Raw genomic sequence first — 57671 nt, 5'->3', positions numbered from 1 at the left:
TTCAATCCGCTATAGTCTGCTTTTTTATTACGTACAAGCGTCTTTATAGCAGCGCTATTTTCTGTGCCAATGATGACGAGGTGTTCAGGTGCGTCCGCAATGTCATGGATGATGGCGGGCATTTTACCGGTGATGCGGGCAATGTCTGTCTGTAGCAGGGTAGCCACTTTATTGACCAGCCAGTCGTCGGTGCTATCCACGTAAATGGCCGCCGGGTTTAAATCCACCAGGGGGAATTTGTTCTTGTCCGTTCGGGTGGTCAGTAATTGCTGTGCATACAGGCACTGACCGAGGATCAACAATAAGAGAATGGTGCTCAGTTTTTTCATAACGGGAATTATTCTGTAACGGGTCCTTGGTCTGCTACTTACTGCCTTTCTTCAGGGACGATGCCCTTACAATGAGTTCTGACCGGAGTATGATGGTATTGGTGCTGCTGATAAAGGAGACGTCTCTGACATGGTTGATCAGATGTCTGGCGGCTACCTGTCCCATTTCATAACCTGAATAATTGATGGTGGTCAGATTGGGTGCTATGACTTTTGTGACAGGGTCATTATTGAATCCTACAAAAGCGATATCCTGCGGGATGCGGATACCCTGTTCTTTCAATGCCAGCATACAACCGACTGCACAACTATCATTGGCCACAAAGATACCGTCGGGTATTGGCTTCATTTTCAGGATCTTGCTGGCGGCTTCTGCACCTGCTTCCTGGCTCAGATCCGTAATAAGTACATAATCTTCCCTGAACTTGATTTTATGTTCACTCAGTGCTTCTTTATAGCCTTTTAGTCTGTCTTTATACACGTTTTGTACAGTGGGCGCTGTGATATGCAATATCCGGCGGCAACCCTGTTCTATCAGGTGCCGGGTGGCGTTGTAGGCCGCCTGGCGGTTGTCTATCAGGATATTGACAGAGCTTTCATGTTGTTGTACGCGGTCAAAGAATATGACCGGTATATTCTTTCTGAAGAAATTATCAAAGTGGCTTAGCTCTGTTGTGTCTACGGCCAGGGAGACCAGCAGGCCGTCTACCCGGCTGTCGAACATGGTTCTGGCGCTGGCGGCTTCTTTTAGAGAAGACTCTGAGGACTGTGCAATGAGCAGGGAGAAATTCTGTTCGTTGGCAGCTGTTTCAATACCGGCGATGACAGACGACATAAAGTGGCTGTTCAGCCTGGGAACGATGATGCCAAATGTGTTGGTTTTCTGGTTCCGCAGACTACGTGCAAAGTGGTTACTACGATAGCCCATCTGTTCAGCAAGGTCCAGGATCTTCTTTTTGGTTTTCGTGCTGATTGTAGGATGGTCCTGCAATCCACGGCTGACCGTGGTCGCGGAAATCTTCAGTTCCCGGGCGATGTCATATATGGTCACCTCTCTTTCGTTTGCCATAAATGTCGGATGTCTGTATAAGGTAATGAATGGGAGAGCTGCTTACCGGCACTCATATCGTGGATACATTTTGTGTACACAATCGCTTGTGTCTTTTAAATGTACAGCTAAAGTAAACTTTTTTAGAAAATAAATTACACAATCGGTTGCAATTTTAGAAATTGTCTTTACTTTAGGCGTGTGTTCCCGTTTTGAAAATGAAAAAAACTTACAGATCAATAAATAATTAAGAATTAAGAATTAAGGATTAAGAATTGAATGCAGCGACTGTGGGTAAGGATTTACGGGCTAGTGCAAAGCTTTTGTGGTTTTAATGTTTTACGAAGACAATAACGGAGAGACTTCCTAACTCTTAATTTTTAACTCTTAATTCTTAATTCTTAATTCTTAATTCTTAATTCTTAATTTCTACCCTCAGCTTTCTAATAAAAAGACTTTCTATGCAGATGGAACAAACAATGCGTTGGTTTGGTCCCGGGGATACCGTGCCCCTGCGATATATCAGACAGGCCGGATGTACCGGTGCCGTGACAGCTTTACATCATATTACGCCGGGTGAGGTATGGCCGGCAGCGGCTATTATGGAACGCCGTCAGCTGATTGAAGCTGCAGGAATGACCTGGACTGTGGTGGAAAGTTTACCGGTGAGTGAAGATATTAAACGACAGTCGGGCGATTATCTCCGGCATATAGAAAATTTCAAGGAAAGTCTGCGGAATCTGGCTGCGTGTGGTATAAAGGTGATTACTTACAATTTTATGCCTGTACTGGATTGGGTGCGGACGCATACGGACTATGCGATGGAAGACGGGAGTCGTGCCTTGTATTTTGAGCGTGCGGCATTTGTTGCTTTTGATCTGTATCAATTACAGCGCCCGGATGCAGCGTTGGATTATGATGCGGTGACGATCAAAAAGGCCCGTCAGAGATATGAGGCCATGTCCGTAGAAGAACGGGAAAGGATTTACAGGAGTGCTTTGCTGGGATTACCGGGATCGAATGGACAATTTACGGCGACGGAGGTGTTACAGGCATTGGAGACCTATAAAGACATAGATGCAGATAAGTTACGAACACACCTTTGTGATTTTTTGAGGGCGGTTACACCTGTTGCTGAGGCATCGGGTGTACGGCTGGCAATTCATCCGGATGATCCGCCTTATCCGGTATTGGGTTTGCCCAGGGTGGTCAGTACAGAAGCGGATATACAGTATTTGTTTGACACGGTACCATCAGTCGCAAACGGCCTGTGTTTTTGCACTGGTTCATTGGGCGCGAGAGCAGATAATGATTTGCCGGGTATGATACAGCGATGGGGCGATCGTATCTGGTTCCTGCATCTGCGGAATACCAAAAGAGATGCGGAAGGCAATTTTTATGAAGCAGCTCATCTTGCAGGCGATGCAGATATGTATGTGATTGTAAGTGAAATTGCGTTGCTGATGCAAAAGCGGAATGCATCGATTCCCATGCGTCCTGATCATGGGCATCAGATGCTGGATGATCAGGACAAAACGACTTATCCGGGATATAGTGCGATCGGCAGACTAAAAGGGCTTGCTGAATTAAGGGGTCTGGAGACCGGCATATTGCGCCATCTGTTCACGTTATTGGTTCTATTACTGACGGCTTTTTCTATGCCAGTCTTCGCACAACAGAATGCAGGTCATCCGAGGCTACAGCAACAGGGCAGCACGGTACAGCTGATGGTAAAGGGCGCTCCTTTTCTCATACGCGGAGGAGAGCTGGGTAATTCAAGCGCTTCCAGTATCTCCTATATGGAGGGGCTTTGGAATACCCTGGAACAAATGCAGCTGAATACCGTGCTGACACCTGTTTACTGGGAACTGACGGAACCTGTGGAAGGGCAGTTTGATTTCGCTGTAGTAGACAGCATTATTTATCAGGCGCGTAGTCATCACATGCACCTGATCCTCTTGTGGTTTGGTACCTGGAAGAACAGTATGAGTTGTTATGTTCCGTCCTGGGTGAAGAAAGATCCGCAGCGCTTCCCCAAGGCGCTAAAGAGCGATGGGAGCGGACAGGAGATCTTATCGGCTTTTAGTCCGCAGAACCTCGCAGCAGATGTAAAAGCATTCCGTGCGTTGATGCAGCACATTCACGAAACAGATGCAGGTTACAGTACCGTCATTATGGTGCAGGTAGAGAATGAAATCGGCTTTCTGCCGGAGGCGAGAGAACATACACCTGCTGCAGATGCAGCTTATAAAGGGTTAGTGCCTGCTGCGCTGATGGATTATCTGCAAAAACATAAAAACGAGTTAGTCCCGGAACTGAAAGCACATTGGTCGCGAAACGGCTATCTGACAAAGGGCAGCTGGGAGCAGGTATTCGGGAAGAGTGTGGCTACCGAGGAACTTTTTCAGGCATGGCATTATGCGCAATATACCAATACGATAGCCCGTGAAGGCAAGTCGGCATATGCACTGCCGATGTTTGTCAATGCGGCGCTGAATCACCGGAATGTTGCACCCGGTCAGTATCCCAGCGGAGGCCCCTTACCCCATCTGATAGATATATGGCAGGCCGGAGCGCCGGCAATAGATATCTTATCCCCTGATTTTTATAATCCCCGGTTTAAATATTACAACGACCTTTATGTGAGAAGGAACAATCCTCTGTTCATTCCGGAGATACGTTTTGACGCATCAGATGGGGCGAAGGCATTGTATGCGGTCGGACATTACCAGGCGATGGGTTTCTCCCCGTTTTCAATAGAATCTACCCTTCAACCAAAAGAAGAAACGATCGCAAAGAGCTACGCACTGTTGCAGCAATTATGGCCGGTGATTGCAAAGTGTCAGGGCTCGGGTAAGATGGAAGGTGTTTTACTGGATACAACAGATCTGCGTCAGGCGATCGTTTCCGGTCAGTATCTCCTTTCGGTGGCGCATGATGGTACACTGGGCTGGAAGGGTATTCCCAAGGAGCAATGGCCGGAGGGCGGTGGTATTATTATCCGTACCGGAGAAGATGAATTCATCATAGCAGGTACCGGTATTGTCATTACATTTGGTACCAGTGATAAAATAGCGCCTGTGGTGGGTATCCTGGAGGCAACAGAAGGTGTTTATACAGATGGGAAATGGGTACCCGGCAGAAGGCTGAATGGCGATCAGACCCACCAGGGGCGGCATATCCGTATTCCTTTGGGAGAATGGGGCATTCAACGGATAAAGCTATATCGTTATCAATAAACAGGTCTCTTCCATACATTGATTATTCCACGAAAAGATGAATACGACAAAGAAACTGGCAATCGTTACCGGCGGTGGTTCCGGCATCGGATTCGCCATAGCAACACAGTTTGTTCAGCATAATATTTATACGGTCATCGTAGGCCGGGATGAACAGAAATTGCGGAATGCCTGCGAACAGCTTGGTCCCGGCAGTGAATGTTATACCTGCGATTTGAGTGATCTGAATGCTATTCCTGTCATGGTTGACATGATCATCAGCAGGTATGGTCATATAGATATCCTAGTCAACAATGCCGGCATCAATATGAAGAAATCGTTTACGGAAGTGACGGACGAAGAGTTTCAGGATATTCTGCAGACGAACGTGACCGCTGTTTTTGCTTTATCCCGTGAGGTAGTAAAACATCAGCTGGAAAAGAAGATAAGCGGTTGCCTCATTAACATCAGCTCTATGGCTTCGCAATATGGTATTCCGAAAGTAATCGCTTACACTGCATCAAAATCGGCGATAGAGGGTATGACGAAAGCGATGGCGACGGAATTGTCACCTTATGGTATCCGGATTAATTGTATAGCGCCGGGGTTTATTGCTACGGATATGAGTGCGAAGGCGCTGGAATCAGATCCTGAAAGGAAAGCGAAGGCTTTGGGCAGAACGCCGCTGGGGTATCTGGGGCGGCCGGCAGATATTGGCGCGGCCGCATTATTCCTGGCTTCGGATGCTGCGCAATATATCACAGGGGTGGTGTTGCCGGTAGATGGCGGGAATGCCATCGGATTCTGAAGCGTCCTTATCATGATAAGAATATAAAAGCCGCTACAAAAGTTGCATATTTCAGGCGATTGACTACATTTACAATCGCATTTTCGTAGCGTTGTCCTATACTGTTACCTTGTTATGATGAGTTCGGAAGAAATGAGATCGTCGTTCGATCTCTATAACTACAGTCCTGTTCCTATGTGGCTGTATGATATCAACAGTTTGCAAATACTGGCTGTCAATGATGCTGCCTGTAGGGAATATGGTTATTCCCGTGAAAAATTTCTTACCCTGAAAGTGGATGTCTTATGGCATGCACTCTATTCCAGCGCCATGATGGACCTTATTAATAGTGCCGCCAGACAGCGATTACCTTATATGGGGACGGTGAAATTCATCACCCGTAAGGGTGATATGGTGATTGTGGATCTACAGGCAACGCCTATGACGGCGTGGCATGAGGATGCGCGTATTGTATCGGCGATCAATGTCACAGAGCGGGAGAAGGCAAAGGAAACCGAGCGGCAGCTGAGGCTGAGTAACGAGCGCTTCAATTATGTGAGCAGGGCCAGTAATGAGGCGATATACGACTGGGACCTGGCGGCTGACAATATTTACTGGGCGGATGGTTTTTGCCGTGTATTCGGGTATCCGCTGGATGGGAAGCCGTATCCGCTTAAAAGCTGGTCCAGGATGGTGCATCCGGACGATCTGCTGAAAACCCGGGAAAGCCTGCGTTGCGCCTTACAGGACATGCATACGATTTACTGGCATTCGCAGTACCGGTTCCGGCATTCCATGGGTACTTACCTGTTTGTGGAGGAAACCGGCTATATCATCAGAAATAAGGAGGGAAGGGCGGTGAGGATGATCGGTACGCTCCGCGATATTACTACGCAGCGGGAGACGGCTGCTGCATTGGAGGCGTCAGAGAAACGTTACAGTGATCTGTTTCATCTGAGTCCCTTGCCGATGTGGGTATATGATACGGAAACCTATCAATTCCTTGACGTCAATAAGGCTGCTGTGACGCTTTATGGGTATAGCAGGGAAGAATTCCTGTCCATGACACTCCGGGACATCAGGAAGCCTGAAAACAGGCATGAGGTAGATGAAATCATCAAGGACCGGATCAAACCGGGGGAATATCACTCGGCGATCGTCAAACATGTGAAGAAATCGGGAGACGAAGTCATCGCTAATGTGAGTGGCAATTCGATTGCTTATTGTGATAAGGAGGCCCGGGTAGTGGTCGCATTTGACATTACGGAGAAGCGCAAGTATATCAGTGCGATAGAGGAACAAAACGCCCGCCTGGAGGAAATCACCTGGACACAGGCGCATCTTGTACGGGCGCCGCTGGCACGTATCATGGGTATTGTGCAGTTATTGGGAGATGCCGGGGTAGATGTCGCTACAAAAGAGACGTTGTTATCATATTTGCAGGTATCTGCAACGGAGCTGGACGATATTATCCGGAAGATCATCCGGAAGAGCCAGGAGGTGACAGAGAAACATGATTATTTATCGCCCGGGCTTACCGGATGTTAGCAATAAAATGCCGGACATGAGTGAGAACACTGTTCCGGCATTGCCTGTAACAGATGCATGAACATGTGTTTTATCGCAGCAAGGGCAACAGCTCCATCAGGTTACTGATAATATAGTCAGGACCGGCGGTTTCCAGCTGTGCTTTTGTATGAGCGCCGGTGGTAATACCGATACTCATTCCGCAGCCTGCATTTTTTCCTTCTTCAATATCAACAGTAGAATCCCCCACCTTCACTATTGCACTACTATCGTTGATGTGAAACTGTTGCATAGCAAACAGGATCATATCCGGTTCCGGTCTGTTGCGTGGTACATCACTGGCGGTTACCAATGCATCATATTCAAGCCCTTCCTGCCAGCCTATTTTATGAAGAATATTTGTGGCTGTTTGTCTGTCGTAGCCTGTATTCAGTATCCTCAGGATATTCCTTTCCTTAAGTGCTGCAAACAGATCTGCCGCATAGGGCTGTGCAGAGATATCCTCTTTTGCATAGGCTTCGGTCAGTTGTATAATGAAGTGCTTGTAGATGGTATCGGTCAGTTGTTGATCTTCTACACCTGCATATGTTGAAAGCACTGCGCGGATGGCTTGTTTTTTCTCTTTACCCGCGCCTTCGGCCAGCACCTGTTCAAGGTTGAAGCTGAATCCTGCCTCGTTAATGGCGTTTCTTAATGTTTTATATACCAGATTGTCTTCATTGATGGTCGTACCGGCCATGTCAAAGACAAGCATTTTTATTTTTCGCATTGCTGAAAGAAATTGGTGTTGTGAAAGATGGAATGCTGTCAGCTGGTTTACAGAGTGCTGACAGAGATCTCTCCGTTGATCACTTCTTCTGCGAGTCCGAAGGACAGCGTCATACCGTTACCGCCGACGCCGTTGATGATGGTGACACCTTTTTCCGGACTGAGTATCAGTTCTGTGTTGCCGTTTGTCATCTTTGGATAGAAGCCGACCCAGTGCTGGATGATCTGTGATGATTGTAATTGTGTGAATGTACCGAGGTAGCGGATGATCATCTGGTCGATAAAACCCCGGCTGAATGGATCATGGGTGAGACCATATTCATGAGAATCGCCGATGGTAAGTTCTCCGTATTGGTTCTGCGATACCATCACGTGAATACCCCATTTCAATTCTTCTGCGTATTGTTGCTGGTAACGGTTTTTCAGAGCAGGCAGTGAGGCGGCAGACTGAAAACCAGGATAATGCACCATGGATAATCCGCCGCAAAGCGATGGGCCTATACGCTGTTTTTCAGGTAGGGCAGCAGCACGCATCATCTGTAATTTGCATTTGGTCAGACTCAGTTGACGGAAGGTGTCAGGATACAGCGTTTCAAAGTCTACGCCACTGCATACATAGATCCTGTCGGCTTCCCATTGCCGGTCGCCCGAATAGACGGCGGGATAGCTGATTTTATGGATGGCGGTATGCCAGTGAAAACGGATATGATATTTCTTTTCCAGGAAGGCGGCTACTTGTCCGATTGCTTCCCTTGCTTCAACGATCATTTCGTCCGGGCTCCAGAGTGCGCCGAGTAATCCTTCGGGGTTGATGGATGCAGACTTCTCTAATGCTTCAGCCGGCGTCAGGAGTGTACAGCCACGTTCGGCAGCATTAGCGGCTACATATTCGCGGATCGCCTGTAGTTCGTCGTCATGGTAAGCCAGGTGTAAAGATCCGACCGGGTCGTGCCAGATGCCGGCTTCTTCACAGATGGATTGCCATATTTCGCGGGAGCGCCTGGCTCTATTATACAGTCTTCCTGATGGCTGACCGATGGGCCATATCATCCCGAAATTCCGGATGGAAGCGCCCACTGCACGTTCGTCCCTTTCGAATACCTCGACTTCAAAACCTTTTAGCGCGAGTGCTCTGGCAGTTGCAATACCTACGATGCCTGCGCCTATAACGATAGCTTTTTGCTGTGTCATAACTATGAAAAAAGATAAACAAAGTTTAGCTAAACTAAACTTTGTTTATTATCAGTTTACACAAGCGGTATTAATTTTTTATTAAGCCTCCTTATTTTCAAAGAAGTAAATGACGAGCATAACGGCATTGGCAGTGCCGGTATTTCTTGGTGTGTGGGAGATGCGGCCGTCAAAAAGGAGGGAGTCTCCTTTGGATAGCTGGTAAGTGTCGCCACCGATATTGTATTCCACGTCGCCGCTGATCATGTATTTGTATTCAAAGGCTTCGGTCTGCACCATGGGGCGGTTCGCGCCAGGTTCGAGTTCCAGCAGTACAATATCTACTGTTCCTTTATTGACTGACTGGGTAAAAATGCGTTTGTAGAAGAAACCGATCGCGTCTTCTTTTTCAAAAGGGTCGTAATCAGCTGGTTTTTTGACCAGTACGAGCGGTTGTTCGCTGGTCGTGCTGATATCTTTAAAAAAGACGTTGAGATCAATTTCAAGGGCTCTGATAATGTCTATGAGGACGATCAGGGATGGGATGGTACGGCTGTTTTCAATCTGAGAGATCAGCCCTTTACTCACCTTGGCACGGTCGGCCAGGTCCTGTACCGTGATATTCTTTTCGCGTCGTTTTTCTTTTATCCTGTTACTGATCTGAACTAAAGTGTCCTCTTTCATTATGCGTTATATTAAACCGGCATGACCGGGCTGTAAATTAACATATTATAATAAAAGCTGCGGGGAGGAAGGTTGGTTTACTTGTTTGGCGGTAAAATAGTATCAGTTTTGGTTATAGGCTAATTGGAGGTATGTGCGAGAGTGTATTGATTATTAACCCATTATAATCTTTTTTGTGTTAAGACATACCCCCATACACGACGTGTACATGCTTTATACACGACGTATATACGGCGTATCTATGCTTTAGCTGTAGCATAAAAGGCCGCTGCGAATGATACTTTTTTCGCAGCAGCCTTTTTCAATGATGTTTATATTCTCAGCAGATTTTTATGGAGCGGGCATTTACCTGGTCGCTTCTTCCAGCAGGAATATTACAGATTTGTAATCCTGGCCCGTTGCCAGGTTCATACCGATCTCACAGGTCCGGTTACTGGAAATATACTGATCGAAGTGTTTGTCTTTTATTTCCGCTACTACTTCCTGTGTGGCGTCGTGTGTTAACTCGGGATGTAGGAAGCCTCTGTCTCCGGCGAAGGCACAACAGGTGGAATGTATCGGATTATATGCCGTTTCTGACACTTTCTGGGCGATTGTGAGCAGTTTCCCTGCAAGGTTGAGGTGTTGTGTCGAGCAGACCGCATGTATCACTGTGGCGCCTGTTTTCTGCTTTATTTCAAGTCTTGGCAACAGGTGGTCATGCGCCCAGGCGATAGAGTCCAGGAGTGTCATTTTCTGGTGTTTATCCAGGTTCTCCGGCGTCAGGTAATGCAGGATCTCGCTGGTAATACCGAAGGTACACGAGCTGGCGTCACAGACAACCGGGAGCCGTCCTCCGTCGCTCCAGCGCCACATGCTTTCTACTACCTGATTGGCCATGTAGGTATTGCCCTCGACATATCCTTTAGAATGCCATACGGTAGCGCAGCAGTTCCCTCCCAGGTCTTCCGGTATCCATACGGGTAATCCGGCACGATCAGAGAGTGTCACCATGGCTTCTGCCAGTGTCATTTCCTGCTTTTCCCCCCGGGATGCGCCGAATATACGGTTCACACAGGCGGTAAAATAAACCGCAGCTGCTCCTTCTTTGCTGGTAGCAGGCAGTTTTGTTTTTGCGGGATGCGGGATGTTAGGGATCCAGGCCGGCATCAGGTCTTCACTGACAACCGTTCTGGCGAGGGCGGTCAGTCCTTTGGCCGGCAGGCCGGAGAGGATCGTTTGCGTAGCGGCGTTCAGTGAGAGTGCGCCGCGCATTACTTTTTCCACTGTTCCCCAGTTTTTTGCCAGTTTGAGGGCAATCTGTTCAGCTTTACGCGTGTGTTCCATAGAGCGGAACTCTTTCATCAGTACGCCGGTATTGATATCCAGCGGACAAGCAATTTCGCAGCTGCCATCGCCGGCACAGGTTTCAATCGCACTGTATTCGTATTCCTGTAACAGGGCCGCTGTTACCGGTGAGCCTTGCGGCTGACGCAGCATTTCCCTGCGCAGCGCAATACGTTGTCTTGGGGTGGTGCTGAGGTTACGGCTTGGACATACGGGTTCGCAGTACCCACATTCAATACAACGATCTACTTCATTTTCAACTGTAGGAATGGTATGCAGGTGCTGCAGGTGAGATGCCGGATCTGCGGAGAGCAAAACGCCCGGCCCGAGTATCCCGTCAGGATCGGCCAGTCGTTTTAGTTTCCACATCAGCCCCGTCAGTTTTGGTCCCCATTCATGTTCTACGAAAGGAGCGATGTTTCGGCCTGTACCGTGTTCTGCTTTCAGGGAACCGTCATATTTTCCAACTACGAGTTCGATGACATCTCTCAGAAAGGCATCAAAACGCTGTAATTCTTCGGCAGAGTTAAAAGAAGGAGTGACCAGGAAATGCAGGTTACCAGCGGATGCATGTCCGAAGACATAGCCTTTATAACCATGCCTCGCAATCAGTAATTGCAGATCAACGGCGCCTTCTGCGAGTCTTTCGGGTGGAAAGCAGACGTCTTCCAGGATCAGGGAAGTGCCGCTTGGGCGTGTACCTCCAACGGAAGGTAATAAGCCATTCCGGACGGTCCAGAACTGGGCTGCCAGTTTCGGGTCTTTTGTGAAAGAACCTGGTTCCAGTAATGGTAAGGTCAATAGTATATCGTTTGCGGCTTGTTCAGCTACTGCTAATAGTTCTTTCGTTGCTACCCGGAATTCCACCAGCAAGCCGGTCGCATTTTCGTCGAATGCTTCCCAGCGATCGGGTACGCCAGGTTTGCCTTCCACTGCGTGTAGTGATGCCCTGTCCGATAGTTCTACTGCCATGGCGCCTGCCTTTATAAAAGGCGCTACTGCTGCGCAGGCGGAGTACATATCGGGGAAAATGAGGAAAGCAGTCAGTCTGTGCAGATCGTCCGGTACGGTGTCGAATACCACTTCTGAGATGAATCCTAAAGTACCTTCTGAACCTACCATGAGGCGACGGAAGATCTCTAACGGTGTTTTCCCATCCAGGAAAGCCCCCATATGATAACCGGTGGTGTTCTTGATGCTGAATTTTTTGACAATGCGGGCGCTGAGCGCTGCATCGGCTTCAATTTCCGCTTTTATTTCTTTCAGTCCTTCACATAATGCCGGTTCTGCACGCTGGAATTGTGCTTCTGCGTCCGGATCCGCGGTATTGATGCGGGTGCCGGATGGCAGCATAAATGACAGGGAGGAAATGGTCTTGTAGGAGTTTTGGGCAGTGCCGCAACACATCCCGCTGGAATTGTTAGCTACAACGCCACCGATGGAGGCTACGCTGCCACTGGCAGGGTCTGGTCCGAGGCGATAGCCATAAGGACGCAGTGCCAGGTTGGCGCGGAACATAATCGTGCCGGGTCTTACCCGTAATTGTTTCCCGGCTGCTTCGACAGTAGCACCCGCCCAATGTTTACGGGCATCCAGCAGGATACCGTCGCCCTGGGCCTGTCCACTTAAACTGGAGCCGGAAGCACGTATGGTAACGGGGATCTGTTTTTCCCGTGAATATTTAAATATCGCCAGCACCTGTTCTTCGGAGGTGGGCGTTACCACTACTTTCGGGATCATACGGTACGGACTTGCGTCAGTTGCATAGCGTATGAGGTCGAGTGCTTTATAGAGAACCTGCTCTTCTCCCAGTAAACCGATCATATCTTTTTTAAGCCATTGCGGCGTTCCTTCAGCGACGCTATCCGGCGCCCTGTCATGCGTTGGCTCATGTGGTAATGGTTCAATCTTCGCTGGATCCGGAGAGAGTAGTTTTTTCATATTTCATTCAGATTTGGTCATTGCATTCATCTGTAGCAGCTAATGTACTGTTTGTTTGGTATTTTTTCCAAAAAGGTTGACCGAGGGGAGAAGGGGAAGATGTATGAGCAGGTAGGTTGGTTTAATATCGGACGTTGATCTTTCGTTCAGCAACGAAGGACCAACGTCCGATATTACAGGGGCATTAATTGCCGGTTCTGTATTCTCTGGGAGAAAGTCCTGTACTTGTTTTGAAAAGTTTGGTAAAGTGGGACGGGTAGAGGAAGCCCAGTTCATAGGCGATTTCGCTGACCTGTTTTTCCGTGCCGAGTAAGAGGGATTTGGCTTTATCCACCAGTTGCAGGTGAATGTGTTCCTGTGCGGTCTTTCCTGTGTACTTGTTCAGGAGGTCAGATAAATAGCTGGTGGAGATATTTAACTGTCCGGCAAGGTATTTTACATCCGGCAGACCGCGTTCCGCCAGGTCATCCTGTGAAAAATAGTCGGCTAACAGGCTTTCAAAGCGTTGTACGATGTCGTTACTGGCTTTTCTGCGGGTATAAAATTGTCTGTCATAAAAACGTTCGCAATAGCTGAGCAGCAGTTCGATATTTTTTATGATCAGTCCTTCTGTATGTTTGTCGATATGCTGACCATATTCGCGTTTTATCTTGGCGATACAATCCTGTAGGATGATTTTTTCTTCATCAGAGATATGCAATGCTTCATTGAGATCGTAGCGGAAGAAGGTGTATTGTTGTATGGTACGTCCTAGTTCGGTACCGTGTATCAGGTCCGGGTGAAAGAACAGTGCCCAGCCTTCTTCTATAGGTATATCCGGACCGGAACGCAGCACCTGGTCAGGCGCTGTGAACATGAGCGAGCCTTCGCTGAAATCGTATGTCTGCCGTCCGTAATTAAACCAGCCCTTGAACTGTTTGCAGGAGATCGTATAAAAGGACATGCTGAAGGCGACGTCTTTATCAAAAAGCTGGTGATTGATGGCAGACAAGTCAATGATCGAGATAAGCGGATGCTGCGGTTTGCCGCAATCGTAGATGTCGTGCAGTTTGCTGATACTGTTTATCTGGATAATGTTGTCTGCCATCGTGTGAAGTTACAAATTTTACAAAGCGGGTGACTGCTTAAAGGTTATGACCGAAGAAAACTTCATTGAAGTGTTGTCTGAATGCTTCTGAACCCATGCTGAGTCTTGTGGCATAGAGCTGTTTACCATCTTCACCGGCGACATATCGTATCTGATCTTTCCCGTCAGTAGCCGCTTCGAAGACGGTTGCTGCGATGATCTCCGGAGGGGTAAGATTTTCAGGAAGCATGAGATTGCCCATTACTTTTTCTACCTTATCCAGGATGGGTTGATAGGCGTCTATTTTTTTTGCGCCATATGCCATGGAGCGACCCACATAGTCCGTCTTTACGCCGCCCGGCAGGATGGTTTTGATACCTATATTGAATTTGGAGAGTTCGAAGTACATGCTTTCGCTGAAGCCTTCCAATCCCCACTTAGCAGCGTGGTACATGGCACTGAATGGGAAGGCGGTCATACCACCCATGGAGGAAGTAGCTATAAAAAGACCGCTGCCTTGTTCTCTGAAATAGGGAATAAATGCCTGGGTGATCCTGATGACAGCAATCAGGTTTGTATTAATAAGACCGGTGATTTGTTCGTCGCTGTATGTTTCTAAGGGACCATACAGACCGTGTCCTGCGTTATTAAAAACGACGTCAATTTTAGCGCGTTTAGTAGCTTCGTTGACGCAGGTCTGAATCCGGGTGAGATCAGTTACATCCAGCGGCAGGAGGGTGACATTGTCAAGTTGAGAGAGTTCCTGTTCTTTTTCAGGAGAACGCATGGTAGCGATCACCTGCCATCCTTTGCTATGGAAAAATTTAGCGGTTGCTTTGCCTATGCCTGAGGATGCGCCTGTTATGAAGATTGTTTTCATTGTTTGAATGATTTGATGGTACAAAGATGGGGTAGGGCGGGAGAGGAAAATTATACAGATTCGGGCAATATTTATATATTTCGCGGATAAATTAGTCAGCATCAACTGTGCCTCCTGTCACGCTTATGCAAAGGTGGTTTTCGGACCTCCGATTTTCGATATGAGTGAAATGGAGGAAGAAAATTCAAGGTAATATACACCCGCTTCCGGACCGATAAGCATCATAAGCAATTCTCTTTCGAGCTGACGGAAGATGATAAAGCGACCCTGTATAAGTATATAAGAAACCAATCGAGAATAGTGTATTAGCATGAATCAACCTGGATTAGCGCACCATCAGTTTGCGTTGCTCAAAGTAGACAAGATTAAATAAAATGCATCTTTGTTGCATTTATATAAAACTTCTTTATCTTCGCGCCGGTTCAGTGCACGGGGCCAGTATCAACTAACAACTTATCCGTCAATAAATGAACATTTATAAATCTATTAGGGGGCTGCTGCTGGTGGGCCTGGCTATTGTATTGTTTTCTGCCTGTGGTAAAGAGGATCCCATTGTGGATATGGGTTATCTGCCACCTGCAACGCTTCCGGATTCCGTGACCGTTACTTATGGAACCGTGAAAACACTCAATTTGCCCGACGAATATAAAAGCCAGCCTTATGTCAATTTCAGACTTGATTTTACAGGAAATACCAACCTTAAAGTGAATACATCAGATTCTCTGCACACGCTGCTTGCGAAGGCAATTGTGGTAGACGCGAAGGAAAAACATATCAGAATAGACGCAGGGAAACTATATCCTAATAGTAACAGATCTGAGCTGACAGGTGTTCGTTTACCGGATACTTACAAGGTGCGCCTGGTAGCGGAGTCGCTGACGGGTCTGAAGCCGGTAAGGGCCGATTTTACATTAAAAGTAATGCCGGCAGCATTGGGGATTAAAGAATTATCAGCAACAGATCCGATCCCTTATGGATATTCTTTATACAGCGCGGAAGGTGCTTCCTATACGATTGATTATCTCGGATTGGATAAAGCGGGTACCAACCTGGAACTGCATCAGAACGGGTTTCCTGACGGGCATGTGACCTTACAGGGTGATAAGGTGGTGCTTGACCAGTACGCGGGTGATGAAGACCGGAAATATGAATGGACTTATGACCTGGTGGCTAATCTGCAGAAAGATGGTTACAGGGTGGCTTACAAGCAATTCCGGACAGTGATTCTGCCACAGCCAAAGTTTATATATGGGATTTATTATCCGGAGTTTGATCTGACCATCGTACAAAACCGTGTGGTGATGGGCTTGGGGAATGCGTATATGTCGCCCGCGCCTGTTTTCAATCCGGAGAAATATAAGGGTAGTTTCAGGATATTGTCCATTGCCTATGGATCTGCTCCATTTGCAGATACAGACAAGCTCTTTTCAGTGGATGCTTCGACCGGACAGGTACGGGCTGCTGCGAATAGTTCTTTATCCGCAGGGGAATACAAAATGACAGTGGAAGTGACGACTACAATCGGGATAAAACTGACTACGACATTTACGCTGGTGATGGAGTAAGCGTCACTATGCCAGATAGCACAAGTGAGGAAAGTAATATGGAGATTCTTCGCATGTGTTATCTGGTGTCTATTGGACAGTAAAATTATATGTCAATCAACTTTTCGGGAGAAAAACTCAATATGTTTTATTAAATTGGAGGGACATTAACATAAAATATGAATAAAAAAGGCTGCCTTTCACCTCCTTAGTTTTAATATTCTTCAATGTTTGGATGAAGTGATGCGCCGGCTTGCTGCCGGATGATATTCGCTACTTCAAAGTTTCATTTGTTATTAATATTAAAATATATCTTGTCCTAAGGACAAGCAGGTAAGTCTTTTATGAAAAAGTCATTTTTAGTGTTACACCTGGCGGTGATCCTCGCAGGTTTTACAGGTGTTTTTGGTAAGCTCATCTCCCTCAATGAAGGATTGTTAGTATGGTATCGGGTGTTTTTCTCCTTTGCAATCCTGTTTTTCATTCTTAGATTATTTAAAGTAAAAGCCAGTCTTTCTTTAAAAGAGAAATTAGACGTCTCTAAGATCGGGATGTTTATTGCCATACACTGGGTCTTCTTTTATGCCAGTATCAAGTATTCCAATATTTCGATAGGGGTGGTTTGTTATTCTTTAACGGGGTTCTTTACAGCTGTTTTTGAACCGCTGATCAACAGGAAGCCATTTGTGCTTTCGGCGCTGGTATTGAGCGGACTGACCTTACTGGGGATTAGCCTTATCTTTCACTTTGATACTTCTTATCAGCTGGGTATTGGGCTGGGGGTAATTTCCTCGGCCTTTGCTGCTTTGTATACCATTTATAATGAACGGCTGGTAAAGCGCTATGATAGTAAACAGATCAATTATTATCAGATGATGGGAGCGACTATCGGACTGGGATTGCTGATGCCGGTATATCTGCATTTTTTTCCTGTGTGGAGCCTGGTACCTGATCTGAAAGATACGTTATACCTGTTATTGCTGTCTTCTGTCTGCACAGTGGGTTTGTATATTTTATTCGCAGAATCATTGAAAAGACTTTCTGCTTTTACAGTGAATCTGAGTTTCAATCTGGAACCTATTTATGCGATTATACTGGCATTCCTGTTTTTTAATGAAGGGAAGGAGTTGAATATTTCTTTTTATGTGGGGCTGTTTTTTGTAATGACTTCTGTCGTGTTGCAGACTTACCTCTCTATGAGGGATCATAAATAACATTAAAAACGGCGACTCCTGCATATTGCAGGAGTCGCCGTTTTTTAGAATGCCGGTTGTAATGTTTTGACGTGTACTCTTCTCTCTGCTGGTCTGAAATACCAGGATACAATCGTCAGTGTAAGCAATAAGAGGGAGGGAAGGATCTGTGTAACAGGATCTCCCAATGTAATATGTGAAACGATGGCGCCTGACATCGCAAAGAAAAATCCCGCATAAGCCCATTCTTTCAACAAAGGAAAGCGTGGTACCAGTACCGCAATGACACCTAATAATTTCCAGATACCGAGTATTGTCATCAGGTAAACCGGATAGCCCAGGTGCGTGAAGGCATCTACTTCTGCTTTTACTTTGAGCAGTTGTACAATACCCGTAGATACCATTCCCAGTGACAGCCAGAGTGTGGCTACCCAATAGATGATTTTATTGCGCTTACTCATGATGTGAAGTTTTTAGTTTGTTTACGATTTCCTGTAATTTATTGTGTGCCATATTGATACCCTGACGGAAAGGTAACTGCATCAACTGGTCTCTGACAGCAACAGATTTGTATACTACGTGCATTGTCAATCTGCTGGTATCATCGCTCAGTTTCCGGAATTCAAGAAATTCCAGTTGTGCACCCAATGACATATTATCCATTTCAAATGTGCGTGTGATCTTTTCGTTGGGGATGAATTCATGATAGACCCCATTCGCAGTGAATACTACATTCCCTTTAGGATCTGAGGTCTGAAATTCCCAGCTGCCATACTTCTGATTTTCCAGTTTCAGCACTTTGGTATTCATCCATTGTTCAATGATTTCGGGTTCTACATATGCAGTGAAAAGCAGTTCTACGGGTAAGTCAAAATCCCTTGTAATAATGACTTCTTGTCTGCCGTCTTCGGCGTGGACTTTGGTTTTCGCTTCCATAGCGTGCTATTTTTTAGGTTTGTAGTTTTTCATGATCGCTTCTAATTTGTTAAACCTGTCATCCCATAATTGCCGGAAAGGTTCGATGAAGTCCGCAATCTCTTTTATCTTCTTAGGGTTCAGGTGATAATAGATCTCTCTGCCACTCTGTTCCTGTTCCAGTAGTTCACATTCAATCAATATCTGCAGATGTTTCGATACCGTCGGTCTTGCTGTATCGAAGTTAGCCGCTATTGCGCCTGCTGTCAGGGACTGCGAAGCCACTAATAGCAGGATGGCTCGTCTGGTAGGGTCTGCTATAGCCTGAAATACATCACGTCTTAGGTTCATTATGTAGCTATTTGACTACAAATATATGTGTAGTTATTTGGCTACGCAAATTTATTTTCTGAGAAGGAAGGAAAAGAATGGCGGATATCATTGCTACAGGTGTCTAATAAAGTGGAGAGCGCCTATACACTTGTTATCAACCTCATACTTAACCTTTAAAATCCACATTATGAAAAAGAGTCCAGCATTGCTGGTAATGAGTCTGCTGACATTCATGGCCTGCAAACAAGGTTTGCTGACGCCAGTTGAAAAACCACAGAACGCTGATAATACAGTAGGTATCAGTCAGGCGATTACCGCTGATTATATTACTGTGAGCATCAAAAATGTCAAGAGCAGCAAATTCCTGGAAGTAGCAGGAAATCCTGTGCAAAACGCTAAATTTAAAGACAACGCATTGCTGCAGCAATGGGAGACTTCCCTCTCGGGTACAGAAACAAACAGGTGGCAGAAATGGCACCTGATTTATCAGACTACAGTTAATGGTACGAGATATTATCACATCCGTAACCTGCACAGTGGTAAACTGATAGACGTTCCGTCTGCCAGCGGCACATCTGGTACGGTATTGCAGCAATATGCCGCTTTCCCCCTGTTAGCTGATCAGCAATTATGGAGCCTTACCGATATTGGTGGCGGACAATACCGCATCGTCAACAAAGGTAACAGCTTATCCTTGTCAGTAGCAGGTGGGTCTACCAGTAATGGTGCGCAGGTCATACAGGAGACAACTGCGAGTGATAATAAACAGTACTGGACGATCACTGAGATTACACCAGATACCTATCGTGACGACCAGGTCGTACGTTTCTTTAACCGTAACAGTGCCAGTCTGGGATCCGCTGCCTTTGACCAGGGCAATACGATTCCGCTGACATGGGGTGCTAACAACGGAAAAGTACTATGGGTAACACAAGACGCCTGGGATGGATCGCAGGTACAGTCCAACGGTATGTTCAACTGTGGTCATTTCTTCAGTTATAATAACTCCATATTTATACAGCCGTCGAAAACAGACTGGACTCCGAACAACGCACCTAATATGACCATTCCTAACAGTACTTCCGGTAAACCCAAACAGATCTGTAATATACAGTCGGGTACTACCTGGAGCTGGCCTGGTCCGGGTGTAGAGATCGGTGATAAAGTCTATATGCAGTGCGGTGAAGGGAATGGTCTGAATGCGACCAATCAATCCCTGTACCGGCTGACGCAGAGCGCCACTACACAATGGACTGCCGAACGTCTGATGCCGAATGGATTTAATAATTATACCGCTATCAGTTATTCTACCGGCCTGGTAAAACCAGGCGATGGATATGTATATGCTTTCGGAAGCGAAGCGACGAGTTTCGGTTATGGCAGTTATATACATGTCGCCAGATTTGCTGAAAATAATCCGCTGCAATGGCAGTATTGGAGTGGATCGGCATGGACTTCCAGTCCGGCCGCAGGCGCTGCTTCAAAGATTGCGGACGCCAGAGGTAGTAACAGTGTAGCCTATCTGAATGGCAAATATATCCTCATGACACTGGATCAGGGATTCAATTGCGATCCTGACAGAAGCGTGTATATTGCTACCTCTACTTCTCCTACAGGACCATTTACCGCACAGATCAAGGTATATACTATCCTGGAGTACTTTAAGGAGCAATACACCCGTTATTATACGCCTGTGATTCATCCGGAGTTTAACAACGGCAGAAATGAGTTGTTGCTGACGTATAGTGTCAACTTCTCTGCCTGCGGACTGGATGGTTGCGAAGGTGCATGGCTGGATCCGTATTATTACAGGCTGAAGGGGATCAGAGTGCCTTATTCGAAGATAGGGCTGTAGGGTGTATAGGGGCTCTCTTACAGTGAATTAGGAATTAACAATTAGGAATTAGGAATTGAATTAAAATGCCTCCAAAGGAATAAACAGATGTTTTAAAGGAAGCGCCTTTTTGATCTACTGACGGGTATTGCTGTACAATTCCTAATTGTTAATTCCTAATTCCTAATTTCCACTGGCGGTAACCGCCATTTCACGTGTCTAATATAAACAGGTGTCTCAACGACGATTAAACATCATTATATTTTATGCTTAGGGAAATTATGACAACGTTGTTATGCGGCGCCGGGTTAATGGCGTCTGCACAACAAAAGGATCTGGTAGCTTATGCGAATACTTTGCAGGGTACAAATTCTGAATATGCCCTTAGTCACGGGAATACTTATCCAACGACGGGTCTGCCTTTCGGTATGCACGCCTGGTCCGCACAGACCGGCAATAACGGCGATGGCTGGAAATACCAGTATAAGGCTACAACGATCCGTGGTTTTCAGCAGGTGCATCAGTGTAGTCCATGGGTAGGAGATTATGCGGTATTCAGCCTGATGCCGGTGGCAGGAACCCTGAAAGTAAACGAGGAACAACGCGCGGCCGCGTTTAGTCATAAAGATGAAACGGCCAGACCGGATTACTATAAAGTGACCTTTGAAAATAAAACAACTGCGGAAGTGACACCTACAGAGAGAGGAGCACATCTGCGTTTCTCTTTTCCGGCAAAAACACCGGCATATGTTGTACTGGATGGTTATAACGCGCTGAGTGGTGTAAAGATCTATCCGGCGGAAAGAAAGATCACCGGGTATGTGACGAACGGACGGTTTATCCCGCAAAATTTCAGGAACTATTTTGTGATCGTTTTTGATCAGCCTTTTGAAGCGGCTGGTACCTGGGAGAATGTGAAAGGACAGATTTTTGCGGATTCTCTCACCGGAGAAGGAAAGGGGATGGGCGCATTTATCCGCTTCCGTAGTGGCACAAAGGTACAGGCGAGGGTTGCTTCTTCCTATATCAGTACCGAACAGGCGGAGCTGACCTGGCAAAAGGAGCTGGCCGGGTTTAAGAACCTCGAACAGACAAGGGCAGCGGCTAATAAAACCTGGAGTACGCTTTTCAACCGGGTACTGGTGGAAGGCGGTTCCGAAGAAGATAGAGCTACTTTCTATTCCTGTCTGTTCCGCGCTAATCTGTTTTCACACCAGTTCTTCGAATATGATGCACAGGGCGCACCTCACTATTTCAGTCCTTACGATGGCAAGGTACACAATGGTTATATGTATACGGATAATGGTTTCTGGGATACTTTCCGTGCCCAGTTTCCGCTGAATACGATTCTGCATCCGACGATGGAAGGTCGTTATATGCAGGCATTACTGGATGCACAACAACAATGCGGCTGGTTCCCGGCCTGGTCTTTCCCCGGAGAGACGGGTGGTATGCTGGGTAATCATGCCATTTCCCTGTTGACGGATGCCTGGGTAAAAGGGATCCGGACATTTGATCCTAAGCAGGCACTGGACGCCTATTTCCATGAAGCCATGAATAAAGGCCCCTGGGGTGGCGCTAATGGTCGTGCGGGCTGGAAGGAGTATTATCAGCTGGGTTATGTCAGCTTTCCGGAATCACATGGCAGTACTTCCCAGACGCTGGAATATGCATATGATGATTTCTGTGCTTATCAACTGGCAAAGCTGACAGGGAATCAATTCTATCAGTATGTGTTCGGGCGTAGCCTTTACAATTATAAAAATCAGTACGACAGTACCACCGGTTTTATGCGTGGGCGTAAACTGGATGGCAGCTGGGTGGAAGATTTTAATCCCGTGAAATGGGGTGGTCCATATACAGAAGGTAATGCCTGGCATTGGCAATGGTCGGTATTTCATGATGTACAGGGGCTGATAGATCTGATGGGAGGGGAAGCCCGTTTTATTGCTAAACTGGATTCCGTTTTCAGTACCGGGAATAAGGTGGACGTCGGCTATTACGGTCAGATGATCCATGAAATGACGGAGATGGTCAATGCGGAGATGGGACAATATGCGCATGGCAATCAGCCGGTACAGCATATGATCTACCTGTATAATTATGCAGGTCAGCCGTGGAAGGCACAGGCACATGCAAGAGATGTTATGAAACGACTGTATAATGCAGGTCCGGACGGTTATCCCGGTGATGAGGACCAGGGGCAGATGTCTTCCTGGTATGTCATGAGCGCGCTGGGTTTTTATAGTGTGTGTCCGGGTACGGATGAGTATGTAATTGGTAGTCCGGTGTTCCCGAAGGTCACACTCACTTTGGAAAACGGGAAACAGTTTGTCGTAGAGGCGCGTCATAACAGTCCGGAGAATGTGTATATACATTCTGCCACCCTTAATGGCCGTCCGTATTCCCATAACTGGATCCGGCACACTGATATTACCAATGGCGGGGTGCTGGTACTGGAAATGGGAAAGGAGCCGGCGAAGGGCCGTGGACTGGAAGCAGCGGACAAACCTTATTCCATCAGCAGGCGTTGAAAATCTCCGCATCGCTAATTTCCGGGGAGATTTAGAAACTTGTGCTAAAACGATTATATTAGCTGGTAGTTTGAACTCAGGCGATGCGACAAGATTATTCCACGTTTACCGATGAAGAGGTGTTCCTGCTCGTGAAGAAGGGGGACGACAAAGCATTCGAAGAAATTTTCAGACGTTTCTGGCAGGAGTTGCTGGATGCGGCCTATCGCCGCGTAAAAGTACAGGAAACTGCCATGGAACTGGTTCAAAGCCTGCTTGTGAACCTGTATCTGAAAAGGGAAACGATTGAACTCCGGACCTCTCTCCGCAATTATCTGCATATCTCATTAAAAAATAAAGTACTGAACGCAGTACGGGCTGAAGTTGTGCGTAACACTTATCAGCAGCATATGCTGGCAGACACTGGCCTGTATCAGGCTGATGCCGCCACCAATCTGCAACTGAAAGAGTTACAGGAGCAGATCGATGCTTCCTGTGCGGGGATGCCGGAAAAATGCCGGGAGGTCTTTTTCCTGAGCCGGAAGGAGCACCTGTCGTATCAGCATATAGCACAAAGGCTCGGCATATCGGTGAACACTGTGGAGAAACACATGGTGAAAGCATTGAAAATACTGCGTTCACGCCTGAAAGAATATAACTTTACACTGTTCTGGCTGATGCTGTTGGTAGTGCTTGGATGGGAAATTTTCAGCAAATTTTAAATACAGTGGCGGTAGGACCCTTTTCAGGTGTCTAATGTTTAGAAACTATGGACATAAGCAACACCAGGTTAAAAGAATTATTAGATAAATATCTCGATGGTACGGCCTCTGCGGAGGAGATCAGTGAGGTAGATGCATGGTATGCGTCTTTCGCGTCGCATAAGGGCGTCACGGAACAATTAAACGCAGATCGGCAGGTGGCGCTGGAGCAACTGCTCTTTTCCCGTATTCATCGGGAAATCAGTCAGGCACAGGCGCCGTTACGGGTGCTCCGGTCGCGTGCGCGTTACTGGTGGGCAGCCGCCAGCGTGGCGGTGCTGCTGGCAGCAGGCGGTGTATATTATGCCGTTAACCGCATGGCCGAGCAGGGAGTTGCCGGTACGATGATCACGGAAACGGTGGAGAAGGGCAATATCAGGAAGATCACATTGCCGGACAGCAGTATCATCTGGCTGAATGCGGATAGTAAAATCCGCTATGCGCAGCAGCATGGCCGTGAGATATGGCTGGAAGGGGAAGGGTACTTTGAAATCGCGCCCCGGCAGGAAGAGGGTTTCCTGGTACATACCGGCCAACTCGATGTACAGGTACTGGGTACCAGTTTTAATATTGACGCTTATGCGCCGGCAGATTCGATCACTGTAACCGTCAGTAGCGGTAAGGTGGCGGTCAGGACGGAGAAAAATACAGACGTTGCCATTGCTGCCAATCAACAGGCCGTTTACAAGGCGACGGCTGACAGCATAAACAGATACGATATCAGTGCGGCTGATTTTGGCGCCTGGAGGGAGGGGCTGCTGGTCTTTAAAAATGCCAGTTTTGAAAGTATTGCCCGTACGCTGGAACGCCGTTATAAGGCGCATATCCGCTTCGACGGACAAAAAACAGCTTCCGCCCTGCTTTCTGCCAGATTCGGCAAGGATGAGCCTATAAAGGACATTCTACGCATGTTATGCGATATATATGGTTTCAACTACCGGAAGGAACCAGGTAGTGAGGAATACCTGGTGTATGATGCGCAGCCACATCATTGACCGGATCCAACTGTTCGGATGACGTGATAATGGGAAGTTATGAAAAGAGAATTGCGGAGTGTCTGCATTTGCGCGCCATTAAAATGGCCTGCCTGTTATTCCTATGCGCTTTAGTGATGATTGGAAATGTTTTTGCACAAACAGGTACAGAAAGAGATCTGAGACGTACAATGGTTGACATACAGGTCGTCAATCAGTCCTTCGATAAAGTATTTGAACAGATCGAAGCCGCTACCGCATTCCGGTTTGTATTCAATCCGTCGGAAATCGCCCGGAGCGGTAAGGTCACCATCAGCAAAAAAAATATTTCAGTTGAGCAGGTGCTCAGACTGCTGCCTCCGCCTTTACAATATGAGCTGAGGGGTAGTAATATATTGATCCTTGAGGAAAGGAAGCCTGTGAACAGCGCAGCTCCACGGCTGTTACACACAGGTCGTGTATCGGATGCGGAAGGACATGTATTGCCTGGCGTCAGTATTATCGTAAAACGTACTGCACGCAGGGTGATCACGGACGAAGAAGGCGTGTTCCGTATTGAAGCCGGTCCGGGAGACACTTTACGTTTCTCCCTGCTGGGGTTCCAGGATCAGGAAACCGCCGTTTCACTGTCAGCTCCTCAGGACATTGTCTTACAGCCTGGTTCCTCTGCGCTCCGGGAAGTCGTGGTGATCGGTTATGGTTCTGCCAATAAAGAGAACCTGACCACGGCCATCGGCACCGTAAAGGGTGAGCAGCTGAATGAAAGGGCGACGACTTTAAATGTCATGCAGGGACTGGCTGGTAAGGTGGCAGGTGTCAGTGTGATGATCAATTCGGGGAAACCGGGTGGTAATCCGATCGTGAAGATCAGGGGAACCGGTTCTATCAATGCGTATAACGGTCCGCTATATGTGGTTGATGGCATTGTAGGCGCTGACCCTATGAACATCGATCCAAACATTGTTGAGTCAGTGGATGTGCTCAAAGATGCGGCAGCTTCGGCGATCTATGGGGCCAGGGGTTCAAACGGGGTGATTGCGATCACCACAAAGAAGGGCGGTAAAAACACACCGGCCATCTCTTTCCGTAATACCCTCAGTTTTGCTACACTGGCCAGGGAGATAGACCTGATGGATGCAAATGAAGCCCTGGAAATGTTCAGGCGTGAATACGCATATCAGCCTGGCCGTATCGCACCGCATCTTGATCCTGACAGACAGTTTTCCCGGAAGGAAGATCTGTTCAATGCAGATGGTACGCCTAAGTATAATACGGATTGGCAGAAAGAAGCCAGTCGCCTGGCGGTATCACATGAACATGCGTTGTCGTTTTCATTAGGTAAAGAAGATATTTCTGCACTGGCAGGACTTTCATTTAGCGATCAACAGGGAATTCTGATCAACAGTTATTCCCGTCAGGTGAATGGGTTTATCAATCTCGGCTGGAACGTAAAGAAATGGCTGCACATTCAGACGGTGCTTAACAGCGGTGCATTCAAGCAGAATAACGTCGATATTAATACGTTTGGCCTGAATGCCGTGCGCCAGATCTATGAATTTCTGCCTTTTTTCCCGGTGAGATACCCGGATGGCACTTATTCCCGGAAAGCAGATTATCCGGGGGCAGAGAGCTCTGAAAACCCGGTGAGACTGATGAATGAGGTACAATCCGTAGCAGGACGTACCTATACCATGGGCAATCTGCTGGCGACCTTTTACCTGAGTCCTAAGCTGCAATTTACCGCAGGTATCAGCGGACAAACAGGCGCCAGCTATAATTTATATTTCTCCGGCAGGGATATCATCGGTTATTCCGATGTACAACAGGGGGTGGCTACACGGGGGCATGGTCAGACAGGCTCCTGGACTTCGGAAGATTATTTTACCTGGAAGGATAATTTCGGGAAACATCATCTGACAGGCGTGGCCGGCGCCAGCTGGTATTACTTTGCCAGTATGAATACACAGGCAGGCAGCGAAGGCTTCTTTGATGATTTCTTCTCGTATAATAGTCTGCAGACAGGTCTGGTGCCACAGCGGCCAAGCTCCGGATCAAGCCGGAATGCGATGAATTCGTTTTACATGCGGTTCAACTATGACTACGATAACCGCTACCTGTTCGGGATATCCCTGCGGGCGGATGGATCCTCGCGTTTTGGCGCCAATAACCGCTATGGTTACTTCCCCAGTTTTTCGGCCGCCTGGCGTTTATCGTCAGAGCCTTTCCTGCGGGATGTGCGTAGCATTAACAGTCTGAAACTCCGTGTCAGCTATGGTATTGTGGGTAATTCTGATATCGGCGATTATGTGACACAGAGCAGAATTAATAGTGGGCAAACGCCTTTTGGCGGACAGGTAGAACCTTCTGCCACACTCGGCGGATTGGGTAACCGGGATCTCAAATGGGAGAGGGCGCATCAGCTGAATCTTGGTGTGGATGCTACCTTGCTGGATAGAAGGGTACAGTTCACCGCCGATGTCTATAACAGGATCACCAAAGACCTGCTGTATTTTAAGCTGTTGCCATCTACTTCCGGATATGAAGGAGTATTTGATAATATAGGATCGATCCGTAACAGGGGACTTGAATTGTCATTGACCACGGAGAACATCCGCAGAAAGAATTTCTCCTGGAATACTTCACTGATCTATTCCATGAACCGTTCGCTGGTGCTAAACCTGAACGGAGATATCATGTATCCGTGGGCAGGACGTATCATGGAGGGAAGGCCCTTAAATGAATTCTACGGTTATCAGCGACTGGGCACCTGGGGTACAAATGAAGCTGCGGAAGCGGCTGTATACGGGAAGAAACCGGGCGATCTCAAATATGCAGATCTGAATCATAATAAGGTGAAAGACGCGGGCGACCGTACCGTATTGGGGAATGGAATGCCTGATTTCGAAGGTAGTATTGTGAATACAGTCAACTACCGGAATTTCTCCCTGGCTCTCGATCTGCAGGTGATATACGGGCATAGTCTGGCGAACCTGACACGATTGATCATGGAAAACGCGGCGCCTGTCACGAATAGTTACAGTAGTCTGCTGGATGCCTGGACACCGGAACATCAGGGCACAATGAATGCTGCCTTGCGTTTACCAGGTGATGGTTTTGACAGTGAGATCGACAGTTATAATATCGAGAAAGGATCGTTCCTGCGGGTGCGTAATATCACCTTGGGTTATCGTTTGCCATCGGTATGGCTGAAACGCTGTCATCTGAGATCGGCGGTACTGGGTGTGAGTGCGGAGAATTATTTTCTCTTCACGAAATACAAAGGATATGATCCGGAGGCGTCTTCTTTTGACGGAGACTTTAACCAGGGCGTTGATCTGTACCAGTATCCGAAGGCAAAGACGATGGCGTTCACACTAAATGTTACATTTTGAATAAAGGAATTGAGATATGAAACGAATGCGCTTCCTGCTGCCGTTGCTGACGGTCTTAACGTCCTGCGTCAATTTTCTGGATGAACAGCCATCTGGTTCGCTGGGGCTGGACGACTACTATAAAACGGCAGAACAGATCAAAGCGGCTGTCAATGGAACCTATGAGGGCCTGTCGCTTCCCTATGCTGAGAATATTGGCGTAGCTGTTAGTCCGGTGTATTCTCTGGAGTATGTCACCGGCTACAGCCGACGCCCAAGACCTTCGGGTTTTGAAGATGATCAGTTCCTGCGGTTAGACAGACTGGATGCAGCTAATTCCAGGTTGCAGGCATGGTGGAATGCGACTTATTATCCGGTTGAGAATTGTAATAGTGTGATAGAAAATGTGAGTGTCAGTACGTTGATAGATGAGACGACCAAACAACGGTATCTGGGACAGGCGTATTTTATGCGTGCCTGGTATTACTTCCAGGGAGTACAGCTCTTCGGAGATATACCTTTGAAACTGACTACTACGAAAGATCCGAATGATGTGAAGATCCGCCGTTCACCAAAGGAAGCGGTGTATGATCAGATTGTAAAAGACCTGCTGAAAGCTGAGGGTAGCGGTCTGCCCTGGATAGATCGGAGCGGGCATGTTAGTCTGGGAACGGTGAAGTCATTACTGGCGAAAGTATACCTGACAATGGCTGGTTACCCGATGCAACGAGGGATCACGTATTACGGAAAGGCATATGAGAAGGCGCTGGAGGTGATTAACAGCAGACAGTTTAATCTGTTTGAGACTTATGAAGATCTCCGTGATCCGGCGAAGATGAATACGGGAGAAAACATCTTTATGTTACAACGTCATCCGACGATGGCGGAGAGTAATATTCATGGTGCGTATCTGCCATATCCTACTGAGCCGATTTCCATACAGCCGGCTTATGGAGGAGCGATGGCGCCGACATTGGCTTTCTATAACTCTTACGCGGCGAATGATGGCCGTAAACAGGAACAGGCGTTTTATTATACCCGCTATCCGCGATATGATAATCCTACAGAGATTATCACGTTTTCAGATCCTTATATTTTTAAGTTCTGGGATGCGGATGCAGAAAAAACAGGCCGTTCGGGCGCTAACTTTCCGCTGATACGTTATGCAGATGTGCTGTTGTTATGTGCAGAAGCAAAGAGTCAGCTGGATGGCGGAAGTACCACAGATGCGGCAGCGATTGCGGCTTATTATGCGGTACGTCAGCGTGCGTTTCCGGCAGCAGGGCAACCAACAATATTAACAACAGACGATATTCTGAAAGAGAGATACTGGGAACTTTGTTTTGAATTTCAGACATGGTATGATATGTTGCGCACACGTAAAGCGTTTGATGTGGCCAACGGTACGATGACCAACCTGTTAGGATACAAAGCACCGAATCACCTACGGGCCTTTGAACTGAAAGACCTTACGTTTCCGCTGCCATTAGCGGAAGTTCAGAAAAACCCGGATTTAGCACTTTAAACGACAAGATGAAACATACTATTCTTTTCCTCGCGGTGTTATGCACCGTTGGGGTGGGGCAGTCCATTGCCCAGCAACACTATTTTATCGATGGTTATCATGGCGGCAAGTACGGACACTATCCGGCAGGATATACCCAATACATTGTAGCGCAATTAGAGGCGCATCCTGCATGGAAGATCAACCTGGAAATTGAACCTGAAACCTGGGATGTGGCAAGGGTGGAAGAGCCGGCTGCATATGCCAGGCTGCAACAGTTATTTGCCGATCAGTCAGATGCAGGTAGGATCGAATATGTCAATCCGGGTTATGGACAAAGCTATCTGTACACCGGTTCTGGCGAGAGTATGATCCGGCAGTTCAGTTACGGGATGCAGCATATCAGACAGCATTTTCCGGGCGCCGTTTTTAGTACTTATTCCAGTGAAGAGCCCTGTTTTACCAGTGCATTGCCGCAGGTGCTGTTATCCCTTGGCTTTAAATATGCGTCTCTTAAAAACCCGAATACCTGCTGGGGTGGATATACCCGTGCCTTTGGTGGTGAAGTGGTACAATGGCAGGGACCTGACGGCAGCATAGTACCCACCGTGCCGAGATACGGGGCAGAAGCATTGTTGCCCAATTCCACCTGGCAGACGACCGCCTGGAATAACAGCAGCGAGTATATACAATCAGCGCTTGCTGCCGGTATCCGGCAGCCAATAGGGATGTGTTTACAGGACGCCGGCTGGCGTAATGGTCCCTGGTTAAAACAACAGGCGATATATGAAACCTGGCGTCATTATATCGGTCATGTAGCAGATACGCAACATGCTGCCGTATGGGCATTCAGTCAGGAAGACGTGCAGGTGAGTCTTGTATGGGGCGCACAGGCTTTGCAACGTATCGCACAGCAGGTCAGACAGGCAGAGAATAAACTGGCGGCCGCAGAAAAGTACGCAGCTATCAGTTCGCTGGTACAGCATGGTCCCTGGCCCAAGGCGGCCCTGGATAGTGCCTGGAAGACTTTGTTACTCTCGCAGCATCATGACTGCTGGATCGTGCCTTATAATGGCCGTAAAGGCGATACCTGGATAGACAAGGTGCAGCACTGGACGGATAATACGCTCCGTGTGAGTGATAGTATTCTGTTGCGGGGAACGGAGACAAGCCGTGCTGTACGTGTGCTCAACACAACTGCCATTGCAAGAGAAGAGTGGGTCGTGGTACCAGCTTATAAAGGCGCTTCGGCAAAGGTGACTGATAACAAGGGCAAGGCGGTAAAAGCCTATATACAGCGGGATGGTTCACTGATATTTAAAGCCAGTGTGGCGCCGATGGGATTCAATGTTTATCATATCAGTGAAGGTGCAAAGACTGCTGCTGCTCCAACACGCAACAGACAATTAGCAGATGGTCGTTACCAGATAGAGACAGATCAATACCGGATGCTCATAGATCCGGCCAGAGGAGGGATTATTACCAGTCTGATTGCGAAACAACTGAACAACCGGGAAATGGTAGACCGTAAACATCCGCGCAGTTTTAATGAACTGAGGGGCTATTTCTATCAGCAATCGGCCTGGCGTTCCAGCACTGATACGGCGGCTGTTGTAAGGCTGAAAGAAAACAATCCTGCACAGACGGTAGTAGAGATCAAAGGTGCTATTGGCGGACATCCGTTTACGCAACTGATCACCTTAGCGAATTCCACAAGCCGCATAGATATGCAGCTGAAAATTGACTGGCAGGGTGAACCAGGTATTGGTGCGCCTCCGGCAAAGCATTATCGGGTGGAAGATTATCACAAAGCATTTTATAACGACAGTTTCAAATTACAGATCCTGCTTCCGCTCAATCTGGCACAGCAGCAGTTAAGTAAAGATGCGCCGTATGATGTAACAGCGAGCCGGTTGACAAATACTTTTTTCAGTAGCTGGGATAGCATCAAGAATAATGTATTGTTACACTGGGCTGATGTGACAGATGGAAAGACCGGACTGGCACTCTTTGCGGATCATACGACGAGTTATGTACATGGAGAAAACTATCCGCTGGGCTTTACGGTGCAATTTACCGGTACTGCATTATGGGGCCGCAATTATAATGTGACAGGACCCACAGACGTACACTATGCGATTCTTCCCCATAGCGGGGCATGGGATAAAGGTGGCGTGAGTGAAGAAGCTGCCCGCTGGTGTGAACCACTGGAATTATTGCCTGCTACCGGCGAAGCTGCATTTTCCCTGCTCTCGGTGGCCGATCAGCGCTGGCAGGTACCTGCGATGATGATGGATGGAGATGATCTGTTGATCCGTGTGTATAATGCTGCCGGTGATAACAGGGAACATACCTTGTCAGTTTCCGGTACGGCTTCTGCGGTCATCCTGGAACGACTGGATGGTCAGGCACTGGAAACGCTTCCGGCAGTACAACAGACTGGTAATACAGTCATCCGTTTAGCGATACCTCGTTTCGGTATCCGCACCATTCGTTTAAAAAATATAAATATTCAACATTAATCCGCTCCATATGAAGAAAGTACTCTATTCCGTTTCACTTTGTCTGGCATCACTATCTGCTGCCGCCCAGGTGAAACCCTTCCAGCAGCATGACCGCGTGATCTTTGTAGGCAACAGTATCACAGAAGCCGGCGCTTATGTGTCTTATGTTTATCTCTATTACATGACGCATTTTCCCGACAGAAAACTGGTCATTATGAATGGCGGTATTGGTGGTGATAAAGCAGCTGATATGTACAGAAGGCTGGACTATGATATTCTTGCTAAAAAGCCTAATACGCTGGTGTTGACATTCGGGATGAATGATACCGGTTATTTTGAGTTTAACAGCGATGATGCAGATAAGACGGCACGTGAACGTATTGAAGCTTCCCGTCGCAGTTATGAGCAGATAGAACAACGCCTGCTGCAACTGCCTGATCTGCAAAAGATCCTGATGTCTTCTCCTCCTTATGATGAAACGGCGAAGATCAAAGGCAACTATTTTAAAGGCAAGTCTAAAGCGATGCAGGAAGTAGTGGCTTTCCAGGAAGCTGCCGCGCAAAAAAATAAATGGCCATTTGTAGATCTTTTCCGTCCGATGACGGCTTTAAATGCCCGTCTTCAGGAAAAAGACGCTACATTTACGATGATCGGTCCGGACAGGATCCATCCAGGTAATGCAGGGCATCTGGTGATGGCTTCCCTGTTTCTGAAAAGTCAGGGACTGAGTGGTCAGCCGGTAGCTGATGTACGTATCGACGGAGGTAAATTAAAGCAGGCACAGAACTGTAAAGTAAGCGGTCTGAATGCCAGTGCAGGAAAAATCAGTTTTGATTACCTGGCGGCTGCTTTGCCATTCCCGATGGATACCGTATCCCGTATATGGGGAAATGACCAGAAGCAATCCGACGCTCTGAACTGGATTCCTTTCACCGAAGACTTTAACCGGGAAATGTTGGCTGTCGCCGGACTACCAGCCGGAGACTATCGTCTCCTGATAGATGGTCATCCGATCGGTAAATGGTCTGCTGCTGCATTTGAAAAAGGCATTAACCTGGCGACCCAGCAGGAGACGCCTCAGTATAAACAGGCGCTTTCTATCATGCAGTTGAATATGCGCCGGATGGAAACGGAATCACGCCTGCGCCGTTATTACTGGGTACAGGGCAATTTCTTTGATAAAAAGAACATGCGTATGCAGGATGATGCCGCAGCATTGGATAGCGTTCGCCAGCAGGCACAGAAAGACGGCATGTTGCGTTACCACGAAGAGAATTATGAAACGGCGATGTACAAGGAACTGCGTACACACTGGCAGGAAGAGATTGACCTGATCATCAATCTGGTATATCGTTTGAATAAACCTGTCAGCCATAAAATTGAGATCGTTAAAATTTAATATAGTGAAGAAGAATAGTAAGCTATTAACAGGCGCCATACTCATGGCGCCTTTCATCAGTTTAGCGCAACAGCCTGCTGACTATGTCAATCCATTCATAGGCGCAAGTACGAGCACCGGAGCGGCCGGTATTTATCACGGACTGGGTAAAACCTTTCCGGGTGCTGCAACGCCTTTCGGGATGGTACAGCTGAGTCCTAATACGATCACCGGTGGCGACAACGGATCCGGGTATAGTTATGAGCATACAACTATAGAGGGTTTTGCTTTTACACAGATGAGCGGTATCGGCTGGTATGGCGATCTGGGGAATTTCCTGGTGATGCCTACGACTGGTCCCCTGCAGACAGTTGCCGGTAAACCCGAACATCCGGAGGAAGGCTATCGCTCTACCTATGCGAAAGAAGAAGAGAAAGCCAGTGCGGGTTATTATGGTGTAAAGTTGACAGAACACAATATCAAAGCAGAGATGACAGCTGCGCCGCATAGCGGTATTCTGCGCTTTACTTTTCCTGCTAATCAGCAATCACGTATACAGATAGACCTGGCCCGCAGGGTAGGTGGTACGTCTGTCTGGCAGGAAGTGAAAGTAATCGATGATCATACCATCGCGGGTTATATGCGTTGTACCCCTGATGGTGGCGGCTGGGGAAACGGTGATGGAAAGGCGAATTACACGGTATACTTCTATGCACAGTTCAGTAAGCCGCTGCGTAAATCCGGCGTATGGAGTGCTGATATTCCGGATGACTGGTCCCGCAAACGTGAGGACATTGAAAGCGACCGTTATCAGCAGCAGATCGGGAAGGCCGCTGTATTGCCTGGCGTAAAAGAAAAGGCCGGCAAACACCTTGGTTTTTATACAGAATTTGCTACTACTGCGAATGAAAAAGTATTGATGAAAGCGGGTATCTCTTTCGTAAGTATCGATGGTGCAAAGGCGAACCTGCAGGCAGAAATAAAAGGCTGGGATTTCGATGGTGTGCAGCAGCATACAACCGCATTGTGGAACCAGGCATTAGGCAAAATAGCTATCAAGGGTGGTACTGAAGAAGAGCGTAAAGTATTCTACAGTGCCCTGTATCATACAATGATCGATCCGCGTCAGTGTGCAGATGTTGATGGTAAATATATGGGTGGCGACGGCAAGGTGCATACAGATAAAAACTTCCGCAGACGTACCATTTTCAGCGGATGGGATGTGTTCCGCAGTCAGATGCCGCTGCAGACCATTATCAACCCTGCTGTTGTAAATGATGAAATCAATTCATTGGTGACACTCGCGGATGAAAGCGGTAACCATTATCTTGAGCGTTGGGAGATACTGAATGCGTACAGTGGTTGTATGATTGGTAATCCTGCTGTATCTGTGATTACGGATGCTTATGCAAAAGGGATCCGTAATTTCGATGTACAGAAAGCGTATGGTTTTGCAAAGAATACCATAGAGAAATTCGGGAATGGCAGTAAGGGGTATTCTACCGGCGGCCTAAGCGTATCATTAACACTGGAATATGCATATACTGAATGGTGTTTAGGCCGGCTGGCCGGTCTGCTTAATAAAAGAGAGGATGCGCAGACATATACAGCACGCGGCGCTAATTACCGTAATGTATTTGACAGCTCAAAAGCCTGGTTCCGTCCGCGCAATGATGACGGCAGCTGGCAGGCATGGCCGGAAGAGGGTCGCATGCGTCAGGGATATGGTACCATTGAAAGCAGTCCATATCAGCAGGGATGGTTTGTACCACAGGATGTGCCAGGGATGATTACGTTAATGGGTGGCAAGGAAAAGGTACTTGCGGATCTGACTGCTTTCTTTGATAAGGCGCCGGAAAACATGATGTGGAATGATTACTATAATCATGCGAATGAGCCGGTGCATCATGTGCCTTTCCTGTTCAATTATCTTGGTACGCCATGGCTGACACAAAAATGGACACGCGATATCTGCGCCCGCGCTTATCATAATTCTGTAGAGGGGTTAGTTGGTAATGAGGACGTCGGACAAATGTCTGCCTGGTATGTACTGGTAGCCAGTGGTCTGCATCCGGTATGTCCGGGAAGCAACCGTTATGAGATCACCAGTCCAGTGTTTGATGCCATCACATTAAAGCTTGATCCTACCTATGCCAAAGGGAAGCAGTTCAGTATTGTTGCGCGTAACAACAGTGCGACAAACCGTTATATCCAGAAAGCCTGGTTAAATGGTAAACCCTACAAGTATGCGCATATCGATCATGCGGATATTGCCAGCGGAGGTACCCTGCTGCTGGAAATGGGAGCAACACCCAATAAAGACTGGGGTATAGAATAAATCCAACTTAACGAATGGCGGTACCGGTGTTGTAACGTGTCATTACAACAAGGGAGAGCAGAAAGCTGCTTTTTACGCACCGGTACTGCCATGTCGTTAATCAACGAACATGCATGTCAGCGTTATGAAATGAAGTCCACGTTAACCGCTTCTCCCCGTTTTTGTTAATTCAAACGGTCATGTATGTATTCCACAGTTTCCTCCTATGGCCCTTTTATGCGCTATAAAAAGCGTGGGCCTGTTGCCGGCTTTTCTTTTGTTCAACTATTCCATCTATGTTTCTTTTTAGTCCTGCTGCTGGTGGGTGTGCAGGCATCTGCTACTAAGCCGTATGCAGATACGCTTATCACTGGTCGCGTAAGCGGCGAAGGGAATGAACCTTTACCAGGTGCTAACGTAACCTTACGCAGTGCACCTTCAAAAGGTGTGACGACCCGTCCTGACGGTACATACAGTATACAGGCTTCACCACAGGATGTACTGGTTGTTACTTTTGTAGGATATGCCCGTCAGGAGATCCTTATTAATGGCAGACAACGCGTAGATATTGTGTTACAGGCCCAGGCGACCAGTCTTGAAAAAGTAGTGGTAGTAGGTTATGGTACGCAGAAAAGAGGAGAGGTGACGGGCGCTATTTCCTCTGTTGATGCCGGTGATATCAAAGACTTGCCGGCTGCGAGTCTGCAACAATCCTTACAAGGTAAATCCGCCGGTGTACAGATTACCCAGAACTCCGGTTCACCGGGTAAAAATGCGCAGGTACGCGTCAGGGGATTAACCTCCATCAACAACTCTGATGTACTGTATGTCGTAGACGGTGTACCGCTCACCGCCAACGGGATCAATGCGATCGATCCTTCGAATATTGCTTCTGTTCAGATATTGAAAGACGCTTCTTCGCAGGCTATCTATGGTTCAAGAGGTGCGAATGGTGTGGTGCTGATCGAAACCAAGAAGGGGAGTAAGAATTCATCTCATATTTACTTTAATGCTTACGGCGGTGTACAGCAACTCAGGAAGAAATTGAAGATGCTGGATACCAGGGATTTTATTACGTTGAATACCGAAGCATATAAGAATGCGGGACAGGCTTCTCCATGGGGCGATCCTTCTCAGTATCCATTGAACACCGACTGGCAGGATGCGATGTTCCGTACGGGACCTATACAGAGTTATGACCTGGCATTTGCCGGTGGCAGCGAAAAACTTACTTACCGCCTGAGTGGTAACTATTTTAACCAGGACGGTATTATCATTGGGTCTTCTTTCAAACGTGCTTCTTTATCGCTTAATTCAACGTTTAAGGCAAATGAGAAGGTGGAAGTAGGAGAAAATATCTCTATTGCGAAAAGTACGCAGTACCTGGTGGGAGAAGGCGCTACCAGCAGGGTGGATCTGTTGTCAGCACTCAGTATGGATCCTACGGTGCCTTTGCTGGATTCAGCCGGTAACTATGTGCCTGCCCGGTATTCAGATATCCAGCATCCGATTGCCAGCATCAACAATATCTCCCAAAATCATCCATACAATAACTGGTCTGTTGTAGGCGCTACTTATCTGCAGATCAAACCGTTGAAAGGACTGGCGTTGAGATCCAACCTGAGTATTGATCTGAATTTTTCAGATGATAAAGCTTTTGCGCCTTCTTATTATGTGTCTGCAGCGCAGAATAATCCTGTGCCTAATCTTTCGCAGACAAAAGCCGTCGGCTATAGCTGGACATGGGATAACACCGCTACCTATGAACAGAAGTTCGGAGATGATCATGAAATAAAATTACTGGCGGGTGTTTCTCAGCAGCGGTTCAGCTATGATTTTATCAGGGGGAGTAACCAGGGGCAACCCAGTAATGATCCATATCTGCAATACCTGGATGCCGGTACTGCCAATCCTGCTGTAGCCGGTAGTATGGTGCGCTGGAGCCTGCTTTCTTATATCGGTCGCGTAAACTATAATTTCAGAGAGAAGTACTTCTTAACTGCCACCCTGAGAAGAGATGGTTCTTCGAAGTTTGGCGCTAATAACAAGTATGGTAATTTCCCCTCTGCTTCAGTCGGTTGGTCGCTGACCAAAGAGGGTTGGTTTGACAATGTAAAGGCACTTCATTCATTGATGTTAAGGGCCAGCTGGGGTGTGGTGGGGAATCAGTCCAGCGCCGGTTATTATGACTTCTCTTCCACCATTAACAACTATTATTATGCCTATGGCAATCCGGCTAATGCGGCTTTGACTGCTGAACCTAATGGACTGGGTAATCCTGATCTGAAATGGGAGCAGGTACGCCAATGGGATATCGGTTTTGATGTCAGGTTGTGGGAAGGCTTGAGTGGTACAGTGGATTATTATAACAAAAAGACAAAGGATATGCTGCTGAGGATCCCTATTTTATACGAAAGCGGATTCTCTACCGGTCCACTGACCAATGTGGCTTCTATGTTCAATGCAGGGTTTGAGTTTCAACTGGACTATAATCACACCTTTGGCAATGGCGTAAGTCTGAATGCCGGTGTGAATCTCTCCACATTGAAAAATAAAGTTTTGAGTCTGCAGAATGAGGGTGCACAGATCTTCAGTAGTCCGAATATGACACGTGCCGGACAACGGGTAGCTGAATTCTACGGTTATGTATTTGACGGTATTTTCCAGAACCAGCAGGAGATTGCCAACCATGCGACACAGCCGAATGCAGCGCCTGGCGATATCCGTTTTAAAGACCTGAATAATGATAAAGTGATCAACGATCTGGATCAGACTTACCTGGGATCTCCTATCCCGAAAATCCAGTATGGTTTTAGTGTGGGTACAGGGTATAAAGGCTTTGACCTGAACCTGTCCTTTTTCGGCGTAGCCGGGAATAAGATTTATCAATCCTATAAATACAACACAAACGGCTTCTTTATTTCGAACTATAATATGGAGCAGGAGATACTGGGCCGGTGGCATGGTGAAGGGACGAGTAATACCATTCCCCGCCTGAATGCAAATGATCCGAACTACAATGCGCGTGCTTCCAGTTATTATCTCAGTAGTGGTTCTTACCTGCGTCTGCGGAACGTGACCCTGGGGTATAATTTCCCGGATAAACTGATGGAGAGATGGAAGATGAGCGGACTGCGGGTATTCGTCTCGGGACAAAACCTGCTGACGTTTACAAAGTATGACGGTTATGACCCGGAAATCGGGATCACATTCGGGGGGAATGCCGGTACGCTGAACCTAGGTCAGGATCAGGTGAACTATCCGCAGCCAAGAATAATTACTGCCGGTTTGAACCTTACTTTATAATGCTTATCCTACGTTAATCCTACGTTCAGGAACGTAAGATTAACGTAGGATAATGAATATCAAAACGGCATCTGAGCAAGATCATATCGTATCCATTTAAAACAGTTGTATGAAATATATTAGTTTTCTTTTAGTCATTACTGTTATATGCAGTTCCTGTTCGAAGTTCCTGGAAGAGGATCCTACAGCGCATTTATCCACCACTACATATTATAAAACAGCTGCTGATGCAGAAGCTGCTGTTAATGCCGTTTATGCCGCTGCCAGGCCACAGAATTTCTTTGCATTGGAAACCCGTATTGCGGTAGGCGATATTATGTCGGATGATGCGGAGAAAGGTGGCGGTGGTGCTTCCGATGTGGCGGAGATGCAGCAGCTGAAGTTATTTGTCGCCAAACCGGATAATGGTTATGTAGAAGGCGCCTGGCAGGCGAATTTCCATGGCATCTACCTGGCTAATCTTGTATTGGACAGGGTGCCACCTATTGCGATGAATGAGACGGATAAGCAAAGGATCCTCGGGCAGGCCCGTTTTTTCCGTGCTTATTTTTATTTGCAGCTGATGGAGTTATTCGGGAATGTACCCCTGATTACGAAACCATTGCAGACGGGCGATTATAATCAACCGCAGGCGACACCCGCGCAGGTATGGGCGCAGATCGAGCTGGATGCGGATAGTGCGATAGCGGTATTGCCACAGCAAAGCGAACTGACCGTTGATAAACAAGGAAAAGCGACTGTTGGCGCAGCGAAGGCATTGTTACTCTATGCATATTTATGGCAGCAGAAATGGGCGGATGCGCAGCGTATAGGGGATGAAATCATCAATTCCGGTCAGTATACCCTGGCAGCAGATTATACAAAGATTTTTACATCGGCAGGCGAGTTCAATACCGGTTCCATCTTTGAGATCAATATGGCGAATGTGCCGGGGAAAAACGTGGGTAGTAATATCAACCTCTGGCAGAATCCCCGGAATACCTGGGGCTATGGATTTGTTTGTCCGACGCAAAACCTGGTGAACAGCTTCGAAACAGGCGATCCGAGGCTAAAAGCGACCGTTATAGCCAATGGCGACGTTCTTCCGGATGGTTCGGTGGCCAATACGACTTCCAGCCAGACAGGGTACTATAACAAGAAATACTGGCTGCCTCAGAACGAGATTCCTTACAATAACGGGGGAGGCGCAGGGGATGGTCCGACCAATGAGCGTATTTACCGCCTGGCCGTGGTCATGTTATGGACGGCTGAAGCGGCAGTGCATAATGGCGATGCTGGGCATGCGACTGACCTGGTCAACAAAGTGAGGGAAAGGGCGCGCAAAAGCGGCGGGAATACCGATATGGGTATATTACCCCCTTATGGGACCGTGACGCTGGACAATATTTACCATGAACAGCGGGTAGAAACGGCCCTTGGCGATCATATCCGCTTTTTTGAGCTGGTGCGGACCGGCAAGGCGGCAGGCACATTACCCGGTTATAAAGAAGGAGTACACAATCACCTGCCTATCCCTTTGAGGGAGATCCAGTTAAGTAACGGACTGCTACGGCAGAACCAGGGATATTAGGACCCTGTACAGGCACGGGGAGGTCATTTTTGATAAAATCAGTATCCGGATGGCGGTAAGCTTCATTTGAGGTGTCATTATAAAAATGGGGACATAGATTTTATCACCAAAAACTGAACGCTACCACGTATTACGTTATGAAACTGACCTTCATGTTCGCAGCTTCCCTGGGCCTGTGCATGGGAATTCTTACACTGGTATCCTGCAGTGACAAGAACTTCCTTGATCAGACGGAGACAAGCAACCTGGACGAGAAATCGGTCTTTTCCGACAGTGCCAGGACAGTACAATTCCTTACCAACATTTACATTGACATCGGTTTTACCGAGAATGCCACCCGTTTCGGGAACGGTGGACTGGACGCTGCCTGTGATGAGGCGGAGCCGCAGAAATCGGCTTCTATCACCACTTCTGTCCAGTTTGCCACGGGAACCGTCAATCCTTCTATTATCAGCGGGGACGCCTGGAGTTTGTGTTATACGAACATCCGGCGGGTCAACCTCCTGCTGAAACATCTTCCCGGTACGCCTATTCCTTCCTATATCCGTAATGTAATGGGGGCAGAGGCCCGTTTTCTGCGGGCGTGGTATTATGCCATCCTCCTGAAGCATTACGGGGGTATACCGCTCACCGGCGATTCCGTGTACAATGTTACAGACCAGATCCCGGCCACCCGTCACACGTTTAAAGAATGTGTGGACTATATCGTCTCCGAATGTGATGCTGCCGCTGGCGCATTGCCATTGGAGCGGGTAAGAGAGGATTATGGCCGCGCCAGTGGTGGCGCTGCAATGGCCCTGAAAGCCAGGGTATTGCTGTATGCTGCCAGTCCGCTGTTCAATGGCGGGAACGTAGATCCTCAGAATGCGCTGACCGGTTATACAGACAATGTGCCCGAAAGATGGAAACTGGCCGCAGACGCCGCTGGCCTTGTAATAAATTCGAATGCCTATTCCTTGTATGAGGACAATGCTACGGCGCCGGGTTATGGCTTTTATAAAGTATTTACCCTGCGTGTCAATTCAGAGTATATTCTGGCGAAAATGCAGGGCTTGAACCGTGAACTGGAGACTGCCTGGCAGCCACCTTCCCGGGGCGGCGGACAGGGAGGATTTCCTTACCAGGAATTCGTAGACGCTTTCGGTATGGCCAATGGTAAACCGATCACGGATCCAACTTCAGGGTATGCCGCAACGGATCCTTATAAGGACAGGGACCCAAGGCTTGCTTATTCGGTGATTCGTGACCAGACGCCATTGATACAGAATAACGGTCTGAAAGAACCGGTTAATATCTACCTCACCACAGCTGGCAGTGGCGTGAGCCAGGACGCCGTACTGGCGGGAACGCCTACCGGGTACTATACAAAGAAGATGCTGGATGAAAATATCAGTGCCAATTTTATTCATGGCAGCCAGCGTTGTTTCCCATTGATCAGGTATGCAGAAGTACTGCTGAATTTTGCAGAAGCGAGTAATGAATTTGATGGACCGACACAAGCGGTGTACGATGCGATACAACTGGTGCGGAGAAGAGCGGGACTGATGCCTTATGAATTGCCTGCCGGACTCTCAAAGGATCAGATGCGGGAGGCAATACAGGCCGAAAGGAGGGTGGAACTGGCATTTGAAGGACATCGTTTCTGGGATGTAAGAAGGTGGAAGATCGCCGAGACGACACAGAACAAGGCGATGACCGGTATGAAAGTAATACGCAATGGCAACAATGCCACCTATACCGCCTTTTCCGTACGTAAACATAATTTCCGCAAGGCTATGTACCTGTGGGCAATTCCACAAAGTGAAACCGCCAAGTCTCCCGAACTGGCGCAAAATCCAAACTGGTAAAACAACCACCATGAAAGTAAGCATCTCCTTTTGTTTACTGATACTGTTATTCAGTATCAATGCCTGCAAACGGCAGGAAATATCTGTGCCTGAGCAGATAAAAGACATTTCGGGTGAGTGGCGTATCGTCAAGGCCGTCCGGAATGGCGTAGAAATTACCACGCTGACAGATTTCACGAAGTTCAGAATACATTTCAAAGAGGGTCAGTACAATATTGAAAATCCGATGCCTTTTGTCGTGAACAAAAACGGGAGTTATTCACTGGATGATCCTGCGTATCCTTTACGCATCTCGTTCCTGCAAACGGGTACTGATGCGGCTGTCAGTACCGGTTTTACTTACCCGGTAGTGAATGGTAAACGTAACATGGTGTTTTCCTTCAGTCCCGGTTGCGCATCCAATACTTATCTGTACACACTTGAAAGAGTGGCTCCCTAACCTGATTCAACACGACACGATATGAAAAAATATATATGGATTATAAGCGGGATGCTGCTGTTCCTGGCAGGCTGTGTGTTCCTCGATAAAGTGGTGCAACCTGCCGATGCCAGACCTGGCGAAGAGATGACCATTACGATGGAAACGCGCATCGATGTAGCAGATGGCGGGCGGTCTAATGTGCGGCTGATCATTGGTTTCCTGGCGCCTAAGAACTGGCAGGCCAGTGCTAACTCCTCCATCACTTATACCACTACAACCTATGGTAGCGGTAAAATGGTACCCGTACCACTGAGTGTAGATGCCGGCGGCGGACAAAACTGGCCGGCAGCCCTGAAGAACCGTTTCGGCATGGGCGGCAACTTTATGGCAGACGACCTGGAATGGGTGGTGTTCTGGACGGAACAGTCCTATAACGTGCCACAGGGCGTAAAAGAGACGATTAATGTAACGATTAAAACAATGCCTGGTCCGGAGAGCGTACAGTTTAAAACCGGTTATTTCGTGGGTACCAGTTCGGAAGGACTCAGCGATGTATTCGGTTCTAACAACGTGTATAAAAGCCGCTTTATGGATTGCTTTACTGTAAGTGATGGTATCAGTGATCTGACTGATTTCTGTAATCCGCAGATCGGGGCGGTAACACCTGGCGTAGCGACAGACAATGACCTGCTGACCGTCTCATTTGATCCGGATGTAGTATCTACAGCCCTCAGCGGAGAAGCGAATATCTATCTGTGTGCGAAAGCATATACCAGTACCGGTAAAGTGCTCGATGCCTGTATACAGACTGACCAGTCGAAGCTGAAGCCTTATACCGGCAGGAAATCGGCTATTACTTTCTGGCCCCGTGCGCATTTCAGTATGCAGGAAGGGGATAAGCTGGAGAAGATAGAATACTTCTTTACAGATGCCAGTGGTACTACAAAAGTGGGTTACAGTAATACGGCCAATCCATTCGTCTACACGTTCAAATGCCAGTAAAACATGTCGCATAAAAATTATACAATGGCACTCAATTATATTCAACGATATATCTCTGCACTTAGCTGTCTGCTATGCCTGCTTTGCGGCAGCGTATACGGGCAGGAGTCTGCTGGTATTAGCGGCAGACTGGTAGATGCTTATGGTCAGCCGCTGGCAAAAGCACTTGTTTACGTTAAGGGAACAGGCGACACCACATTGACTGATGCAGCAGGTAAATTTACATTAGCAGCCGGGCGTAACAGCGTTCTCGTAATGCGATATCCCGGCTATAAACAGCTGCAACATGTTGTGAAAGAAAATACTGTCGTGTTGCGTATGGAGGAAGTTTTTATTCCTAACCCGGAGCACATCCCTGTATTATACGGAGAAGCGGATCGTCGCAGCAGTGTGGGCGCTATAGGCACGGTATATACCAGCCAGTTGTCAGCTACACCGGCTACTTTATATGCCTATGCATTACCTGGACGTCTTGCAGGATTGTATACCCAGCAAACAAGCGGTTTCCGTAATCCGGGTACCGGGAATAACTTTGATGTGGATCAGTTTGTAGGAAACATCCCGAGATCGGGTGCACTGGAAGCGAATGACAACTCGGAGATCAATCTGTGGTTGCGCGGACAAACGCCTGTCACCATCGTAGATGGTGTACAACGGGATGTATATTCTATAGATCCGGAGAATATTGAATCTATCTCGGTACTGAAAGATGGACTGTCTACTATTTTATTGGGACAGCGTAGTTCGCGGGGCGTATTACTGGTGACCACCAAACGTGCCCGTGCCGGTAAACCGCGTCTGTCATTTACCGCACAGACAGCGATACAGCAGTCTTTAAGTATGCCGAAGGCATTACCCGCCTGGCAGTATGCATACCTGTTAAATGAAGCTTTGCAGAATGACGGCAAAGCGCCTTTATACAAGGAAGCAGACATCCGTGCATTCCGTGATCATTCAGATCCTTATGGTCACCCTGATGTGAACTGGTATGACCAGGTATTGAGAGATAATGCGCCTTTGTCAAGATATAATCTGAACATCAACGGCGGTGGCGATGTGGCCCGTTATTCCGTATCACTGAACTATACCGGTCAACAGGGTATCTTCAAATCATCACCAGAGAATAGTTATACGACGAATGCCGGTCTGAAAAGATACCTGATCAACACAGACGTCAATATCGACGTCACCAGTAACCTGAATGTCGGTATGCAGTTATTCGGCCGTTTACAGGAAGGTACACAACCAGGAGCGGGTACCGGTAAAATACTGAATGATCTGCTTTCTACTTCCAATGCAGCCTATCCTATCACCAATATCAACGGCAGCTGGGGTGGTACAGGTAACCTGACCACCAATCTGCTGTCATCTACGGTCAACAGTGGTTATATCCAGGACAATAGCAAAGACGTGATGGCGAATGTGGACCTCCGTTATGACCTGGGTGACTGGCTGCCTGGTTTGTCGCTGAAAGGCAAGGGCAACCTGTCGATCCAGTCCGCGAATGCAATCAACCGTAGTAAGCAGGATCTTGTCTATAAAATGAACATCACACAGGGCGATACTACTTATGCCAGGTTTGGACAGGCGGTGACCCAGCACAATGACTTTATCTCTGTTTTCAATGCACAGTATTTCTTCGGACAGGTCTCTCTCAATTATGATCGTCAGTTTGGTGCGCATGGACTGAGTGCCATTGTACTGGCGGACAGAAGACAGACGATCTTCAACTATGACCTTCCCGGTAAAGCCACGAACCTCTCAGCGAAGGCTACCTACAACTATGGCAACCGATACTTTGCGGAGGCTGCCATCAACAGAAGCGGTTATAACCGTTATATGCCCGGCAGACAATACGGTACTTTCTATGCAGGCGGCATCGGCTGGGATATTGCCAGGGAAGCTTTTATGCAGGACCAGGCAGGTTGGCTGAATCAGTTGAAGCTGCGGGCCACCTATGCGCAGACAGGCAATGGAATTGATAATTCGGGCTACTATATCTGGCGTCAGGATTTCAGTGAGAACAATGGTATAGGCGGTGGTATTTATGAACAAGGTACTGCCCGTTCACCAGGATCAGGTTTCCAGGAAAACGGATTGGCGAATACAAACATTTCATGGGAGACAGCCCGTAAGATAGACGTAGGTGTTGACATCTCCCTGTTCAATAACCGTTTGCAGGTAACGGTAGATTATTACCAGGACCGTTACGCGAATCTTTTACAGATAAGAGGTAAGAGTATTGTTTTATCCGGAGCTGCCTATCCACCGGAGAACATCGGCATCAATCTTTACAAAGGAGGAGAGCTGACGGTGACCTGGCAGGCTGATATCAACGACTTTCATTATTTCATCACTGCGAATGGCAGCATGGAGCAGAGCAGGGTGATTTTCATGGATGAACAACGCCGCGATTATGAATGGAATAAACGAACAGGACAGCCGGTAGGTATGCGTTTCGGATATATTGCAGATGGCTTTTTGCAGACAGCCGAAGAAGCTGCCGCTGCGCCTGTCATTACCGGTTACCAGCCATTACCCGGCGATATCAAATATAAAGACCTGAATGAAGACGGTGCGATCAATCAGTTTGATGAAGCGCCTATTGGTAAATCCAGTCCACGTATTTACTATGGCATCAGCGCCGGTATTTCCTGGAAGGGACTGGAATTAAGTGCCTTGTTGCAGGGCGTTAGTAACCGCACGAACTACGTAGCCAATTTTGCTACAGAGTTAGGGTTCCAGTTCCTCAACTTCACTTACGGACAGGCTTACGAACAGATCACTGGCCGCTGGACACCTGAAACAGCCGGTACTGCCACCTATCCTCGTTTGTCGGCAGATGCAAACTACAATTACAATAAAGCCAGTTCTACTTTCTGGGTGCGTAACGGCAATTACTTCCGTCTGAAGAATGTGAGCATTGCCTATAACCTGCCTTATGTATGGGTGCAGCGACTGAAACTGGGCGGGGTGAAAATCTTTGCCAATGGGTTAAACCTGTTCACACATGCGCCTTATGATTTTGTAGATCCAGAGGTAGGAGTAGGCGCCTATCCGATTCAACGGGTATTGAATACAGGTCTGAATATTAAGTTCTAGTCAGCCATTTAAATGAAGTAACATGAAGCAATTCCCAACTATATTTCTCCTGGCCGGCTTCCTGATTGCCCTGGTGGCCTGCCAAAAGGATTACGAAGCGGTACCGCTTGAGAAAGTGACGATAGAATATGTCTTTGATAAAGACGATTCCCTGGGTACTTATGCGAATAAGTTCCTGAATACGGTGTATTCCAAATTACCCGGCGGTTACAACCGCGTAGGCGGAGATCTGCTGGATGCAGCCTCTGATGATGCTATTTCTGGTTTTACGGGTACTACCAGCGTGTCTAAACTGGCGACAGGCGCTTATACCTCTTTTGAGACGATTGCGGAAGAAACACCCTGGAACAGCGCTTATTCGGCTATCCGGGCGGCAAGCATCTTTGTGTCCAATATCAATATTTCTCCGGTGAAGGATAAGTTGCCAAATGGTAATTCTGTGCGTTATGCCTGGAAGGCGGAGGCGCGGTTTATCAGGGCGCTGTTTTATTTCGAATTACTGAAGCGTTATGGAGGTGTGCCTCTGATGGGTGATGAAGTAAGGGAATTAGGAGATGATGTACAGGTGCCACGTAGTTCTTTTGAGGAATGCGTACAGTATATCGTTGGTGAATGTGATGCGATCAAGGATAGTCTGCGTCCGAATCCCGTTGTAGCGCCGGAGCTGAACAGTCACCGTGCTACCAGAGGTGCAGCACTTGCATTAAAAGCAAAGGTATTATTGTATGCTGCGAGTCCGCTGTTTAACGGAGAGAATATCGATGCAGGCAATCCACTCACCGGTTATACCGGCTATAATAAAGAGCGCTGGAAACTGGCGGCAGATGCAGCAAAAGCGTTGATAGATGAAAAGACTTTTTCTTTGCTGCCTAACTTCAAAGATATCTTCATCACACAGAATAACAGTGAGGTCATCTTTTTCCGTCAGGGAGGCAATACAACGGATATAGAATCAACGAACGGTCCCGTAGGTTTTGCGCAGGTAGCCCGTGGTCGTACCAATCCGACACAGGAGTTGATAGATGCGTTTCCTACGGATGCAGGGTTACCCATTACCGACCCGGCCTCAGGATATGATGCGAATGCGCCTTATGCACATCGTGATCCACGTCTGACCATGAGCATCATTTACAATGGTACGAGATGGCTGAATACGGAGATACAAACGTATGAAGGCGGTCAGCACAGACCAGGCGGAGCGGAACCTGGTACCAAGACAGGGTACTATATGCGCAAGTTCATGGGCAATTTTGAGAATGCGACCCAATACAGTAATACCAGTCATGACTGGATACTGCTGCGCTATACCGAAGTGCTGCTCAATTTCGCAGAAGCGGAAAACGAATACAATGGGCCAACAGGAGAGGTGTACCAGGTATTGAAAGACCTGCGTGCCCGTGCCGGTATCACACCTGGAGATAATGGGCTGTATGGCTTACGTCCGGGTTTATCTCAGGATGAAATGCGTGAGCAGATCCGCAATGAGCGTCGTATAGAGCTGGCTTTTGAAGAGCATCGTTTCTGGGATATCCGTCGCTGGAAGATCGCACAGCAGGTGTATGGTAATCCGCTGCATGGCATGAGCATCATCCGCAACGGTGGAGATCTGTCTTATAGCGTAGCGGAAGTCTTCAAACCGGTATTCAGTGCCCCGAAAATGTACCTGTATCCTATACCGTACGACGAGGTAGTGAAAAACGACAATATGCGCCAGAATCCTGGATGGTAAGCTTTATTCCTGACATGAAATCAACTGATTGAAGATGAAATATATTTTACTGTTGCTGCTGTTGGCCATTTCCCTGTCTTCGATGGCACAGCAAAAAAGCATAAGCGGTACTGTGAAAGACCTGAATGGCGTATTGCCTGGTGCGGCAGTTGTCGAGAAGGGCGTGCCTACCAATGGGGCTATTACAGATGCGGACGGCCGGTTTAAACTGACCCTGAAGGGGAAGTCGAATGCGGTGATCGTGAAGCTGATCGGGTTTACGACCCAGGAAATCAGTGTAACAGGTTTAGTGACCCTTGATGTCATATTACAACCTGCTACACAGGGGATCGATGAAGTAGTGGTGGTGGGTTTTACGCAGACAAGACGTATTACAAATACCGGTGCGGTAAGTGGTATCACCGGGGCTGAGATCAGGAATGTACCTACTGCCAACGTGCAGAATACTCTGATGGGTAAGCTGCCAGGATTTGTGTCGCAGCAACGTTCCGGTCAGCCGGGAAGAGATGCTTCCGACTTTTTTATCCGTGGTGTGAGTTCGCTGAACAGCGAGGGAAATAAACCACTGATCATCGTGGATGATATTGAATACTCTTACGACCAGTTGCAACAGATCAACGTCAATGAGATTGAAAGTATCTCTATCCTGAAAGATGCGTCCACTACCGCGATCTATGGTATCAAGGGCGCTAACGGCGTACTGGTGGTGACGACCCGCAGAGGTAAAAGCGGTCGTCCGCAGGTAAACGTACGAGCAGAATCAGGCTTACAGGCGCCGGTAAAGACGCCCAGGTTGCTGGATGCTTACAATACGGGATTGCTGGTGAATGAAGCGTATAGGAATGACGGTCTGACGCCACTGTTTACGGATGCGGACCTGGAGCTGTTCAGGAACGGGAAAGATCCTTATGGTCATCCGAATATCAACTGGTATGAAACGGTGTTTAAGAAATTTGCACAGCAGGCGAATACAAACGTCGATATCTCCGGTGGAACAGAGGCGGTGAAGTATTTTATTTCCGGTGGATTTTTAACACAGAACGGACTTGTAAAGGACTTTTCTGATCCCCGTAATGAAGTGAATACAAACTATTTCTTCCGCAGGTATAACTTCCGCTCCAATCTCGATATGTGGGCAAATAAGACGCTGACACTGCGTCTTGACCTGACAGCTCGTTTTGGTGATATCAATGAGCCACATGCAGCCAATGTGGTATCGGAAGTCTATAATTTTGAAAAGATACATCCTTATTCCGCGCCTATCATGAACCCGGATGGTAGTTATGCATTTGCGGTGGATACAAAGGATAAGTTACCGACGATCAATGCCCGTCTGGCGAATGGGGGTTATACCCGTAGTAAGCGTACAGACTTTAATGCCTTATTTGGCGCTACGCAGCAACTGGACTTTATGACGAAAGGCTTGTCCCTGACGGCCCGTGTGGCTTATGCCGGTGTGGAGCAGTATTCCAGGAACCTGTTCCGTTCTGCAGATCCGCCTTCTTATCATTATAATCCGGTGGATGGTTCTTATACGCTGGATCCCCGTGGAAACTACCGTTTGCAGGCTTATCGTGTGACGGGCAATACGGACCTGTACAGCCGGAATGTGAACACGCAGGCATTCCTCAATTACGACCGTAGCTTTGGCGCCCATACCTTTAACTCACTCATACTATACAATAGGCAGAGTTATGCCTTTAAGTCGGATGTTCCGGCCAACTTCCGCGGACTTTCCTTCAAGGCCGGCTACAACTATCAACAGAAATATCTGATCGATTTTAATGGGGCTTATAATGGTTCTGACCGTTTTCAGGCGAAGAAAAGGAATGGTTTTTTCCCGGCAGTGGGCGTGGGCTGGAATATTTCGCAGGAGTCGTTCTTTAAGGAACGTAACCTGCCTTTCAGTCTGCTGAAACTGCGTGGTTCCTATGGCGTAGTAGGCTCTGATGTGACGTCGGGCAACCGTTATCTCTATCGTCAGGAGTATTATTATAGCGGTGGTTATTCCTTCGGGGAAAATGACTCCCAACAAGGTTCTATTTATGAAGGAGAACTGGGCAATATGGACGTAAGCTGGGAAAAGGCGAGGAAAGCAGATGTGGGTATCGATATGAACCTGTTTAAAGACAAGCTTTCTGTGACGGTCGATTATTTCCATGATATCCGCTATGATCAGCTGGTGCGGAAGGGTTCTATTCCTGGTATTATCGGTATTGGTTTCAGTCCGACGAATGTGGCCAGAACGAGCAACAAAGGTTTCGACGGACAGATCAACTACCGTGGCAGCATCCGCCGTGTAAACTTCACCACCAGCCTGGTATTCCAGCATTTCAAGAACAAGGTACTGTTCAAGGATGAAGCACAGCCGGCTTTCCCCTGGTTGAGAGAAACGGGTCGTCCTATCGATCAGCCATTCGGCTATACTTTTATCGGGTATTATACACCGGAGGATATTCAGAAGATCCAGGCGAACACACATGACAAACCAGCTACACCGCTGAGTGAATATCCGATCCAGGCAGGTGATCTGAAATACAGGGATCTTAACAACGACGGTATTATTGATAATAATGACAGGGGACCTATCGGTCGTCCGAATCTGGCCAATACGGTGCTGGGTCTAACACTGGCAGCTAACTACAAAGGGTTTAGTGTGAGTCTGCTGTTCCAGGGTGCGTTTGGATATAGTTTCAGTGTGGTAGGTACCGGTATCGAGACTTTCCAGAGTCAGTTTCAGCCTATCCACCAGGAAAGATGGACACCGGAGAATGCGGATAACGCACAGTTCCCACGTCTGACCAGCAATCCGACTACTGTAAATAGTGCGCGCACCTATATGTCAGATTTTTGGTTGATCGATGCGCGTTATGTACGTCTGAAAACGATCGATCTGGGGTATCAGTTGCCAAGCCGCTGGTTACCACAACGCCTTAACAACGCACGACTGTACCTGAGTGCCTATAACCTTTTAACATGGACCAACTACGATAAGTACCAGCAGGACCCTGAGGTATCCAGTAACTCTGCGGGCGACGCCTATATCAATCAGCGCGTTGTCAATCTGGGGGTGCAGATCGGTTTTAAATAAACACAAACTAACGAGGAAAATTTGCTAAAATGTTGAGAAACAAACGATGGGCGCTTTCAGCGGTCTTAGGGATATTATGCCTGGCAGCAAACGGACAGGAAAAGATCATGACCTTAAACAGCAGCAATGCGGCCGTAAGCTGGAAAGTGAAAGCGGCAGCGGAGCTGGGACAGACAACGGATATTCATGCAACAGCTTACAACGACCAGCAATGGGTGAAAGGGATTGTACCCGGGACGGTGTTTGGCTCATTTGTGGCCGCCGGATTAGAGAAAGATCCTAACTATGCGGATAACATTTACCAGGTAGATAAAGCGAAGTATGACCGGGATTTCTGGTATCGCAGCACGTTTAAGTTTTCCCGCCGGAAGGCAGGAGAGCAGCAATGGCTCAACTTTGAAGGCGTGAACCGGAAAGCGGAAGTATTCCTGAATGGCCATCGGCTTGGTTTACTGGACGGCTTTATGGACCGGGGAAAGTTTGACGTGACGAACCTGTTACGGTATGATCAGCCGAATGTACTGGCCTTGCTGGTGAGCTGGCCAGGTACGCCTATCGTGAACTATTCAAGTCCGACGTATATTTCCAGCGCCAGCTGGGACTGGATGCCCTATGTACCCGGACTGAACATGGGTATTACGGATGATGTATACATTACCGGTTCCGGCGCAATCACTATCCAGGACCCATGGGTACGTACCAGTGCCGCGGATACCTCACTCGCTAAACTGAGTATTTCGATGGAGTTGGATAATCATTCTGCACAGGCACAGGAGGGTACCATTTCCGGCACGATTCAGCCGGGTAATATCCGATTCTCAAAGAATGTAAAACTATCAGCCGGACAAACGGAACAAGTCTCTTTTCAGCCGGAAATAGCCCATCCTGCGCTTTGGTGGCCGAACGGGTATGGCAGTCAGCCCTTATATACCTGTGACCTGCAATTCACCGTAAAAGACAGCGTGTCTGACAGCCATAACGTGACTTTCGGTGTGAGACGTTTCAGTTATGACACCACAGGTGGTGTCTTGCATATCTATATCAACGGGCAAAAGATCTTCATCAAGGGCGGTAACTGGGGGATGTCGGAGTACCTGTTACGTTGTCGTGGCAGTGAATATGATACGAAGCTAAAGCTGCATCGTGAGATGAATTTTAATATGGTGCGCAACTGGATTGGAAGTACGACAGATGAAGAATTCTATACTGCCTGTGATAGATATGGCTTGCTGGTATGGGATGATTTCTGGTTGAACTCACATCCCAATCTGCCTAAAGATATCTTTGCTTTCAACAGGAATGCGGTGGAGAAGATCAAGCGGCTTCGTAATCATGCCAGTATCGCGGTATGGTGTGGCGATAATGAAGGTTATCCTTTACCACCTTTGAATAATTGGTTGAAAGAGGACGTCAGCACATTTGATGGGAATGACCGTTTGTATCAGGCGAATTCTCATGCTGATGGTCTGACGGGTAGTGGTCCGTGGACGAACTTTGCACCCGCCTGGTATTTTACCAGATTTCCCGGTGGATTTGGCGGTACGCCCGGATGGGGGCTACGTACTGAGATCGGTACGGCGGTGTTTCCTTCTTTTGAAAGCTTTAAACAGTTTATGCCGGACAGCAGCTGGTGGCCACGTAATAAAATGTGGGACCTGCATTTCTTTGGTCCGTCGGCGGCTAATGCTGGTCCGGACAGATATGACGAAGCGATCAACAAAGGTTACGGTACTGCCAGCGGTATTGAAGACTATTGCCGGAAGGCGCAGCTGGTGAATATTGAAGTCAACAAGGCGATGTATGAGGGTTGGTTACATAATATGTGGAAGGATGCATCGGGTATTATGACCTGGATGAGTCAATCTGCTTATCCGAGTATGGTATGGCAGACTTACGACTATTACTATGACCTGACAGGCGCTTACTGGGGCGTGAAAAAAGCCTGCGAGCCTTTGCACATTCAATGGAGTGCGGCGGATAATTCCGTGAAGGTGGTGAATACTACTTTACAGGATTATAGTAACCTGAAGGCGGAAGCGATTGTATACAATATGGATGGAACGATTGCTAAACAGATTGGTCAGACAGCGACTGTCCGTGCCGCTGCGAATAATACAACGCCTTGTTTTGATCTGAATTTTAATGCAGACAATCTGGCATTCAGGAAGACAGTGGTAGCTTCCTCTTCTTCTCCGGAGAGTGCAGGCACTGCTGCCGCAGCAGATGGCAGTGTAGGTTCCCGCTGGAGCAGTAATTACAACGACAATGAATGGATCTATGTGGATCTGGGTGTTGCGCAGGAGATCAGTAATGTCGTATTGATCTGGGAAGACGCACATGCGGCAGCTTATAATTTACAGGTCTCTGATGATGCGCAGTCCTGGACAGATGTCTATAAGACAGAGACCAGTAAAGGCGGTACTGAAACCATTGCTTTACAGGCGGTGAAGGCGCGTTATGTAAGAATGCTCGGACGTAAGCGGGCTTCACAATGGGGGTATTCTTTGTATGAGTTGGAGGTATATGGGAAACGTAGTGCGACCCTTTCAGAAGTGCAATTTATACGCTTGCGCCTGAGTGATGCCAAAGGTAGTCTGCAATCTGATAATTTCTATTGGAGAGGCAACCGGAATGGTGATTATACGGCCTTGAATCAATTACCGGCAGTACAGCTGAAGGTGGGTTCGAAGGCGGTGCAGGTGAGTGATAGTACACGTATTACAGCGACGGTGAGCAATCCTTCCAATGCTGCCGGACCTGCATTTGCGGTATGTGTGCAGGTAGTGAGAGCGGATAACAATGAGCGGGTATTACCGCTTGTGATGAGTGACAACTATTTCACTTTGCTGAAAGGTGAAAGCAAACAGCTGGAGATCTCTTTTGAGAAGCGATTGCTGGAGAGTGGTAAGTACAAATTGATCGTTACACCTTACAATCATAAATAGCTGGTCTTTTTCCTTTCATAGCATCAAAGTTTCCCGTTATCGGGAAGCTTTGATTTGTTTTGCGAGGTTCCCAAGGAGTTTTAGTTTCCGTTTGAGGTCTTCGGACCAGCTTAGTCCGATAGACAGTCGCATACAGTTTTCAAACTGATCCTGTAAAGAAAACATCCTCCCTGGGGCAATACTTATTTTCTGTTTCATAGCCAGTTCGAACAGTTCCGTCGTGTTAATCCCTTTATCAAACTCCACCCAGATGGAGAGGCCTCCTTGCGGTCTGCTGGTCTTTGTACCCTCCGGGAAATATGCGGCAATGCTTTCTGTATAATGCTGATAATTGCTGTGTAATATCCTTCTGAATTGCCGGAGATGATTTTCATAATGTCCGCTTGTGAGAAAATTAGCGACTGCTTCCTGTGTGATGGCAGGAGCAGAGATGGCGTGCACCAGCTTCAGCTTTAATATTTTGTCTTTGAATTTTCCGGGAGCCACCCAACCTACACGATAGCCCGGTGCGAGTGTTTTAGAAACAGAGCTGCACCAGAGCACCATTCCTTCGGTGTCAAATGCCTTACAACAGGAGGGGCGGTGTCCGCTGAAATAAAGGTCGCCATAGATATCGTCTTCTATGAGTGGTACCTTATGCTCAGCAAGGAGATGGACGATTGCTTGCTTGTTTTCTTCCGGCATGTAGCTGCCGAGAGGTGTATTGAAATTAGGGACCAGTAGACAGAGATTAATTTTGGTAACGACTTTTTTTAATGCTGCTATTTCGATACCGGTGATGGGATGCGTCGGTAATTCCAGGACTTTTAATCCAAGGCTTTTAGCGAGTTGGAGGGTGCCGGGATAACAGGGACTTTCTATCGCAATGGTATCTCCGGCTTTTGCCAGTGCCATCATACAAAAGGAAAGGGCATTCATGCCGCCGGCGGTAGTAACAAGGTCGACTTCCTGCAGGTTACCGCCCCAATAGATAGAACGGGCGGCAACGGCTCTTCTCAGTTTCTCATTGCCCTGTAGTGTCTCATAGGCGGTACCACCGTCGGCCAGGTTTCTTGTTGCGTTGATTAGTTCTTTATTGAGTTTTGCTAATGGTAATAGCTCATTGGCAGGTACACCTACAGAGAAACGTGTCAATGCGGTGTTGCCGATATTGGCATAGACCCTGCTGATCAGTTCTTCCGGTTCTTTATTGCTGATTTTTCCCGAAGGATTGCTGATATCGGGTAGGGGAAGTCTGCGAACCGGTTGCCGGCATACATAGTATCCAGATTGTGGAATAGACTCAATCAGTGATTGCGCTTCCAGTTCGAGAAAGATCCTTTTGGCGGTATTCATACTGATACCGTATTCCTGGCAGAGATTTCTGACGGAGGGCAGGCGATCTCCCGGTTGCAGGATCTGTTTCTTTATGAGTTCACCGAGCTGATTGGATATCTCTATGTATAAGAAATCATTTTTCATGTAGCGTACTAACTGTGTCCATAAAGATAGTTCAAACTGAGACTGTATTCATTTAATTACCCCCTATACTTTTGTAGAAACAAACCATTATTATGTCAGCGATCATTATCAAAACCGGCAGGGAGCATATGGATGTGGAGATGATACACCGTTTTTTATCAGAAGATTCTTATTGGGCAAAAGGGATCTCTTATACGTTTGTAGCACAGTCACTGGCGCATTCCTTTTGTGTCGGTGCTTTTATAGGAGATCAGCAGGTAGGCTTCGGGCGTGTGATAACGGATTATTACACCTTCGGCTGGTTTGCGGATATATTTGTATTACCGGCATATCGTGGACAGGGGATATCGAAAGAAATAGTAGGGCATATCATGGATTTGCCCTGGTCGAAGCGGTTAAGGAGGAAGATGTTAAATACGAGTGATGCGCATGGGTTGTACCGGCAGTTTGATTTTAAGGAGCTTAAATCTCCTGCCAATGTGCTGGAGGTACATCAGCCGGATATTCATTTACAGGTGAGGGAGTAGTGCGCTTTAAACCTTTTATGCCAATGAATGGTTATTCTTTGCATGATGAAAAACACCGAAGTTATCATTGGCGGATATCCGGCGTTTACCCTGTTGACCTACTAAGTGGAACGCTGTTATAAAGAGTTCCGCAGGATCAGCCGGAACGGATTCTTGACACGTCCGAGTTGTTTATCTTTAATCATCATTGCTGCTGCGGCACCCATCTCTTCGTGATCTGTAGAAATAACCGTGATCCCATCCAGTAATATCTCTTTCAGTAAAGTCTCGTTATAAGAAACGATCCCTACGTCTTCTCCGATCTTCAGTTGATTATTCCGGCAGATCTTGACAAGGTTCACCAGGTCTGTTTCTTCGATGATAATATATGCCTGTCCCTGTGTAACCGGCGTATGCATTTCGATACCTTCTATGACGGAGAAATTAAAATCCTGCATACGACAGAAATACCGGAACCCTTTCTCAATCTCAGGAGGGTAGGGTGTGAATCCGGGATTTACAAAGACAAGGCTGTTATACTTTTTCAAAGCCGGCAGGGCCTCATGTAAAGCTTCGTAAATATCTTTTTCAAAGTTCTGGTACACAATACCATATTGTCCTTTAAGTTCCTGTGCATCTTTGTCCAGCAGGATCAGTTGACCAGGTGGTATCTTTTTCAGGATGTCCAGTACTTTTTCCGGTTGTTCGTAAAAATGAGGCATGATGACATAGTAGTCATAGTCTCCCAGGTGATTGCTGATCAGGTTCTCGAAGAGTGCGACACTATGATGGTGGATATGCAGGTC

37 protein-coding genes (2 of these 37 running past the window's edge) are annotated in these 57671 nt (G+C 47.5%); 24 read left to right on the top strand and 13 right to left on the bottom strand.

Going from position 1 to position 57671, the window contains the following annotated elements:
• A protein-coding gene (locus CPIN_RS24035) for a glycosyl hydrolase 115 family protein (RefSeq protein WP_012792447.1) crosses the window boundary here: on the bottom strand, nucleotides 1-329 show its 5' end (the start). Its footprint begins 2161 nt before the window's first position; the window shows 329 of its 2490 coding nt (coding positions 1-329); the start codon lies at nucleotides 327-329; its stop codon lies off the left edge, out of view.
• 34 nt (nucleotides 330-363) lie between these two features.
• Complete coding sequence (locus CPIN_RS24030; protein ID WP_012792446.1) at nucleotides 364-1398, bottom strand: LacI family DNA-binding transcriptional regulator; 1035 nt, start codon at nucleotides 1396-1398, stop codon at nucleotides 364-366.
• Between the two features lie 440 nt (nucleotides 1399-1838).
• Here CPIN_RS24030 and uxuA point away from each other — a divergent pair, with 440 nt between their 5' ends.
• From uxuA to CPIN_RS36985, 3 genes are all read left to right on the top strand, one after another.
• Nucleotides 1839-4616, top strand: coding sequence for a mannonate dehydratase (gene uxuA, locus CPIN_RS39215; protein WP_012792445.1), 2778 nt, complete (start codon nucleotides 1839-1841; stop codon nucleotides 4614-4616).
• Nucleotides 4617-4653: 37 nt separating this feature from the next.
• Nucleotides 4654-5403, top strand: coding sequence for an SDR family NAD(P)-dependent oxidoreductase (locus CPIN_RS24015; RefSeq protein ID WP_012792444.1), 750 nt, complete (start codon nucleotides 4654-4656; stop codon nucleotides 5401-5403).
• 114 nt (nucleotides 5404-5517) lie between these two features.
• A complete protein-coding gene (locus CPIN_RS36985; RefSeq protein ID WP_012792443.1) occupies nucleotides 5518-6930 on the top strand; it encodes a PAS domain-containing protein in 1413 nt (470 codons plus the stop codon).
• A gap of 70 nt (nucleotides 6931-7000) precedes the next feature.
• On the opposite strand, the gene CPIN_RS24005 is transcribed toward CPIN_RS36985, so the two are convergent.
• The 6 genes from CPIN_RS24005 to CPIN_RS23980 all read right to left on the bottom strand — a co-directional run bounded on the left by CPIN_RS24005 (nucleotide 7001) and on the right by CPIN_RS23980 (nucleotide 14744).
• Nucleotides 7001-7678 carry a phosphonatase-like hydrolase gene (locus tag CPIN_RS24005; RefSeq protein WP_222838148.1) on the bottom strand — a complete coding sequence of 226 codons (678 nt, stop codon included), beginning with the start codon at nucleotides 7676-7678 and terminating at the stop codon, nucleotides 7001-7003.
• Nucleotides 7679-7725: 47 nt separating this feature from the next.
• On the bottom strand, nucleotides 7726-8868 hold the full coding sequence (locus tag CPIN_RS24000; protein WP_012792441.1) for a TIGR03364 family FAD-dependent oxidoreductase: 1143 nt from the start codon (nucleotides 8866-8868) through the stop codon (nucleotides 7726-7728).
• Between the two features lie 81 nt (nucleotides 8869-8949).
• Nucleotides 8950-9531: a helix-turn-helix domain-containing protein gene (locus CPIN_RS23995; protein ID WP_012792440.1), complete on the bottom strand. Its 582-nt coding sequence runs from the start codon at nucleotides 9529-9531 to the stop codon at nucleotides 8950-8952.
• Nucleotides 9532-9876: 345 nt separating this feature from the next.
• On the bottom strand, nucleotides 9877-12798 hold the full coding sequence (locus CPIN_RS23990) for an FAD-binding and (Fe-S)-binding domain-containing protein (protein WP_012792439.1): 2922 nt from the start codon (nucleotides 12796-12798) through the stop codon (nucleotides 9877-9879).
• 184 nt (nucleotides 12799-12982) lie between these two features.
• A complete protein-coding gene (locus CPIN_RS23985) occupies nucleotides 12983-13885 on the bottom strand; it encodes a helix-turn-helix domain-containing protein (RefSeq protein WP_012792438.1) in 903 nt (300 codons plus the stop codon).
• Between the two features lie 37 nt (nucleotides 13886-13922).
• On the bottom strand, nucleotides 13923-14744 hold the full coding sequence (locus CPIN_RS23980; RefSeq protein WP_012792437.1) for an SDR family oxidoreductase: 822 nt from the start codon (nucleotides 14742-14744) through the stop codon (nucleotides 13923-13925).
• A gap of 467 nt (nucleotides 14745-15211) precedes the next feature.
• On the opposite strand from CPIN_RS23980, the gene CPIN_RS23975 reads away from it, so the two are divergent.
• On the top strand, nucleotides 15212-16309 hold the full coding sequence (locus CPIN_RS23975) for a hypothetical protein (protein WP_012792435.1): 1098 nt from the start codon (nucleotides 15212-15214) through the stop codon (nucleotides 16307-16309).
• A 323-nt stretch (nucleotides 16310-16632) separates the two neighbouring features.
• Nucleotides 16633-17502, top strand: coding sequence for a DMT family transporter (locus CPIN_RS23970; RefSeq protein ID WP_012792434.1), 870 nt, complete (start codon nucleotides 16633-16635; stop codon nucleotides 17500-17502).
• Nucleotides 17503-17546: 44 nt separating this feature from the next.
• Here the strand turns inward: CPIN_RS23970 and CPIN_RS23965 are convergent, their stop codons facing one another.
• From CPIN_RS23965 to CPIN_RS23955, 3 genes are read right to left on the bottom strand one after another with little or no spacing between them, the layout of a single operon-like run.
• Nucleotides 17547-17942, bottom strand: a complete 396-nt coding sequence (locus CPIN_RS23965) for a DoxX family protein (RefSeq protein WP_012792433.1) — start codon at nucleotides 17940-17942, stop codon at nucleotides 17547-17549.
• A complete protein-coding gene (locus CPIN_RS23960; protein WP_012792432.1) occupies nucleotides 17935-18417 on the bottom strand; it encodes an SRPBCC domain-containing protein in 483 nt (160 codons plus the stop codon). The genes CPIN_RS23965 and CPIN_RS23960 overlap by 8 nt, the downstream gene beginning before the upstream one ends.
• 6 nt (nucleotides 18418-18423) lie before the next feature.
• On the bottom strand, nucleotides 18424-18747 hold the full coding sequence (locus tag CPIN_RS23955) for an ArsR/SmtB family transcription factor (RefSeq protein ID WP_012792431.1): 324 nt from the start codon (nucleotides 18745-18747) through the stop codon (nucleotides 18424-18426).
• Nucleotides 18748-18916: 169 nt separating this feature from the next.
• Between CPIN_RS23955 and CPIN_RS23950 the strand changes: the two genes are divergently transcribed.
• The 18 genes from CPIN_RS23950 to CPIN_RS23865 all read left to right on the top strand — a co-directional run bounded on the left by CPIN_RS23950 (nucleotide 18917) and on the right by CPIN_RS23865 (nucleotide 54898).
• The gene (locus CPIN_RS23950; RefSeq protein WP_012792430.1) at nucleotides 18917-20584 is read left to right on the top strand and encodes a DUF5005 domain-containing protein; all 1668 of its coding nucleotides are present in this window, start codon (nucleotides 18917-18919) and stop codon (nucleotides 20582-20584) included.
• 245 nt (nucleotides 20585-20829) lie between these two features.
• Nucleotides 20830-23097, top strand: a complete 2268-nt coding sequence (locus tag CPIN_RS23945; RefSeq protein ID WP_012792429.1) for a GH92 family glycosyl hydrolase — start codon at nucleotides 20830-20832, stop codon at nucleotides 23095-23097.
• Nucleotides 23098-23180: 83 nt separating this feature from the next.
• A complete protein-coding gene (locus CPIN_RS23940; RefSeq protein ID WP_012792428.1) occupies nucleotides 23181-23798 on the top strand; it encodes an RNA polymerase sigma-70 factor in 618 nt (205 codons plus the stop codon).
• 47 nt (nucleotides 23799-23845) lie between these two features.
• Nucleotides 23846-24832, top strand: coding sequence for a FecR family protein (locus CPIN_RS36980; RefSeq protein WP_012792427.1), 987 nt, complete (start codon nucleotides 23846-23848; stop codon nucleotides 24830-24832).
• 116 nt (nucleotides 24833-24948) lie between these two features.
• Nucleotides 24949-28203 (top strand): SusC/RagA family TonB-linked outer membrane protein, encoded by a 3255-nt coding sequence (locus tag CPIN_RS23930; RefSeq protein WP_187294687.1) that lies wholly within the window; start codon nucleotides 24949-24951, stop codon nucleotides 28201-28203.
• A gap of 16 nt (nucleotides 28204-28219) precedes the next feature.
• Nucleotides 28220-29707, top strand: coding sequence for a RagB/SusD family nutrient uptake outer membrane protein (locus tag CPIN_RS23925; RefSeq protein WP_012792425.1), 1488 nt, complete (start codon nucleotides 28220-28222; stop codon nucleotides 29705-29707).
• Between the two features lie 8 nt (nucleotides 29708-29715).
• Nucleotides 29716-32208, top strand: a complete 2493-nt coding sequence (locus CPIN_RS23920) for a glycoside hydrolase family 38 C-terminal domain-containing protein (protein WP_012792424.1) — start codon at nucleotides 29716-29718, stop codon at nucleotides 32206-32208.
• Nucleotides 32209-32218: 10 nt separating this feature from the next.
• Nucleotides 32219-33589, top strand: coding sequence for an SGNH/GDSL hydrolase family protein (locus tag CPIN_RS23915; RefSeq protein WP_012792423.1), 1371 nt, complete (start codon nucleotides 32219-32221; stop codon nucleotides 33587-33589).
• Between the two features lie 4 nt (nucleotides 33590-33593).
• Nucleotides 33594-35906, top strand: a complete 2313-nt coding sequence (locus CPIN_RS23910) for a GH92 family glycosyl hydrolase (RefSeq protein WP_245552031.1) — start codon at nucleotides 33594-33596, stop codon at nucleotides 35904-35906.
• A 183-nt stretch (nucleotides 35907-36089) separates the two neighbouring features.
• Entirely contained in the window at nucleotides 36090-39191 is a 3102-nt protein-coding gene (locus CPIN_RS23905; protein WP_012792421.1) for a SusC/RagA family TonB-linked outer membrane protein, read from the top strand.
• 109 nt (nucleotides 39192-39300) lie between these two features.
• Entirely contained in the window at nucleotides 39301-40761 is a 1461-nt protein-coding gene (locus CPIN_RS23900; protein ID WP_012792420.1) for a RagB/SusD family nutrient uptake outer membrane protein, read from the top strand.
• A 137-nt stretch (nucleotides 40762-40898) separates the two neighbouring features.
• On the top strand, nucleotides 40899-42608 hold the full coding sequence (locus CPIN_RS23895; RefSeq protein WP_044219583.1) for a RagB/SusD family nutrient uptake outer membrane protein: 1710 nt from the start codon (nucleotides 40899-40901) through the stop codon (nucleotides 42606-42608).
• A gap of 10 nt (nucleotides 42609-42618) precedes the next feature.
• Nucleotides 42619-43047 (top strand): DUF5004 domain-containing protein, encoded by a 429-nt coding sequence (locus tag CPIN_RS23890; RefSeq protein ID WP_012792418.1) that lies wholly within the window; start codon nucleotides 42619-42621, stop codon nucleotides 43045-43047.
• Between the two features lie 21 nt (nucleotides 43048-43068).
• Nucleotides 43069-44031, top strand: coding sequence for a DUF4961 domain-containing protein (locus tag CPIN_RS23885; protein WP_083781141.1), 963 nt, complete (start codon nucleotides 43069-43071; stop codon nucleotides 44029-44031).
• Nucleotides 44032-44055: 24 nt separating this feature from the next.
• Nucleotides 44056-47133 carry a SusC/RagA family TonB-linked outer membrane protein gene (locus tag CPIN_RS23880; protein WP_012792416.1) on the top strand — a complete coding sequence of 1026 codons (3078 nt, stop codon included), beginning with the start codon at nucleotides 44056-44058 and terminating at the stop codon, nucleotides 47131-47133.
• Nucleotides 47134-47155: 22 nt separating this feature from the next.
• On the top strand, nucleotides 47156-48862 hold the full coding sequence (locus CPIN_RS23875) for a RagB/SusD family nutrient uptake outer membrane protein (RefSeq protein WP_012792415.1): 1707 nt from the start codon (nucleotides 47156-47158) through the stop codon (nucleotides 48860-48862).
• 34 nt (nucleotides 48863-48896) lie between these two features.
• Nucleotides 48897-51953, top strand: coding sequence for a SusC/RagA family TonB-linked outer membrane protein (locus tag CPIN_RS23870; protein WP_012792414.1), 3057 nt, complete (start codon nucleotides 48897-48899; stop codon nucleotides 51951-51953).
• Between the two features lie 29 nt (nucleotides 51954-51982).
• Complete coding sequence (locus tag CPIN_RS23865) at nucleotides 51983-54898, top strand: galactose-binding domain-containing protein (RefSeq protein WP_012792413.1); 2916 nt, start codon at nucleotides 51983-51985, stop codon at nucleotides 54896-54898.
• A 36-nt stretch (nucleotides 54899-54934) separates the two neighbouring features.
• On the opposite strand, the gene CPIN_RS23860 is transcribed toward CPIN_RS23865, so the two are convergent.
• On the bottom strand, nucleotides 54935-56359 hold the full coding sequence (locus CPIN_RS23860; protein ID WP_012792412.1) for an aminotransferase-like domain-containing protein: 1425 nt from the start codon (nucleotides 56357-56359) through the stop codon (nucleotides 54935-54937).
• Between the two features lie 92 nt (nucleotides 56360-56451).
• Between CPIN_RS23860 and CPIN_RS23855 the strand changes: the two genes are divergently transcribed.
• On the top strand, nucleotides 56452-56886 hold the full coding sequence (locus tag CPIN_RS23855) for a GNAT family N-acetyltransferase (RefSeq protein WP_012792411.1): 435 nt from the start codon (nucleotides 56452-56454) through the stop codon (nucleotides 56884-56886).
• A gap of 116 nt (nucleotides 56887-57002) precedes the next feature.
• On the opposite strand, the gene CPIN_RS23850 is transcribed toward CPIN_RS23855, so the two are convergent.
• Nucleotides 57003-57671 carry the 3' portion of a GntR family transcriptional regulator gene (locus CPIN_RS23850; RefSeq protein ID WP_012792410.1) on the bottom strand. 348 nt of this gene lie beyond the right edge of the window, so the window shows 669 of its 1017 coding nt (coding positions 349-1017); its start codon lies beyond the right edge, outside the window; its stop codon occupies nucleotides 57003-57005.

This window comes from Chitinophaga pinensis DSM 2588 (assembly GCF_000024005.1).
GTDB classification, from domain to species: Bacteria; Bacteroidota; Bacteroidia; order Chitinophagales; family Chitinophagaceae; genus Chitinophaga; species Chitinophaga pinensis.
This window is presented reverse-complemented; position numbering and strand designations above follow the sequence as displayed.

Excerpts from the sequence above, each read along its gene's own strand:
- CPIN_RS24030 (WP_012792446.1), bottom strand. The coding sequence starts at position 1,398 with ATGGCAAACGAAAGAGAGGTGACCATATATGACATCGCCCGGGAACTG.
- uxuA (WP_012792445.1), top strand. The coding sequence starts at position 1,839 with ATGCAGATGGAACAAACAATGCGTTGGTTTGGTCCCGGGGATACCGTG.
- CPIN_RS24015 (WP_012792444.1), top strand. The coding sequence starts at position 4,654 with ATGAATACGACAAAGAAACTGGCAATCGTTACCGGCGGTGGTTCCGGC.
- CPIN_RS36985 (WP_012792443.1), top strand. The coding sequence starts at position 5,518 with ATGATGAGTTCGGAAGAAATGAGATCGTCGTTCGATCTCTATAACTAC.
- CPIN_RS24005 (WP_222838148.1), bottom strand. The coding sequence starts at position 7,678 with ATGCGAAAAATAAAAATGCTTGTCTTTGACATGGCCGGTACGACCATC.
- CPIN_RS24000 (WP_012792441.1), bottom strand. The coding sequence starts at position 8,868 with ATGACACAGCAAAAAGCTATCGTTATAGGCGCAGGCATCGTAGGTATT.
- CPIN_RS23995 (WP_012792440.1), bottom strand. The coding sequence starts at position 9,531 with ATGAAAGAGGACACTTTAGTTCAGATCAGTAACAGGATAAAAGAAAAA.
- CPIN_RS23990 (WP_012792439.1), bottom strand. The coding sequence starts at position 12,798 with ATGAAAAAACTACTCTCTCCGGATCCAGCGAAGATTGAACCATTACCA.
- CPIN_RS23985 (WP_012792438.1), bottom strand. The coding sequence starts at position 13,885 with ATGGCAGACAACATTATCCAGATAAACAGTATCAGCAAACTGCACGAC.
- CPIN_RS23980 (WP_012792437.1), bottom strand. The coding sequence starts at position 14,744 with ATGAAAACAATCTTCATAACAGGCGCATCCTCAGGCATAGGCAAAGCA.
- CPIN_RS23975 (WP_012792435.1), top strand. The coding sequence starts at position 15,212 with ATGAACATTTATAAATCTATTAGGGGGCTGCTGCTGGTGGGCCTGGCT.
- CPIN_RS23970 (WP_012792434.1), top strand. The coding sequence starts at position 16,633 with ATGAAAAAGTCATTTTTAGTGTTACACCTGGCGGTGATCCTCGCAGGT.
- CPIN_RS23965 (WP_012792433.1), bottom strand. The coding sequence starts at position 17,942 with ATGAGTAAGCGCAATAAAATCATCTATTGGGTAGCCACACTCTGGCTG.
- CPIN_RS23960 (WP_012792432.1), bottom strand. The coding sequence starts at position 18,417 with ATGGAAGCGAAAACCAAAGTCCACGCCGAAGACGGCAGACAAGAAGTC.
- CPIN_RS23955 (WP_012792431.1), bottom strand. The coding sequence starts at position 18,747 with ATGAACCTAAGACGTGATGTATTTCAGGCTATAGCAGACCCTACCAGA.
- CPIN_RS23950 (WP_012792430.1), top strand. The coding sequence starts at position 18,917 with ATGAAAAAGAGTCCAGCATTGCTGGTAATGAGTCTGCTGACATTCATG.
- CPIN_RS23945 (WP_012792429.1), top strand. The coding sequence starts at position 20,830 with ATGCTTAGGGAAATTATGACAACGTTGTTATGCGGCGCCGGGTTAATG.
- CPIN_RS23940 (WP_012792428.1), top strand. The coding sequence starts at position 23,181 with ATGCGACAAGATTATTCCACGTTTACCGATGAAGAGGTGTTCCTGCTC.
- CPIN_RS36980 (WP_012792427.1), top strand. The coding sequence starts at position 23,846 with ATGGACATAAGCAACACCAGGTTAAAAGAATTATTAGATAAATATCTC.
- CPIN_RS23930 (WP_187294687.1), top strand. The coding sequence starts at position 24,949 with ATGATTGGAAATGTTTTTGCACAAACAGGTACAGAAAGAGATCTGAGA.
- CPIN_RS23925 (WP_012792425.1), top strand. The coding sequence starts at position 28,220 with ATGAAACGAATGCGCTTCCTGCTGCCGTTGCTGACGGTCTTAACGTCC.
- CPIN_RS23920 (WP_012792424.1), top strand. The coding sequence starts at position 29,716 with ATGAAACATACTATTCTTTTCCTCGCGGTGTTATGCACCGTTGGGGTG.
- CPIN_RS23915 (WP_012792423.1), top strand. The coding sequence starts at position 32,219 with ATGAAGAAAGTACTCTATTCCGTTTCACTTTGTCTGGCATCACTATCT.
- CPIN_RS23905 (WP_012792421.1), top strand. The coding sequence starts at position 36,090 with ATGTATTCCACAGTTTCCTCCTATGGCCCTTTTATGCGCTATAAAAAG.
- CPIN_RS23900 (WP_012792420.1), top strand. The coding sequence starts at position 39,301 with ATGAAATATATTAGTTTTCTTTTAGTCATTACTGTTATATGCAGTTCC.
- CPIN_RS23895 (WP_044219583.1), top strand. The coding sequence starts at position 40,899 with ATGAAACTGACCTTCATGTTCGCAGCTTCCCTGGGCCTGTGCATGGGA.
- CPIN_RS23890 (WP_012792418.1), top strand. The coding sequence starts at position 42,619 with ATGAAAGTAAGCATCTCCTTTTGTTTACTGATACTGTTATTCAGTATC.
- CPIN_RS23885 (WP_083781141.1), top strand. The coding sequence starts at position 43,069 with ATGAAAAAATATATATGGATTATAAGCGGGATGCTGCTGTTCCTGGCA.
- CPIN_RS23880 (WP_012792416.1), top strand. The coding sequence starts at position 44,056 with ATGGCACTCAATTATATTCAACGATATATCTCTGCACTTAGCTGTCTG.
- CPIN_RS23875 (WP_012792415.1), top strand. The coding sequence starts at position 47,156 with ATGAAGCAATTCCCAACTATATTTCTCCTGGCCGGCTTCCTGATTGCC.
- CPIN_RS23870 (WP_012792414.1), top strand. The coding sequence starts at position 48,897 with ATGAAATATATTTTACTGTTGCTGCTGTTGGCCATTTCCCTGTCTTCG.
- CPIN_RS23865 (WP_012792413.1), top strand. The coding sequence starts at position 51,983 with ATGTTGAGAAACAAACGATGGGCGCTTTCAGCGGTCTTAGGGATATTA.
- CPIN_RS23860 (WP_012792412.1), bottom strand. The coding sequence starts at position 56,359 with ATGAAAAATGATTTCTTATACATAGAGATATCCAATCAGCTCGGTGAA.
- CPIN_RS23855 (WP_012792411.1), top strand. The coding sequence starts at position 56,452 with ATGTCAGCGATCATTATCAAAACCGGCAGGGAGCATATGGATGTGGAG.